The sequence below is a fragment of the Variovorax sp. GW821-FHT09B05 genome (genome assembly GCF_059418265.1).
The window spans coordinates 112,602-166,282 of sequence record NZ_JBWKPN010000012.1; the positions used below are offsets into that span (position 1 = coordinate 112,602).

Consider the following 53,681-nt stretch of genomic DNA (forward strand, 5'->3'; position numbering starts at 1 on the left):
GATCGCGGCGACGAAGGCCTAGGCCGGCGAGTCACGCAGCATGAACAACGGGCCGTCAGCGGCCCGTTTTTCTTTTGGTGCTTCAGCCCGCGGGCAAGGCCCGTTCGGCCGCGGCCTCCTCGGCCGTCTCGCGCCGCACGAAATGAATGGGCTGCGGCTCGCCCACCATCACGCAGGGCTTGCCGGTGCGGCGGCAATGGTCCTGCACGCGCCAGTAGGCGTCGTGGCTCAGGCAGCCGGTCTGGCAGATGACGAGGTCGGCCGCGCGCAGGCTGGCCTCGAACGCGGGATCGTCGGCGCCGTCCGCGCCTTCGAGGTGCAGGAAGCGGCCGCCCGCGATCTCCACCAGCTGGCGCGCGAGCGAGGGCGTGCGCTCGTCGCCGCCCACGCAGAGCACGGCCTTCTCGCGCAGGTCGGAGGGCACCGGCGCCTGCGCCGGCATGGCCAGGCGACGCGCGGTGCCCGGCGCGAGCAACGCATGCAGCCGCTTGGGCAGCGCCGCGCCGATGGCCGCGCGCGCGGCCAGCTCCTCGCGCACCATCGCCATCGCCGAATCGCGCGCCACCAGCGCGCCACGCAGGCGCACGATCTGCGCCTCCAGCCGCTCCACCAGCGCGGCCTGCTCGGCCAGCAGCTGCGAGCAGCGCTCCTGCACGCGGGCATAGGCCCGCAGCAACACGGCATGTTCTTGCATCGGGAACTCCATGGCCGCGGATTCTAGTTGAGAACAATTCTCAACAAAGCCATGGAGCAGGAAGGGCGAAGGCACCGGCCAGCAGCCCCGTGCCACGGTGGCGCACGGCACCGTGGGTATAGTGAAGCGCGTTTTTCTTCCCTTCCCCGGAGACACCATGAGCTACGAGAACATCGAAGTGCGGACCGAAGCTGGCAAGGTCGGCATCATCACCCTCAACCGACCGAAGGCGCTCAATGCGCTCAACGACGCGCTGATGACCGAGCTGGGCCAGGCCCTGAAGGCCTTCGACGCCGACGACGCCATCGGCTGCATCATCCTGACCGGCAGCGAGCGCGCCTTCGCGGCCGGCGCCGACATCGCGGCGATGGCCAAGTACAGCTTCATCGACACCTATCGGGGCGACTACATCACGCGCAACTGGGAGACCATCCGCTCGATCCGCAAGCCGGTGATCGGCGCCGTGGCCGGCTTCGCGCTCGGCGGCGGCTGCGAGCTCGCGATGATGTGCGACTTCATCATCGCGGCCGACAACGCCAAGTTCGGCCAGCCCGAGATCAAGATCGGCGTGATCCCCGGCGCCGGCGGCACGCAGCGCCTGCCGCGCGCGGTGGGCAAGAGCAAGGCCATGGACATGGTGCTGACCGCCCGCATGATGGACGCCGCCGAAGCCGAGCGCGCGGGCCTGGTGAGCCGCGTGGTGCCGTTCGAGAAGCTGGCCGACGAGGCACTGGGCGCCGCGCTGGTGATCTGCGGCTTCTCGCAGATCTCGGTGATCGCGGCCAAGGAGTCGGTCAACCGCGCCTTCGAGAGCGGCCTGAGCGACGGCGTGATGTTCGAGCGCCGGCTGTTCCATGCGCTGTTCGCGACGCAGGACCAGAAGGAAGGCATGGACGCCTTTCTGACCAAGCGCCAGCCGGACTTCAAGAACGCCTGATGGCGGGCGGGCCGAGAGGCCCGCTTTTTTTTGCCCGACGCCCGGTGGCCTTCAGCGCTGCGGCGTCGAAGGCATCTCGCGTGCGCGCTCGAGCGCGGCGCGCAGCGAGGCGAGCGCCTGCGCGGGCGGCGTGCCGATGAAGGCCGCGCCGCCGGGCTGCGGCGACCAGCGCACCTGCTCGCCCGCGATCTCCAGCAGCGCGACCAGGGTGCGGCCGCGGTAGAGCGCGATGCGCGCTTCGACCGGTGCGGCCAGCGCAGCCTCTGGCTGGGTGGCCGAGCGCGACACCGCGCCCAGCAATGCGGGGAAGGCTTCGATGTCGGCGCGGCCATGGCGCGGCGCCGTGTCGCCCGCGGCCGACCAGGCGGTCCAGCGATCGAGCGCGGCGAAGGACGGCGCGCGCTCGACGGCGGGCGCCGCGGCGCCGGCCAGCCGGGCGCGCGAGGGCGCCGGGAGCGCGGCGGACTCGGCCTGCGAGAGCTGCGCGGACGGCGCGGCGGCCGATGGCTGCGGTGCATGCGCGAGGGCCGGCGGGACGGACTGCAGGGCGGAGGCCGCACCGCGGACCGAGGCCCGTTCGCTTTCGCTCTTCTTGTACGACTGTTCGGCCGCCAGCGGCGCGGCGCCGGGTGCGGCATCGGCGACAGGCGGCGCTGCGCCGGGTGCGGGTGGTGCAGCGGCGATCACGGGCGCGGGCGCCGAAGGCGGTGGTGGTGCCGCGGCTGCGGGCGGCGCGGCGACGGCTGCTGGAGGCGGAGGCGCTGGCGCCACGGGTGCTGCGGCGACTTCGGGCGGCGGTGGCGGCGCGACGGCCGCAGCCGGTGGCGGTGTCGCGGGCGCCGGCGTGGCCCGCTCCAGCGAGGCCGACTCGCGCGACTTGGCGGCCGGCTCGGCCGGGGCCTGCCGCCGCTCGGCCTGCGGTGCCGGCGCGCGCGGCGCAGCCGCGGCGGGCGCGGACGGTCGACGCACCGTGTCGGCATTGCCGGCCGCCTCGGCCGCCGCACCAGAAGGCGCAGCGGGCGCAACGGGCGCGGCAGCTTCGGGCCGCGCCTCGGGCACCACGGCGGGCGCCTCACGCGGTGCCGGCGGCGCTTCCGCCACCACGCCCCCCACGCGCGCCTCGCCATCGAGCCGCGCATCGGGCACCGGCTCCTGCCGCCACAGCACGGTGACGAAGCCGACCACCAGCAAGGTCGCGAAAGCCGCGTTCCAGGGCATGCGTCCGCGCGCTTCGCCGCCGCCGAACAGGCGCCGCCACCACGGCAGCGCGGCCGGCACAGTGGCGGCGGCCGGCGGCGTGGCGGCCGCGAGGTTGTGCGCCATCTTGCGGATCGCCTCGCGCGTGCGTGCCTCGGGCAGCGCCTCGTTGTCGGGCGCATGCTCGAGCGCGCGACGCAGGCGCGCGTCGCGCAGGTCGTCGTCGTCGAACCCGGCGCTCATCGCGCGCCCTCCAGCACCGCGAGGTAGCGTTCCATGCAGCTGCGCAGCTTCTGCAGCCCGTAGCGCAGCCGGCTGCGCACGGTCTCGAAACCGATCTGCAGGCTGGCGGCCAGCGCCTCGACCGTCAGGCCGTCCTCGTGGTGCAGCAGGAAGGCCGCGCGCTGCTCGGTGGGCAGCTCGTCGAGGCAGGCCAGCAGGCGCCGGCCCGCGGCGCGCCAGAACGCGAGCTCCTCGGCCGAGGGATGGGTGGCGACATCGTCCGAGGCACCGTGCACGCCACGCTCGAGCGCGGGAATGGCCTCGTCGTCCTCGCCCGCGTGGCCGTCGAGCGCCACTTCGCGCCCGCTCACGCGCAGCCGGTCCATCGCGAGGTTGTGCGCGATCGTGAAGGCCCAGGTGCGCCAGGCCGCGCCCTGTGGCGAGAAGCTCTCGCGCGCCGTGATGATCCGCACCCAGGTGTCCTGGAACACCTCGTCGGCCTGCGACGCCAGCCGCGCGCCCAGCAGCCGCCGCACGAAACGGAACAGACCGCCTTCATGGCGCGCATAGAGCACGTCGAAGGCGGCGGCGTCGCCGCGCGCATAGGCCAGCATCAGCTGATCGTCGGGCATGGCGTCGCGGCCGGTCGCTTCGGGCGCGGCCGGGCTGGCAGTGGCGGAACGGGCGCGGGGCAGCGCGGACATCGGTGGATTCTCACCTCAGCTGGTACGCGGGACGGCGCCGGTCGGGGTTGGCGCGGCGCAAAAAAAGACGCACCGGCTTAACCCCGTTGGCGGCGGCGGGCCGTAACAGCCTGCACCGATTCACTTCACGGAGCCGTTCCATGATCCCGTCACCGGCCTTTCGCCCTCGCCGTCCGCTCGTCGCGCTGCTGTGCGCCTCCCTGGTCCTGAGCGCCTGCGGCGCCACCGAGCCGCAGGCAGCGGGCCGCAACGATGCCGCCGTCGCCGCCCCGGCCACGCGCTGGCCCGCGCCGGCGCTGCAGGCCACCGACGCCGCCACGCCCGCGCGCAGGATCGAGCCGGCGATGCCGAACTTCGAGGCGCCGTCGGCGAAGCATTGCGCGCGGCCGATCCGGACCAGCGAGACCCCGGGCAGCGGCGGGAGCGCGCGGCACCGGTCTGCCCTGGCCGCCGTCGGCGCGCCCCACGCGATGCCCGCGCCCGTCGCGCCGGGCATGGCACCGCCGGCCATGCCTACCCCGCCCCTCGCGTCGATGGCGGCGCCGGTGGCCCCGGCACCCAGCGCCGCCCCCATGGCCGAAGCCCGTTCCAGCGCGAAGATGGCGCGCTCGGCCATCGTGGAGTCGGCCCCGGCGGCCGTCCCGGCCCCCCTCACGGCAGCCGCGCCGCGCGACGCCCGCGCGGCCGCCATCGCGCAGCGCCCGGCCCACGAGCCCGTCACCGCCGGCATGGTCGACGACAACGCCGACTTCGGCGAATACCTGGCCTTCCGCAACCGCACCCAGGTCGCGCACCGCGAGCGCGACATCAGCGAGCGCTACCTGCTGCAGGTGCGCGATGCGCAGGGCACCGTCGTGCCCGATGCCGAGGTCGCCGTGCAGGCCGCGAACGGCGCCGCGATGTGGGCCCGCACCGACGCGGGCGGACGCGCCTGGCTGCATCCCAAGGCCTTCGATGCCGAATCGAGCCCGGTCTATGAAGTGACGGTGCGCAAGAACGGCCGCCAGGCGACCTCGTTCCTGCGCCGTGGCCAGAAGAACGCGGTCGACGTGGTGCTCGAGCGCCCCGGCGCCCGCCCCGCGCGCGCGCAGCTCGACCTGGTGTTCCTGATCGACGCCACCGGCTCGATGGGCGACGAGATCGCCCGCCTGCGCAGCACGCTGCGCGACATCGCCGACCAGGTCGCGCGCCTGCCGAGCCGTCCCGACACCTGCTTCGGCCTCGTCGCCTACCGCGACCTCAGCGACGAGTTCGTGGTGCGCCGGCACGACTTCACCAACGACCTCGATGCCTTCCAGGGCGTGCTCGACGCGCTGCAGGCCGCGGGCGGCGGCGACTATCCCGAGGCGATGAACGAGGCCCTGCACGAGACGGTGCAGCGCCTGAGCTGGCGCGGCGACGACACCACGCGGCTCGTCATGCTGCTGGCCGACGCGCCGCCGCACCTGGACTACCCCGGTCCGCAGTACGACGACAGCATGGCCGCCGCGCTCGGCAAGGGCATCAAGGTGCTGAGCGTGGGCGCCTCGGGCCTCGACAAGCAGGGCGAATACATCCAGCGCCAGATCGCGCAATACACCGGCGGTCGCTTCGTGTTCCTGACCTACCGGAACGCCGCCGATCCCGCGAGCGGCCCGGGCACGCAGACCGTGCACGACGTGGGCAACTACTCGGTGCAGACGCTCGACAAGCTGGTGGTGCGGCTGGTGTCCGAGGAGCTCGGCAAGCTGCCCGGCGCGCAAGCTTCGCGCGGTGGTTGAACTCCGCCAAAAGCCTGGGCTATAATCGCAGGCTCGGCTCTTTAGCTCAGTCGGTTAGAGCGATGGAATCATAATCCACAGGTCCGCGGTTCGAGTCCGTGAAGAGCCACCACACAAAAGAGAAGCCCGCTGTCCATCGGACAGCGGGCTTTTTCTTTGGTCCTGCCGCTGGCTTGCACCAGCGACTGGTCTGCACCTCAGTTCACGTCGGGACTGCGCTTGGGCACATCGTTGAGCACGGGAGCCTTGCGCTCGCCCGGCCGAGTCCCCGGATGGCGCGCGGCCCTCGACGCATGGGCCGCCAGCGCCTCATTGACCGCCCGCGGCGACAGCAGCTGCACCTTGCGGCAGTTGCTGCACTGGTAGGCGCGCAGCCAGGGAAAGAACCGCATCCAGGTGCTGCGCTCGATCCGGTTCAGATGGGTCACGCTGCATTGACAGCAGGTAAAAACCGACATTGTGTTGATACCTGAGTATTAATGGTGAACCCTTATTATTGCGCTCCAATGTGACAAAAGTCACGGTGTGAATGCCATCAAGACGTAAAGTCTGTTTCGTGACGCTCGAGTCTCTTTTCGAGCGTCCAGTCTGCGCGGCAGGTGCGCGCAGCAGCCTTGGAGACGTGAAATGCCCATGGACTTTCTTCGCCGCATCGAAGACGCCTCGTTCCCGCTGGTCATCGCCGACGAAAAAGACGTCCGCAGCGCGATCGTTCTGGAAGCCGCCGGGATGATCAAGGCGCAGTTGCCGAACCCGGAGCGGCCGGACGCCCGCCCGGCGGTGATCTTCGCCATCACGCCGCTGGGCCGTCGACGCCTCAACGAGGGTGCCGCCCCACCCTGAGCGCGGCGCACCGCCTCACCACGCCACCGTGCGTCCCCGGTAGTCGAGGTATTCGAGCCCGGGCCGCCCACGCTTCGCGAGCATCACCTCGACCAGGCTCGGCACGCTCTGCTCGATCGTCAGCCGGCCCTCGGGCCCGCCCAGCTCGGTGCGCACCCAGCCGGGCGCCATCGCCAGCAGGGCACGCGGCGTTCCGGCCTGCCGCGCGGCGAAACTGCGCAGCAACTGGTTCAGCGCCGCCTTGCTGCCGCGATAGACCTCGCGCTGGCCCGTCTCGTTGTCGGCGATGCTGCCCTGCCCTGACGACATGACGCCGATCAGGCCGTCCGGCGGCACGTTGCCCGCGAGGCTTTCCACCACCCGCATCGGGCTCAGCGCATTGGCGACCATGAGGTTCACGAAATCCTCGGTCGAGACCTCGCCGATGGTCTGGGTCGGATCGGGGTTGGTGGTGCCGGCATTGACGAACAGGATGTCGAACAGATGGCCCGCCAGCCGCTCGCGCAGGGCCTGGATCTGCCCGGGATGCGTGATGTCGAGCGACTCGATCTCGACGCGGCCGGGATGCGCGTCGGCCAAGTCGTGCAGCAGGGTGCGGGCCGTTCCGCGGACCGTGCCCATGACCTTCCAGCCCTTCTTCAGGAATTCGGCCGCGATGGCATGGCCGAGGCCGCGCGAGGCGCCGACGACGAGGATGCTGTGTTGCGGATGGGACATGAGGCGTGCTCCTTTTCTCGGGGACTGCGATGCCACGAATTCTGGGCACGCCCTCTTCCTTGCACCAGACGCCTGGCCTGCAACCAACGATTGCACCGAACGCCACGCCTGGCCGCTCCTGCCCTATGCTGGCGCCATGCCCCGTGTCGACCTCAACCTGCTGCCCGCCCTCGATGCCCTGCTGACCGAGGGCAGCGTGACCGGCGCCGCGCGGCGGCTCGAGCTCAGCGTGTCCGCCATGAGCCGCACGCTCACGCGCCTGCGCGAGGCCACGGGCGACCGGCTCTTGCTGCAGGCCGGCCGCGGCCTGGTGCTCACGCCCTACGCGATGCAATTGCGCGAACGCATCCCGGCGCTGGCGCGCGAGGCGCAGGCCGCGCTGGCCCCGGCCGACCATGCGCTGCAGATCGCCACGCTCGACCAGTGCTTCACGCTGCGCGCCGGCGAGGGCTTCATCGACCTGCTCGCCGCGCCCCTGCTGGCGCGGATCCGCCAGGCCGCGCCACAGGTGCGGCTTCGCTTCGCGCCCAAGCCCGACTGGGACGCCCGGCCGCTGCGCGAGGGCGGGATCGACCTGGAGATCGGCACCCTCAGGACCACGGCGCCCGAACTGCGCACGCGCCGGCTGTTCCGCGACCGCTACGTGGGCGTGTGCCGCAGCGGCCATCCGTTGCTCGACGAGGCGGAGATCGCCGCCGAACGCTATGCGGCCTGCGGCCACGTGGTGGCCTCGCGCGCCGGCGAGATGGACCACCCGGTCGACGAAGCGCTGGCCGCGCGGGGCCTGTCACGGCAGGTGGCGATGGTGGTGCCGGCCTACACCCACGCGATGCAGGTCGCGCGGCAGTCGGACCTGCTGGCCGTCATCCCGCACTCCTGCCTCGGCAATTCCTTCACGCCCGGCCATGCCGCGGCCCTGGGCCTGCGGCACTTCGAGCTGCCCGTGCCCACGCCGCCCTTCAACGTCTCGGCGATCTGGCATCCGCGGCTCGACCAGGAGGCCTCGCATCGCTGGCTGCGCGGCGAGGTGCTGGCGCTGTGCGAAGCCGCCTATCCCTGAAAGGGACGGGCCTCAGGCCGCCACGGCCTCGCGCGCCGGCGCGACCTTCGACGGCACCGGCATGTGCGCCGACCACTCGATGATCTCGAGCCGCCCGTCCGCATGCTCGGCCAGCGCCGTGAGGCTCTCGACCCAGTCGCCGTCGTTGCAGTAGAGGATGCCGTCGATGTCGCGCATCTCGGCATGGTGGATGTGGCCGCAGACCACGCCCTGCGCGCCGCGGTTGCGGGCCTCGCGCGCCACGGCGTTCTCGAAGTCGCCGACATAGCTCACGGCGCGCTTGACCTTTCCCTTGAGGTACTTCGACAGCGACCAGTACGGCAGCCCCAGCCGCGCGCGCAGCGAGTTGAGGTGGCGGTTGAGCTTGAGCGTGAATTCGTAGAGCGAATCGCCCACGTAGGCCAGCCACTTGGCGCACTGGATCACGCCGTCGAACAGATCGCCGTGGATGATCCAGAGCTTGCGGCCGTCGGCGGTCTCGTGGATCCATTCCTCGGCCACGTCGATGCCGCCGAAGTTGTGGTTCAGGTACTTGCGCGCGAACTCGTCGTGGTTGCCCGGGATGAAGATCACGCGCGTGCCCTTGCGCGCCTTGCGCAGCAGCTTCTGGATCACGTCGTTGTGCGCCTGCGGCCAGTACCAGTGCCGCTTGAGCTGCCAGCCGTCGATGATGTCGCCGACCAGGAACAGGGTCTCGCACTCGGTGTGCTTGAGGAAGTCGAGCAACGCCCGCGCCTGGCAGCCTGGCGTTCCGAGGTGCAGGTCGGAGATCCACAGCGTTCGAAACCGCTGCATCGGCCGCGAAACGTCCTCGTCCTCCGCCTCGGGGGGGCGGGCATCGGTGTCGCGCCATGCGCGCAGAAAAGCATCGTCGCGTTGCATGGACCGATAGGTTGGCTGTCTTGCGTGACCTGGCCATGGCAAGTGCGTGACATCCCGATGACGTCCCCACGCGCGCGCGGCCCACAATCGCGCGATGCGCCCTGGCCAGATCATCGTCCTCGCGACCCCCGTCTTCTTCCTGCTGATCGCGATCGAGTTCGCGGTCGGCCGCGTGCGCGCGCGCCGCGGCACGGGGCAGGACACCTACCGCCTCGCCGACGCGGTCAACAGCATCGGCCTGGGCATGCTGAGCCAGATCAGCGCGGTGCTCACCGGGCTGCTGCGCATCGGCATCTACACCGCGGTGTACTCGGCCGTGGCGCTGTTCCCCGACACCGACTTCTGGACCACCTGGTACGGCTGGCTGCTGGCGCTGGTGTTCTACGACTTCTGCTACTACTGGCTGCACCGCATGGGCCACGAGTCGGCCGTGCTGTGGGCCGCGCACGTGGTGCACCACCAGAGCCAGCACTACAACCTCTCGACCGCGCTGCGCCAGACTTCGAGCGGCGCGCTGCTGGGCTGGATCTTCTACCTGCCGATGGCGGCCGCGGGCGTGCCGCCGCTGGTGTTCGCCGTGGTGTCGCTGGTCGACCTGCTCTACCAGTTCTGGGTCCACACCGAGCAGGTCGGCAAGCTCGGCTGGTTCGACCGCTGGTTCTGCTCGCCCTCGAACCACCGCGTGCACCACGCGGTCAACGACCGCTACCTCGACCGCAATTACGGCGGCATCCTGATCGTCTGGGACCGGCTGTTCGGCAGCTTCAAGGAAGAGGACGAGCGCTGCGTCTACGGCACGCGCAGCCCGCTCGCGAGCTGGGACCCGCTGTGGGCCAACGCCGAGGTCTACTGGGGCCTGGCCAAGGATTCGTGGCACGCGCGCAGCTGGGGAGACAAGCTGCGCGTGTGGCTCAAGCCGCCGGGCTGGCGGCCGGCCGACGTGGCGGCGCGCTTTCCGAAGCCGGCCTTCGACATCGCGCAGGTGCGGCGCTACGAGCCCGAAGTGGGCCGCGGCGTGCAGTGGTTCGCGGGCGTGCAGTTCCTGCTGCTGCTCGCGGCCGTGGCGGTGTTCCTCTGGTTCTCCGACGGCATGCCGCTCTCGCGCTCGAGCGTGTGGCTGGCCGCGCTCACCGCCGCGCTGTGGGCCATCGGCGGCGTGCTGCAGGGGCGGCTCTCGATCGCCGAGGCCCTGCTGGTGGAAGCCGCCGCGCTGGCGACCGCGAGCGCCGCGCTCGGCCTGCCATTGCTGCACCACGCGACCAAGCCGCTGGCGCTCGCCATCGCGGTCTTCATCGCCACGCGGCGCGCGCTGGCGCGGCCCGGCGGCATGACGCGCTTCGACCTGCTGCTGGTCGCGGGCCTGGTCGGCTCGCTCGCGGGCGACGTGCTGCTGATGGGCCCGGCCTCGCTGTTCGTGCCCGGCCTCGTGTGCTTCCTGCTCGCGCACCTGGCCTACATCGGCGTGTTCCGCATCGGCGTGGGCTTCTTCCCGCGGCCCGCGGCGCTGGCGGTCACGCTGGCGATCGGCGCGGCGATGTACGCCTTCCTGTGGCAGGGCGGGCTGCCGGCCGCGCTGCGCATCCCGGTCGCGCTCTACGTGCTGGTGATCGCCTGCATGGCGGCCCAGGCGCTGGGCCGGGCCTTCGTGCTGCGCGACACAACGGCTGGATGGGGCGCGGGCTGGGTGGCGGCGGGCGCCTGCTGCTTCATGCTGAGCGATGCGCTGCTCGCGACCAACCGCTTCGTGGCGCCGCTGCCGCTGGCGCAGCTGTGGGTGCTCGCGACCTACTACGTGGCGCAGACGCTGATCGTGCGGCACGCGCGGCCGCCGGGCTGACGCCGTGCGCCAGCGGTCGCGTCAGTCGTGGCAGCGCTGGATCTCGACCGTCGAGTGCCGGATCTCCTCGTGCATCGAGAAGCAGGCCCGCACCTGGTCGGCCGTCAGCGTGGCCGAATGGGTGACCACCGTGAGCGCGCAGGCATAGGCCTCGCGGCCCACCCGCCACACGTGCAGGTCGGCCACGCGCGTGAGCGAATCGGCCAGGCCGGCCTCGATGCCCTCGCGGATCTCCTCGGCCACCGGGTGGTCCATCTCGCGGTCGAGCAGCACCTTGCCGGTTTCCTTCAGCAGCCCCTTCGCCCAGACCGCGACCAGCACCGCGCCGACGATGCCCATCGCCGGGTCGAGCCAGGCCCAGCCGTAGAACCAGCCGCCCAGCAGCGCCGCGATCGCGAGCACCGAGGTCGCGGCATCGGCCACGACATGGATGTAGGCCGAGCGCAGGTTCAGGTCGTGGCCATGCTCGCCGTGCGCGTGGTGATGGTCGTGATCGTGGTCGTGCGCATGCCCGTGGTCGTGGCCAGGGTGGTGATGCGCCCCGCCCAGCAGCCGCGCGCAGACCAGGTTGACCACCAGTCCCAGCACCGCCACCGAGATCGCCTCGGGATAGTGGATCGCCGAGGGCGACCACAGCCGCTCGAGCGAGCCCACCACCATCAGCGCCGCGATGCCCAGCAGCACCAGCGCGCTCGCGAAGCCGCCGAGCACCTCGATCTTCCAGGTGCCGAAGGCGAAGCGCGGGTCGCGCGCATAGCGCCGCGCGGCCGCATAGGCGAAGGCGCTGAGGCCGATGGCCAGCGCGTGCGAGCTCATGTGCCACCCGTCGGCCAGCAGCGCCATCGAGTTGAACCACCAGCCGGCGCCGATCTCGATCGCCATCATCGCGGCGGTGATCCACATCACGAGCCGCGTGCTGCGCTCGGCGCGTTCGTTGTCGCTGCCGAAGTGGTGCTCGTGCTGCCACGCGCTCAGGTCATGGGTGTGCATGGTGAAAAGTCTCTCAGCTGCCGAACAGGTCCTGGCCCTCGGCGCGGCTCGACGGCGGCGTCACGCCGAGGTGGCGGTAGGCGGCCAGCGTGGCGATGCGCCCGCGCGGCGTGCGCTGCAGGTAGCCCTGCTGGATCAGGTAGGGCTCGATCACGTCCTCGATGGTGTCGCGCTCCTCGCCGATGCTGGCCGCGACGTTGTCGAGTCCCACCGGGCCGCCGTCGAAGCGGTGCACCACGGCCTCGAGCAGCTTGCGGTCCATCAGGTCGAAGCCCTGCGGGTCGACGTCGAGCATGGCCAGCGCCTTGTGCGCGATCTCCTCGGTGATGCGGCCGTCGCCCTTGACCTCGGCGTAATCGCGCACGCGGCGCAGCAGCCGGTTGGCGATGCGCGGCGTGCCGCGCGAGCGGCGCGCGATCTCGAAGCCGCCGGTCTCGTCGGTCTCGACCTTGAGCAGGCCGGCGCTGCGGCGCACGATCAGCGCCAGTTCCTCGGGCGTGTAGAACTCCAGCCGCGCGACGATGCCGAAGCGGTCGCGCAGCGGATTGGTGAGCATGCCCGCGCGCGTGGTGGCGCCCACCAGCGTGAAGGGCTGCAGGTCGAGCTTGATGCTGCGCGCGGCCGGGCCCTCGCCGATCATGATGTCGATCTGGTAGTCCTCGAGCGCCGGGTAGAGGATTTCCTCGACCACCGGACTGAGCCGGTGGATCTCGTCGATGAACAGCACGTCGTTGGGCTCGAGGTTGGTCAAGAGCGCCGCCAGGTCCTTGGGCTTCTCGAGCACCGGGCCCGAGGTCTGGCGCAGGTTCACGCCGAGCTCGGCCGCGATGATGTGCGACAGCGTGGTCTTGCCCAGGCCCGGCGGGCCGAACAGCAGCACGTGGTCGAGCGCCTCGCGGCGCTTGCGCGCGGCGCCGATGAAGATCTCGAGCTGCTCGCGCACCTTGGCCTGGCCGACGTACTCGTCGAGCAGCTTGGGGCGCAGGGCCCGTTCGATCGCCTCCTCGTTGGGCGAGGCGGGCGCGGCGGACACCACGCGTTGCGGGGCGGGGGCGAAGTCGTCGGTCTGGATGGTCATGGGCGCGGGGGGTGCGGCGAGTTTAGTGGCTGCATCGCCGCCGCGGACGGCCCGCGGCCCCGGCGCCACGAGGGCCTTTCGCGGGTTTTCGCGGGCTTTTGCAGGCGGGACCTGCGCCTACAGGAGCGCTCGCCTGCACTGGCAGAATGCCCCGACCAGAATGAAGAGGGGATCACGACAGTGTCGATCTACGAACTGAAGCCGCGTTTCCAGGCCCTGCTTCGGCCGCTCGTGGTCGGACTGCATGCACGGGGCGTCACCGCCAACCAGGTCACGCTGAGCGCCTGCGTGGTCTCGGTGGCCATCGGGCTGTGGCTCTACCTGGCCGCGCCCTCGCTCGCGGCCTTCGGGCTGATCCCGGCCTGGATGTTCCTGCGCATGGCCTTCAATGCCATCGACGGCATGCTGGCGCGCGAGCACCACCAGCAAAGCCGGCTCGGCGCCTTCCTCAACGAACTCACCGACGTGGTCTCCGATGCCGCGCTGTACCTGCCCTTCGTGCTGGTGCAGCCCTTCAGCCCGTTCTGGGTCGGCACCGTGATCGTGCTGGCCGGGCTCAGCGAATTCGCCGGCGCGCTCGGCCCCACGGTCGGTGCCTCGCGCCGCTACGATGGGCCGCTCGGCAAGAGCGACCGTGCCTTCGTGTTCGGCGCGCTCGGCCTCTACGTGGCGCTCGGCGGCCCGCTGCCGGGCTGGACCGCGCTGCTGATGCCGCTGCTGGCGCTGCTGGTGGCCTGGACCGTGGTCAACCGCGTGCGCCGCGCGCTCGCCGAAGCCGAGGCCGCGGACGGCACCACGCCAAAACAAACAACAGGGATTCAATGAACGACAACACCACCGACACCGGCGCCTCGCCGTCTCCCCTCACGCAACGGCCGCTGGCCGAGCGCCAGTTCCGCACCCACGACGGCGAATCGCTGTTCTACCGCCACTGGCCGGCCACCGGCCCCGCGCGGCGCGGCGCCATCGTGCTGTTCCACCGCGGCCACGAGCACGGCGCGCGCATGGCGCACCTGGTCGACGAGCTCGACCTGCCCGATTTCGACGTCTTCGCCTGGGACGCGCGCGGCCACGGCCGCTCGCCGGGCCAGCGCGGCTACAGCCCCAGCTTCGGCACCTCGGTGCGCGACGTGCAGACCTTCGTGCAGCACATCGTCGGCGCGCACGGCGTGGCCGAGCACGACATCCACGTGATCGCGCAGAGCGTGGGCGCGGTGCTGGTCGCGACCTGGGCCCACGACTACGCGCCCAAGGTGCGCGGCCTCACGCTGGCCTCGCCGGCCTTCAAGGTCAAGCTCTACGTGCCGTTCGCGCGGCCGGGCCTGGCGCTGATGCACAAGCTGCGCGGCCTGTTCTTCGTCAACAGCTACGTCAAGGCCAAGTTCCTCACGCACGACCCGGCGCGCATCGCGAGCTACGAGAGCGATCCGCTGATCACGCGACCGATCGCGGTCAACATCCTGCTCGGCCTGTACGAGGCGGCCGAGCGCGTAGTGGCCGATGCGAACGCGATCACGCTGCCGGTGCAGCTGTTGATCTCGGGCGCCGACTGGGTGGTGCACCACAAGCCGCAGCACCAGTTCTTCGAACGGCTGGGCAGCGCGGTCAAGACCAAGACGGTGCTGCCGGGCTTCTTCCACGACACGCTGGGCGAGAAGGACCGCGCACCCGCGGTGCAGGCCATCCGCGAATTCGTGCTGCGCCTGTTCGACGAGGCGCCCGCGCCGGTGGACCGCCGCGGCGCGCACCTCGAGGGCGAGACCGCCGAGGAATCGCGCGCGCTGGCCGCGCCGCTGCCGGCGCTGTCGCCGCGCGGCCTCTACTGGTCGCTCACGCGCGCCGGGCTGCGCTTCGGCGGCGGCCTGTCCGAGGGCGTGAAGCTGGGCCACGACACCGGCTTCGACTCGGGCAGCACGCTCGACTACGTCTACCGCAACGTCGCGCAGGGCAAGGGCGCCATGGGCCGCGCCATCGACCGCAACTACCTCGAGGCCATCGGCTGGCGCGGCATCCGGCAGCGCAAGATCCACGTCGAGGAGCTGCTGCGCATCGCGATGGAACGGCTGGCCGAAATGCACCGCGAGGTGCGGCTGATGGACATCGCGGCCGGCCATGGCCGCTACGTGCTCGACGCGGTGCTCGCGAGCCCGGTCAAGGCCAGCTCGATCCTGCTGCGCGACTACAGCGAGATCAACGTGCGCGACGGCCGCGCGCTGATCGCCGAGAAGGGGCTGGAGGACGTCGCCCAGTTCGTGCAGGCCGACGCCTTCGACCGCATGAGCCTCGCGAGCGTCACGCCGCGGCCCACGCTGGCGGTGGTGTCGGGGCTGTACGAGCTGTTCCCCGACAACGAGATGGTGCGGCGCTCGCTCGCGGGCGTGGGCGACGCGGTGGAGGACGGCGGCTGGCTGGTCTACACCGGCCAGCCCTGGCATCCGCAGCTCGAGATGATCGCGCGCGCGCTCACCAGCCACCGCCAGGGCGAGGCCTGGGTGATGCGCCGCCGCACGCAGGTCGAGATGGACCAGCTGGTGGAGGAGGCGGGTTTCCGCAAGATCGACCAGCGCAGCGACGAGTGGGGCATCTTCACCGTCTCGCTGGCCCGGCGCACCGAGCACTGAGCGGGCCCGCAACGCCATGCGCGCCTGGTTCGCGGCAAGACCCTGGAAGCGTGCCGCCGGCTGGCTGGTGCTGCTGGGGCCGCTGTTCTACCTGACCTACGGCCTCGCCAACTGGTGGGCCACCACGCGCGCGCAGGTGCCCTCGATGGCCTTCGCGTGGGAACGCCAGGTGCCGTTCTGGCCCTGGACCATCTTTCCCTACTGGACCATCAACGTCTTCTACGCGCTGTCGCTGTTCCTCGCGCGCGACCGCCACACGCTCGACCGCCACGGCGCGCGGCTGGTCAGCGCCACGCTGATCGCCTGCAGCTGCTTCGTGATCTGGCCGCTGCACTTCAGCTTCGGCCAGCCCGCGGTCGAGGGCGCGCCGGCCTTCCTGTTCGCGGCGCTGCGCGGCTTCGACCAGCCCTACAACCAGGCGCCCTCGCTGCACATCGCGCTGGCGGTGATCCTGTGGGACTGGTATCGGCAGTTCATCCGGCCGCGCTGGGCGCGCCTCGTGCTGCACCTGTGGGCCTTCGCGATCTGCGCCTCGGTGCTGACCACCTGGCAGCACCATTTCATCGACATCCCGACCGGCGCGCTGCTGGGCCTGGTCTGCATCTGGCTGTGGCCGCTGCAGCGCACGGTCTCGCTGCCGCGCGCCTGGCGGCTCGCACGCGATCCGCAGCGCTGGAAGCTCGCGGCCTGCTATGCGCTGGGCGCGCTGGCCTGCCTCGCGCTCGCGCTGTGGGGCGGCGGCTGGGCGCTGTGGCTGGCCTGGCCCGCGGCCTCGCTGGCGCTGGTGGCGCTCAACTACGCGGGCTTCGGCGCGCGCGGCTTCCAGATGGACGGCCAGGGCCGCATGGGCTGGGCCGCGCGCTGGCTGTTCGCGCCCTACCGCCTCGGCGCGGCGCTCAATGCGCGGCTGTGGACGCGCGGACTGCCGCCCGCGGCGGAGGTGGTGCCCGGGCTCTGGCTCGGCCGCCTGCCCACACCGGCCGAATGGCAGGCCGCGGGCCGGCCGCGGCTGGTGAGCTTGTGTGCCGAGCTGCAGGTGCCAAGCGATGCCGCCGGCGCGCGCTGCGTGCCGCTGCTCGACCTCGTGGTGCCGCCCTCGCAGCGGCTGCGGCGCGCGGCCGCGGTGATCGAGGGCCAGCGGCGCGCCGCGCGCGGCGGCCCGGTCTGGGTCTGCTGCGCGCTCGGCTTCTCGCGCAGCGCGGCCGCGACCATCGCCTGGCTCGGCACGCACGGCGTGGCCAGTGCCGCCGACGGGCTGGCGACGGCCGAGGCCGCGGTGCGCCGCGCGCGGCCGCAGATCGTGCTGCGGCCGGCCTGGTTCGCCGCGCTCGCGCCGCTCGGCGCCCCCACCGTCACCACCGGAGCAGCGCCCCATGAATGACACCGACCGCGCCACCTGCGCCGCGCTCGCCGGCCTGCTGCGCGCGGCCGGCGTGCTGGCCCTCTGGGGTTTCGCGCTCAGCGCGATCGCGGCACTCGTGCTCGCGCTCACCTTGCGCTCGCTGCCCACCACGCCGAGCATGGCCTTCGGCGCCGTCGCCATCCTCGGCGTGCTCGAGCGCTATTTCGCGTTCCGGCTGCGGCTCGACCAGGCGCTGTTCGACGACCTCGCGCGCGGCACCATCGCCTCGCTCGAAGCGCTCGACCAGGCGCTGGCCCGGCTCGGGCTGCGCGCCGACGACGCATCTTCCGCCGCGCGGCCGCTGGCCGACCGCGCGCAGGGCACCCGCCAGCTGCTGCAGCGCCACGCCATCGTGGTCGCCTGCCAGAGCGCGATGTTCCTGCTCGCCCTCATGACACAGGACCTCACTTGAACGACGTCTCTCCTCCCCCAGAAGAAAAGCGCCCCGACAGCGGCATCGTGCGCCGCGCGCTCGCCGTGGTCGCGGGCAAGCTGATCATCGGCGCCGCGGGTCTCCTGACCGGCGTGCGCGCCATCTGGTCGGGCACCAGCCCCAAGGCCGAGCAGACGCTCTACTTCGCCAACCACACCAGCCATGGCGACTTCGTGCTGCTGTGGGCCACGCTGCCACCCGACCTGCGCGCGCTCACGCGGCCGGTGGCGGGGCTGGACTACTGGATGGCCTCGAAGCTGCGCCAGTTCATCGGCGCCGACGTGTTCAACGCGCTGATGATCCGGCGCGACGGCTCGGGCCAGGGCGACAACCCGGTCGAGCAGATGAAGGCCGCACTCGAGGCCGGCGACTCGCTGATCATGTTCCCCGAGGGCACGCGCAACACCGGCGACGAGATCCTGCTGCCGCTCAAGAGCGGGCTGTTCCACCTCGCGCGCGCCTGCCCCAACGTGCGGCTGGTGCCGGTGTGGATCGAGAACCTCAAGCGCGTGCTGCCCAAGGGCACGCTGGTGCCGATCCCGCTGGCCTGCACGGTGCGCTTCGGCACGCCGATCGTGCTGGCCGAGGGCGAGGACAAGGCCGGCTTCCTGGCGCGTGCGCGCACCGCCATGCTCGACCTGCGGCCCGAGTACGACCGCCTCGACGACAAGCCCAAGGCGGCCTCCGGGAGTGCCGCATGATCGAGCTCTCGCCCTTCGCGCAGACCACCCTTCAGCTGTTCGGCGGCGTGCTCGGCGTGCTGCTGCTGGCCTCGGGCATCGGCGCCGTGCTCAAGTGGCGCGTGGCGCACGGCCAGCCGCATTCGGTGATCGACAACCTCAACGCGCGCGTCAATGCCTGGTGGGTGATGGTGGCGGCGATCGGCCTCGCCTTCGCCTTCGGCAAGGGCGGCGTGATCGTGCTGTTCTACCTGATCTCGTTCTACGCGCTGCGCGAGTTCATCAGTCTGGCCTACACCCGGCGCGGCGACCACCACGCGATCGCGGCCGCCTTCTACATCGGCCTGCCGGTGCAGTACTTCCTGGTCTGGATCGACTGGTACGGCCTCTATTCGATCTTCATCCCGGTCTATGCCTTCCTGGTGCTGCCGATCCTCGCGGCCGTGGGCGGCGACACGCAGCGCTTCCTCGAGCGCACCTCGAAGATCCAGTGGGGCCTGATGATCTGCGTGTTCTGCATCAGCCACGTGCCGGCGCTGCTCACCCTGCAGATCCCGGGCTTCGAGGGCCGCAACCTGCTGCTGATCGCCTTCCTCGTGATCGTGGTGCAGGGCAGCGACGTGCTGCAGTACATCTGGGGCAAGCTGTTCGGCAAGCGCAAGGTGGCGCCCGAGCTCTCGCCCTCGAAGACCTGGGAGGGCCTGATCGGCGGCATCGCGAGCGCCACCGCGCTGGGCGCCGCGCTGTCGTGGGCCACGCCCTTCAACCCCTGGCAGGCCGCGCTGATGTCGCTGACCATCTGCCTGATGGGCTTCTTCGGCGGTCTCGTGATGTCGGCCATCAAGCGCGACCGCGGCGTGAAGGACTGGGGGTCGATGATCGAGGGCCATGGCGGCATGCTCGACCGGCTCGACTCGGTGATCTTCGCGGCGCCGATCTTCTTCCACGCGCTGCGCTACTGGTGGGTTCCGTGACGGCAGCAAAGAAAGCTCCGGCGAAGAAGGCGGCCGCCACGGCCGAACGCATCGTCGACGACACGCCGGTCGAATGCGCCGACGCCGACGCGCTCGCGCGCTGGTACGAACGCCATCATGCGAGCCACGCCGGCGTCTGGCTGCGGCTCGCGAAGAAGGCCAGCGGCATCGTCTCGGTCGATACCGCGCAGGCGCTCGATCTCGCGCTGTGCCATGGCTGGATCGACGGCCAGCGCAAGAGCGACAGCGACACGCATTTCCTGCAGCGCTACACGCCGCGCACCAAGCGCAGCACCTGGTCGCAGATCAACCGCGCCAAGGCACTGCAGCTGATCGAGGAAGGCCGCATGCAGCCGGGTGGCCTGGCCGAGGTCGAACGCGCCAAGGCCGACGGCCGCTGGGAGGCCGCCTACGAGGCCTCGCGCGTGGCGACCGTGCCGCCCGACCTGCGGGCCGCGCTCGATGCCAACAGGAAGGCCGCGAGATTCTTCGCCGCGCTCGATGCGCGCAATCGCTTCGCGGTGCTGTTCCGCACCCAGAGCGCGAAGAAGCCCGAGACCCGCGCGCGGCGCATCGCGCAGTTCGTCGAGATGCTCGCCAAGGGCGAGAAGATCCACCCCTGATTCAGGTGCCGGCCGCGATGCGCGCGAGCCGTTCGGCGTCGACGATGCGGATGCGCTTGTAGCGCATGTCGATCGCGCCCTCCTCCACCAGCCGCCCCAGCTCCTTGTTGACGGTCTGGCGCGACAGCCCGAGCATGGCCGCGAGGTCGGTCTGCGACAGCCGCACCAGCGGCGGCGCACCGTCCTCGCCCTGCCCGCTGTAGAAGTGCACCAGGTTCATCAGCGCGGCCGCCACCCGGCCATGGATCGAGTTGAGCATCTGGTTCTGCAGCAGCACGATGCTCAGCCGCTGGCGCTGCAGGCCCAGCTTGGCCACGTCGCGCCACAGCAGCGGCTCGGCATCGAGCACGGCCAGCACCGCGTCGCTCGGCAGGTGCACGATCACCGAGTCCTCGTGCGCGTGGTAGTCGTAGGCCAGCGGCACCTCCTCGAGCAGGCGCACCAGCGGCGCCACCTGTCCCGGGCCGAGCAGCGCGTTCACGTACTTGCGGCCGTTCGGGCTCATGCTGCTGATCTCGAGGCAGCCCGACACCACCACCAGCAGCTCGCGCCGATGGCGGTCGTGCGCCAGCACCTGCGTGCGGCGGCCGTAGCGCTCGAGCCGCGCCGACTTCATGAGCTCGGCGCGGCGCGCATCGGGCCAGCGCGAGAACAGCTCGTTCCAGCGCAGCGCGCGCTCGAGCAGCGCGGCGTTCTCCTCGGCCTCTCGTTCGGTGGTCTTGCGCGGTCGGGTCAGCGGGTTCTCCCTGCGGCGATGTTCGGGAATCTGTCAACGCTTTGACAGATTCGGGGGGCGGTCGTTTCTATCGTAAGCACCGGACACCGACAAGCACGCAAGCGGCAGCCGCCCTCGACGGGCGGCGAGCCCCACCGGAGACAACACGACATGAAGAAGACAGCCGCCGCGGGCCTCGCGCTCGCGGCCTCCTCCTCGCTCGCGCTCGCACAGGGCAGCGTGACGATCTTCGGCACCGCCGACCTCTACCTGGCCCATGCGAAGTCGGGACCGAGCTCCTCGACGCGGCTCGAGGATGGCGGCCAGACCGCGTCGCGCCTCGGCTTTCGCGGCGCGGAGGACCTGGGCGGCGGGTTCGATGCGCACTTCACGCTCGAGGCCGGCTTCGCGCCCGACACCGGCAAGGGCACGCTGGCTGGTCCCGAGATCGCGTTCACGCGCCAGTCCTTCGTCGGCCTGTCGACGCCCTGGGGCCAGGTCGACGCGGGCCGCATGTACACGCCGATGTTCTACACGCTGTTCAAGGCCGATCCCTATGGCGTGAACTCGGTGTTCTCGCCGATCAACCTGGTGGCCGCCAACGACGCGCAGCCCGGCCTGCTGCCCTTCGCGGCGCGCGCCAGCAACATGGTGCGCTACCGCACGCCGGCCATCGCCGACTTCTACGCCGACATCGCCTATGCGCCCGGCGAGGCCAGCGCCGCGAACCACCGCAGCGGCACCCTCTACGGCGGCAGCCTCAGCTGGGGGCGCAAGCCCTACTACGTGGGCTATGCCTTCCAGCGCGCGCGCTCGGGTTCGGCCGCCGCGCCCGTGGCCGAGCCGAGCACCAGCACCTACCAGGCGCTGAGCGCGGCCTACGACTGGGAGGCGATCGGGCTGCAGCTCTACGCCAACTACGTGCGCAACAGCTCGAGCCTGCCCGGCGTGCCGAGCGCGAAGCTCGCGAGCCTCGGCCTCACCTACAACATCACGCCGGCCTCGAACCTGATGTTCGAGGCCATGCAGCGCAAGGTGGACGCGAGCGAGCGTTCGCAGCTGGCCTGGACCCTGGGCTACGACTACTACCTGAGCAAGCGCACCGTGCTCTACGCGCGCTGGCTGCGGCTGCTCAACCGGCATGGCGCCTCGGCCACGCTCGCCACGGTCGCGGTCGCGCCCGACAGCGGCAACGGCGTGCGCGTGCTCGCGACCGGCATCCGCCACAACTTCTGAAACCCCTCGTCGCCTCTTCCATGGATTTCTTCAGCTCCCAGACCGAATCCCTGTCGGCCCTGTTCGCGCCGCGTTCCATCGCGGTGGTCGGCGCCTCCTCCAACCCGCAGAAGATCGGCGGCATCCCGGTCGACTACCAGCGCCGCTTCGGCTTCGACGGCGCGCTCTACCCGGTCAACCCGAACGCCGAGCGCATCCAGGACCTGCGGGCCTGGCCCAGCCTGCGCGCCATCGGCCAGCCGGTGGACCTCGCGATCCTCTCGGTGCCGGCCGCGCTGGTCGATGCGGCGCTCGACGACGCGATCGAAGCGAAGGTCAAGGGCGTGGTGCTGTTCTCCTCGGGCTTCGCCGAGACCGGCGCCGAAGGCACGGCCGCGCAGGCGCGGCTCGGCGCCAAGGCCCGCGCGGCCGGCCTGCGGCTCATCGGGCCCAACTGCCTCGGCTTCATGAACATCGCGCACAAGGTCTACGCCACCTTCTCGCCCGCGCCCGGCGTGGGCCGCGTGGCGCCGGGGCGCATCGGGCTGGTGAGCCAGTCGGGCGCCTTCGGTGCCTACGCCTACGCGATGGCGCGCGAGCGCGGCGTCGGCCTGTCGCTGTGGGCCACCACCGGCAACGAGGCCGACCTGCAGTTCGCCGACTGCCTGGCCTGGCTCGCGCAGGACCCGGCCACCGACGTGATCATGGGCTACATGGAAGGCTGCCGCGACGGCCCCCGGCTGCGCGCCGCGCTCGCGCTCGCGCAGGCCGCGGGCAAGCCGGTGGTGATGGTCAAGGTCGGCCGCACCGCGCTGGGCGCGCAGGCGGCGGCCTCGCACACCGCGGCGCTCGCGGGCGACGACGCGGTGTACGACGCGGTGTTCCGCCGCTACGGCGTGCTGCGCGCGCGCAGCCTCGGCGAGTTCTTCGACCTGGCACACAGCGCCGCCGTGGCCGGCCGGCCGCGCGACCGCTCGATCGGGTTGTTCACGCTGTCGGGCGGCGTGGGCGCGCTGATGGCCGACGACGCCTCGGCGCAGGGCCTCGACGTGCAGCCGCTCGGCGAGGCCGCCCAGGCCACGCTGCGCGAGTGGGTGCCGTTCGCGGCGCCGCGCAACCCGGTCGACATCACGGGCCAGGTGACCAACGACATGAGCCTGCTCGAGCGCAGCGCGCGCCTGATGCTCGACGACCGCGGCTTCGCCTCGTGGATGGGCTTCCTCGCGGCCGCGGGCGCGTCGGATGCGTTCTGGCCCACGCTGCGCGCGCTGGTGGCGTCGCTGCGCGCGGCCTATCCCGACACGCTGCTCGCGATCAGCACGCTGCTCTCGCCCGAACGCCGCGCAGAACTCGAAGGCCTGCGCTGCCTGGTGTTCGCCGATCCGTCGGACGGCATCCGCACCATCGCCGCGCTCGCGGGATTGAAGACCGGCGCCCTGCCTGGGTCCGAGGCACGACCCGTCGGCGATCCGATCGTGCTCGCACCCGGCGCGATGGCCGAGCCCGCGGCGCTCGCGCTGCTCGCCGAGGCCGGCGTGCCGGTGGTCGCGCACCGCGTGGCGCACAGCGCCGACGAGGCCGCGGCGGCGGCCGAGGCCTTCGGCGGTGCCGTGGCGCTGAAGATCGTGAGCGCCGACATCCCGCACAAGTCCGACGTCGGCGGCGTGGCGCTCGACCTGCGCGGCGCGGCACAGGCGCGCGCGGCCTTCGAGCGCACGCGCGACCATGCGCTGAGCGCGCGGCCCGAGGCGCGGCTCGACGGCGCGCTGGTGGCGCGCATGGCGAGCGGCGGCGTCGAATGCATCGCGGGCGTGCACCGCGACCCGGTGTTCGGGCCGGTGCTGATGTTCGGCCTCGGCGGCATCCACGTCGAGACCCTGCGCGACGTGGCGCTGCGCGTGCTGCCGGTCACGCGCGAGGACACGCTGGCGATGGTGCGCGAGCTGCGCGCCTTCGCGATCCTCGACGGCGCGCGCGGCAAGGCACCGGTCGACCTCGCGTCGATCGCCGATGCGCTGTGCGCGCTGGCCGACTTCGCGCTGCGTGCCGGCGACTCGCTGGCGAGCGCCGAGATCAATCCGCTGATCGCGCGGCCGAATACCGAGGGCGGCTGCGTGGCGGTCGATGCGCTGATCGTGGGCCGCGACCCATCGCCGGCGGAAGGAGCGATCGCATGACGCCATCGAAGCGACGCCTGCTGCTGTGCGCGCTCGCGGCCTTCGCGGCCACCGGCGCCCGCGCCGAATTCCCGTCGAAGCCGCTGCGCATCGTCGTGCAGTACCAGGCCGGCGGCTCCTCCGACATCCTCGCGCGCCTGGTCGCCGAGGGCCTGTCGAAGCGGCTGGGCCAGCCCGTGGTGGTCGAGAACCGCAGCGGCGCGGGCGGGATCATCGGCACCGACTACGTGGCCAAGAGCGCGCCCGACGGCCACACGCTGCTGCTGACGGTGCCGGGCCCGGTCACGGCCAACATCGTGCTCTACGGCAAGCTGCCCTACGACCCGCGCACCGACCTGCGCATGGTCTCGGACATCGCGACCACGCGCACCGTGCTCGCGGTGCATCCCTCGGTGCCGGCCAGGGATGTCGCCGGCCTGATCGCGGTGCTGAAGGCCGCGCCCGGCAAGTACGCGATGGGCTCCTGGGGCCCGGGCACGCAGCCGCACCAGATCCAGGTCTACATGGACCGCGCCTACGGCCTGCGCACGCTGCACGTGCCCTACAAGGGCGAGAGCCCGATGGCGATCGACCTGATCGGCGGCGTGATCCAGCTGACCGTGGGCTCGATCGCCACGCTGCAGCCCTACATCGCGGCCGGCAAGCTGCGCGCGCTCGCGGTCGCCGGGCCGCGCCGCGCCAAGGCGCTGCCCGAGGTGCCGACCTTCGCCGAGCAGGGCTTCGCCGACGAGGTCTACGCGCTGACCGGGCCGACCTCGCTGATGGCGCCCGCGAAGACGCCCGACGCGGTGGTCGAGCGGCTCGGGCGCGAGGTCGCCGCGGTGGTGCACCAGCCCGAGGTCGCGCGCCGCATCGAGGAACTCGGCGCCGAGCCCGTGGGCAACCTGCCGGCCGAGGCCAGCGCCGCCTACCGCGCCTTCCTGCCCGTGACGCTGCGGCTCACGCAGGCCACGGGCGTGAAGCTCGATTGATCCCTTTCCCTTTCCTTCATCGCCACCAGCCAAGAGGTCCCGTCCCCATGAATGCTCCCGCCTCCCAGGCCACCGTCGACGCCGCGCGCCAGGCGCTCGCGCGCTCGATCGGCCTCGCCGCCTTCGTCTACGGCTATCCGCTGACCGAGACCTATCGCACCTGCGCGCTGCAGACCGCGCCGCGCGCCGAACGCCGGATCGGCACCTCGGCCGGCTCGGACGTGCGCGCGCCGATCAACACGCTGCACCATGCGCCGCGCCCCTCGACCCACGAGGACCGCGACGTGGTGACGCCGGCCAACGACCTGCTCTACACCATCGCCTGGATCCACCTGGCCGACGGCCCGATGCTGCTGAGCGTGCCAGCGGCCGCGCGCCATCCGGGGCGCTATTTCGTGCTGCCGCTGTACGACGCCTACACCGAGAACTTCGAGAACCTCGGCCCGCGCAACTGCGATCCCGCGGGCGAGACCGTGGTGCTCGTGGGCCCGGGCGGCACGGTGCCCGAGGCGCTGGCCGCGCACCGCGTGGTGCGCTGCCCGACCGACCTCGTGTGGCTGATCGGCCGCATCCTGGTCGGCGACGAGGTCGACTGGCCCGCGGCGCGCGCGCTGCAGTCCGAGATCCGGCTCGCGCCCGCACCCGGCACGGTGCCGCGCGGCCGCCCGGCGGCGATCGAGCGCTGGGTCGGCGAACCGGTCGATGCCATGGCGGCCGCCTTCGAGAACGGCGAGCCGGCCGCGCAGGTCGCGCCGCGCTTCTTCGCCAACCTCTGCCAGGCACTCGCCGAGGCGCCGGGCCGCGTCGAGGACCGCGCGCTGGTGGCCTGGTTCGGCCAGGCCGGGCTGCGGCCCGACGCGGCCTTCGCGTGGGACACGCTCGATGCGCCGCTGCGCGAGGGCCTGGTCGAAGGTTTCGCCGAGGGCGTGCGGGTGGTCGGCGCGGTGGGCCGGCACCACCGGCCCAAGGCCTGGGCCATGACGCCCGCCACCGGCCGCTACGGCAGCGAGTTCCTCGGCCGCGCGCGCACCGCCTACCTGGGCCTGGGCGCGCTGGCCACCAGCGAGGCCGTGTATGCCGCCTCGCACCACGACGCGACGCTGGAGCCGCTCGATGGCCGACGCCGCTATGCGATGCGCTTCGAGGCCGACGACATGCCGCCGGCCGACGCCTTCTGGTCGGTGACGCTCTACGACAGCGACCGCTTCCTCTATCCCAACGCGATCGGCCGCCATGCGATCGGCGACCGCACGCAGGGCCTGCGACGCGGCGCCGACGGCAGCCTGGAACTGGTGCTGGGCCACGCACGGCCCGCCGATGCCGCCAACTGGCTGCCCGCGCCGGCCGGGCGCTTCTACCTGATCCTGCGCATGTACCACCCGCGCGAAGGCGTGCGCGCCTGGCGCATCCCGGCCCTGCAGCCGCAGGAGGACTGACGCCATGGCCGCGACGATCGACGCCGTGACCGACACCCTGGCCGAGGAGGCCGTGGTCTACGCCTGGCCGCTGTACGAGATGTGCCGCATGCGCGCGGCCACCTCGCCGCAACGCTGCGAGACTGCCGGCGAGGCACCGGCACCGCAACGCTGGTGCAATGTGTTCACCCATGCGCGCAAGCTGCTGGGCCCGGGCAGGAGCCGCGTCGTGACGCCGAACAACGACACGCTCTACACCAACGCCTGGCTCGACCTCGGCGCGGGCCCGCTGGTGATCGACGTGCCCGACACCGCGGGGCGCTACTACGTGCTGGGCCTGCTCGACTTCCATACCAACCCCTTCGCCCACATCGGCCAGCGGCTCACGGGCACGGCGGCGCGTTCCTTCGTGCTCGTGCCGCCGGGCTGGCACGGCGAGCTGCCGGCCGCCTTCGACGCGCCCGGCGCGCGCATCGAGGCGCCCACGCGCTGGCTCTGGGTCATCGGCCGCATCCTGGTCGACGGGCCGCACGACCTGCCCGCGGTGCATGCGCTGCAGGACGGCTTCGTGGTGCACACGCTGGCCGACTGGCAGGCCGGCAAGGCGCCCCGGCCGATGGCCTTCGATCCGGCCTGCGATCCGCAAGCACCACCGGACGCCGGGCATTTCGCGGCGCAGGTGCAGCGCGCGCTGCGCGAGAACCCGCCGCCCGCGCGCGATGCCGATCGGCTCGCACGCTTCGCCGCGCTCGGCCTGCACCCCGACGCCGGCGCGCTCGACGACACGCAGCGCGAGCGGCTGCAGGACGCGCTGGCCCGCGTGCTGCCGCGGCTGCGTGCCACGGAAGCGGGCCGCGCGGCCGCCAGCGGCTGGGTGGCCATGCCGCTGGTGGAAGCCAGCTTCGGCGACGACCACCGGATGCGCGCGCTGGTCGCGCTCAAGTACATCGGCATGCTCGAGAGCCGCGAGGCCACCTACCCGCTCGCCTGGCACGACGCCGCGGGCCGCGCGCTGCACGGCAGCCACCGCTACACCTTGCGCTTCGGGCCCGGCGAGCTTCCGCCGGTCGAGGCCTTCTGGTCGCTCACCATGTACGACAGCCGCGACTGCATGCTGGTCGACAACCCGATCGACCGCTACGCCATCGGCGACCGCACGCCGGCGCTGCGCCACGACGCCGACGGCGGCCTCACGCTGCACATCCAGCATGCGGCGCCCGCGGACGAGGCCGCGCGCGCGAACTGGCTGCCCGCGCCCGCGGACGCCTTCTACCTCTGCCTGCGCGCCTACGTGCCGCGCGCGGAGATGCTCGACGGCCGCTATGCGCTGCCGCCGCTTCAACGACTGGGAGACGACGCATGAGCAGCACACAGGAACAGGAGAAGCCCTTCCTCATCGTCGGCAGCGGCACCGAGACGGTGGCGCCGGGCCTGCACATCCTGCGCGGGCAGGGACAGTCCTTCGTGGCCGAGACCGATGTCGGCCTGGTGGTGATCGACGCCGGCCCGGGCGGCGCGGTGACGCAGGGCATGATCGACGCGGTGCGCGAACTCAGCGACGCGCCGCTGCATGCGCTGTGCTACAGCCACGGCCATGTGGGCTACAACGCCGGCGTGCCGATGTGGCTCGCCCATGCGGCGCAGCGCGGCGACGCGCCGCCGCGCGTGATCGCGCACCGCAACGTGCCGCGGCGCCTCGCGCGCTACCGCGAGACCGAGGCGCTGCAGCACCGCATGGCCGAGATCCAGTTCAACCGGCCCGCGGGCTTCTTCGCGCAGCGGCTGTCGATGCATGCGCCGACCGAGACCTTCGACGAGCGGCTGGCCATCGGCCACGGCGAGCGCGCCATCGAGCTGCGCTGGGCGCCCTCGGAGACCGACGACGCGATCGCGCTGTGGAGCCCCGCGCAGCGCGTGCTCTACGGCGGCGCGGCGCTGATCGATTCGATCCCCAACATCGGCACGCCCTTTCGCACCCTGCGCGACACGGTGCGCTGGGCCGACACGCTCGAGGCGCTGGCCGCGCTCGGCGCGCGCAAGGCGGTGCGCGAGTTCGGCGCCACGCTCGAGGGCGAGGACCAGGTGCGGCACGTGCTCACGCACACGGCGCGCGCGCTGCGCTGGCTGCGCGCCGAGGTGGTGCGGCTGATGAACGAGGGCCTCAACGAGCGCGAGCTGCTGGCGCGCATCCGCTGCCCCGACGAGCTGTTCGCGGTCGACTGGATGAAGCCCACCTACGGCGACCCGGCCTACATCGTGCGCGACATCTACCGCTCGGAGAACGGCTGGTGGGACCGCAACCCGACCAGCCTGCATCCCGAGCCGCCCGAGGCCGTCGGCCAGGCCGTGGCCGAGGCCATCACCGACAAGGCCGGCCTGATCGCGCGGGCACGCGCGCTGGCGCAGCAGGGGCAATGGCAGCTCGCGCTGCACGTGATCGACCTGCTGGCCACCGCGCGCGGCGACGCGCCCGAGCTCGCCGAGGCACGCGCGCTCAAGGCCGAGTGGCTGCGCCAGCGCGCGCGGCAGGTGCCCAGCTACGTGTCGCGCAACCTCTACCGCGTGAGCGCCGACATGATCGAGCAGGGCACGCAGGCGCGCTTCGGTATCCAATGACTTCCCGAGGACCCGCATCCATGACCGCATCCCTTCTCCGCACCGGCCTGTTCCTTGCCGGCCTCGCCGGCCTGCTGGCCACGGCCACCGCGCAGGGCGCCGAGGCCTATCCCGACAAGCCCGTCACGCTGGTCGTGCCCACGGCCGCCGCGGGCGGCACCGACACCATCGCGCGGCTGGTCGCCGACGCGCTGGGCAAGTCGCTCAAGCAGCCCTTCGTGGTCGACAACCGGCCCGGCGCCAACGGCATCCTCGGCACCGAGCAGGTGGCGCGCGCGGCGCCCGACGGCTACCGGCTGCTGTTCACCTATGCCGCCGCGATGGTGGTGAACCCCAGCCTCTACCGCAAGCTGCCCTACGACCCGGTGAAGGACTTCGCGCCGGTGGCGCAGATCGGCCGCGGCGGCAACCTGCTGCTGGTGCGCAACGACCTGCCGGTGAAGACGCTGGCCGACTTCGTCGCCTATGCCAAGGCGCGGCCCGACAAGCTCAGCTATTGCTCGTGGGGCAACGGCTCGGGCGGCCACCTGGCGATGGAAAGCCTCAAGAAGCAGGCCGGCCTGGTGATCGAGCACGTGCCCTACAAGGGCAGCGGCCCCTGCGTGCAGGACCTGATGGGCGGCCAGGTCGAGGCGGCCTTCGCCGACATGTCCTCGACGGTGGAGCTGGTGCGCGCGGGCCGGCTCCGGGCGCTGGCCAACAGCGGCCCCTCGCGCATCCCGATGCTGCCCGAGGTGCCGACGATGACCGAGTCCGGCTACCCGTTCACCACCTATGCCTGGTACGGCGTGCTGGCGCCCGCGAAGACGCCGCCGGCGATCGTGAAGAAGCTCAACGAGGCGGTGAACCGCGCGCTGCGCGACCCGGCCGTGGTGCAGCGCCTGCGCGAGCTCAACTTCACCGACCTGCCGCAGAACACGCCCGAGCAGTTCGCCGCGACCCTGCGCCAGGACCTGCGCGACTGGGGCGCGCTGGTCAAGGACATCGGGCTCCAGCCCGAATGAGGCGGCGGCCGGACCGAGGGTAAGCAAGATGGTCAAGCGTCCGCGCTTCTTGCAGACTGCGCGCTGATCGGCACGGTTCCTGCTCGTCGGCTCGACGACGGCCGCCGTGCCAGCGTCCGCGCCGACCATGACCGAGCTTCACTTCTCCCGCCACCTGAACGCCGAGGCCCAGGCACAGGCCTCGAGCCTGGACCACTGGGACCAGCACTACGAGCAGCTGTCGAACGGCCGCTTCGAGGGCCTGTCCGAGGACCTGCACCTGGGCTTCGTCCAGGTCTTCCACGAGCATGCGAACCAGACCCTGCTGCAGAACGGCCAGGGCCGCCCGGGCACGGTCTCGTTCGCCGTCACCGAGGTCGCGGGCAGCGGCAGCTGGTACTGCGGCCACGAGATCGAGGGCCGGCGCCTGATCGCGCTGTCGCCGCAGCGCGAATTCGAACTGCTGGCCGGCGCCGGCATGGACCTGATGGCGGTGTGTATCGACACCGCGCCGCTGGCCGAACTCGCGGCCACGCTGTTCGGCGCCGACTTCGAGCTGCGCCTGCCCGAGCCGGCGCCGGTGCGCCAGCCGGGCTTCGACGAGAGCGAGCTGTCGAAGCTGCTGGGCGCGGCGCTGTCGCTGGCGCGCGGCAACCTCGCGCAGCTCGAGCAGCCGGCGGCGCGCCACATGCTGTCGCTGTCGCTGGCCGACGCGGTGCTGCACTGCATCGGCTGCGACGCCTTCGAAACCCGGCTGCCGCCCGGCACGGTGGCGCGGCGCCACATCGTGGCGCTGGCGCGCGAATACATGCGCGCCCATGCCGACGAGGCCATCAGCGTGCCCGACCTCTGCGCGGCCACCGGCGTGTCGCGCCGCGCGCTGCAGTACGCCTTCGAGGACGTGGTGCACCTGAGCCCGGTGACCTACCTGCGCGTGATGCGCCTGAACCGGGTGCGGCGCGAGCTGCAGACGCACCGGCGCGACAGCATCGGCGACGTGGCGGCGCGCTGGGGCTTCTGGCACCTGTCGCGCTTCGCGGCCGACTACAGCCGGCTGTTCGGCGAGCTGCCTTCCGCCACGCGCGCGCGCTGGCTTGCCGAATCCGGCTAACCGCCGCGCGGGCCGCGCCCTTAACTTCGCTGTCGCTCGTCACAACATGCGAAGAAAAGGGAACAGCCGTCCATGCGCAGCAGCCACCATCGAACGCCGGTCCGCGGCACCACCCGCACCCTTCTTGCCACCGCGCTGGCGCTGGCCCTCGGCCCGCTCGCGGCCGGCGGCGCCCAGGCCCATGGCGGCGCGGCCCACATGGTGCCGCTCAAGAAGACGGTCGAGGATTTCGGCGCCACCGTGCGCTTCGACAGCTTCGCCAACGTCTGGACGGTGGCGCGCAACGGCACGCTGGTGCGCATCAAGCCCGGCTCGAAGACCGCGCTGATCAACGGCCAGCCGCTGCAGCTCGACGTGCCGGTGGTGCTGCGCAAGGGCGCGGCCTGGGTGCCGCACGACTTCATCAACCAGGTGTTCCAGTCCAGCCTGGACCGCACCTTCGTGGTCGAGCGCACGCCGAATCCGCTCAATCCGCTGTCGGCCGAGGAGATCCAGGCCGCGCTCGAGACGATCAAGGCCTCGGGCAACTACAGGCCCGGCCTGCGCTTCACCGAGATCAGCCTCAAGCGCCCGCCCAAGGACCAGGTCTGGGCCTTCGCGCTCTCGGGCCAGCCGGTGCGCGCCGCGCGGCAGGCGAGCTTCGTCGCGCTCGACGGCAAGAAGGTGATCGAGGGCAGCATCGACCTCGCGGCACGCAAGCTGCTCGAGTGGAAGCCGGTGGAAGGCGCGCACGGCATGGTGCTGCTCGACGACTTCGCCACCGTGCAGAGCGCGATCGAGGCCAGCGCCGACTATGCGAAGGCGCTCGCCACGCGCGGCATCGACGACGTGAAGAAGGTGGTGGCCACGCCGCTGACCGTGGGCTACTTCGACGGCAAGGATTCGCTGCGCCAGGAGGACCGCCTGCTCAAGGTGGTGAGCTACCTCGACGTGGGCGACGGCAACTACTGGGCGCACCCGATCGAGGGCCTGGTGGCGGTGGTCGACCTCGAGCAGAAGAAGGTGCTGAAGATCGAGGACGGCGGCTTGGTGCCGGTGCCGCTCAAGCCCACGCCCTACGACGGCCGCGACCGCGCCGGCACGCCCGCGCCCAAGCCGCTGGAGATCACCGAGCCCGAGGGCAAGAACTACACCATCGCCGGCAACATGCTGCACTGGCGCAACTGGGACTTCCACCTGCGGCTCGACTCGCGCGTGGGCCTGGTGCTCTCGACCGTGACCTACAACGACAAGGGCACCAAGCGCAAGGTGATGTACGAAGGCTCGCTGGGCGGGATGATCGTGCCCTACGGCGACCCCGACACCGGCTGGTACTTCAAGGCCTACCTCGACTCGGGCGAATACGGCATGGGCACGCTGACCTCGCCGATCGAGCCCGAGAAGGACGCGCCGCAGAACGCCGTGCTGCTCGACGCCACGCTGGCCGACTACACCGGCGCGCCCGTGAAGGTGCCGCGCGCGATCGCGGTCTTCGAGCGCTATGCCGATCCCGAGTTCAAGCACCAGGAGATGGGCAAGCCCAACGTGAGCACCGAGCGGCGCGAACTGGTGGTGCGCTGGATCAGCACCGTGGGCAACTACGACTACCTGTTCGACTGGGTGTTCGCCGAGAACGGCACCATCGGCATCAACGCGGGCGCCACCGGCATCGAGGCCGTGAAGGGCGTGAAGTCGCGCACCATGCAGGACGCGACCGCCGCCGAGGACACGCGCTACGGCACGCTGCTCGACCACCACATCGTCGGCACCACGCACCAGCACATCTACAACTTCCGGCTCGACCTCGACGTGGACGGCGAGAACAACTCGCTGACCGAGGTCGACCCGGTGGTGCTGCCCAACACCCGCGGCGGCCCGCGCACCAGCACCATGCAGACGGTACAGCGCACGGTGGCGACCGAGCGGCAGGCGGCGCAGAAGTTCGATCCCTCGACGATCCGGCTGCTGAGCAATCCGGCCAAGAACAACAAGGTCGGCAACCCGGTCTCGTACCAGCTCATTCCGTACGCGGGCGGCACGCACCCGATCGCCAAGGGCGCCAACTTCGCGCAGGACGAGTGGATCAACCACCGCCTGAGCTTCATGGACCGCCAGCTCTGGGTGACGCGCTACGACCCCGAGGAGCAGTTCCCCGAGGGCAAGTACCCGAACCGCTCGAACAAGGACACCGGCCTGGGCCAGTTCACCGCCGACGACCAGGCGATCGTGAACACCGACAACGTGGTCTGGCTCACCACCGGCACCACCCACGTCGCGCGCGCCGAGGAGTGGCCGATCATGCCCACCGAGTGGGTGCATGCGCTGCTCAAGCCCTGGAACTTCTTCGACGAGACGCCGACGCTGGGGCTGAACCGGCCGGCCAAGCCTGGCAAGTAAGGAGCTGCTGCATGGCGGACACCGAGGCCATCGGCCGGCTCGAGGACCTGATGACACTGGCGCCCGAGCTGCAGGCGCCCACCTACCGCCACATGGACCGGCTCTATGCGACGCGCACGATCAGGCGCGGCGCGCAGGTCCATCCGCTGCCCGCGGGGCCCGCGGTCGACGTGCGCTACCGCGCGGGCGACGCAGAGTTCGGCATCGACGCGTTCATGGCGCGCAACCGCACGGCCGGCCTGCTGGTGCTCAAGAACGGCCGCGTGGTGCTCGAGCGCCATGCGATGGGCAACGACGCGGCCACGCGCTGGATGTCGTTCTCGGTCGCGAAGTCGATCGCCTCCACGCTCGTGGGCGCGGCCCTGCACGACGGCCTGATCGCGAGCCTGGACGACGCGGTGGTCGCCTACGTGCCCGCGTTGCGCGGCTCGGCCTACGACGGCGTCACGCTGCGGCAGGTGCTGCAGATGAGCTCGGGCGTGGCCTGGAACGAGGACTACCTCGACCCGGCCTCCGACCGTCGCCGCATGCTGCGCGCGCAACTCGACCGGGACGCGGGCGCGGTGCTGGCCTTCATGGCGACGCTGCCGCGCGTGGCGCCGGCCGGCACGCGCTTCAACTACAGCACCGGCGAGACCTACCTGGTCGGCAGGATCCTGGCCGGCGCGCTGCGCGAGCCGATCGGCGACTACCTGTCGCGCAAGATCTGGGCGCCATTCGGCATGGAGGCCGATGCCTATTGGCAGCTCGATGCGCCGGGTGGCCAGGAGTTCGCGGGCAGCGGCGTCAACGCGACCCTGCGCGACTTCGGCCGCTTCGGCCTGTTCATCCTCGGCGGCGGCATGGCCGGCGGACAGCGCGTGCTGCCCGAGGGCTGGCTGCGCGACGCCACGCGCGCCGACCCCGCGCAGCGGCTCGCGCCCGGCACGCTCGAGGGCTACGAGCCGATGGGATACGGCTACCAGTGGTGGACCTTCCCGCGCGGCGCGCAGGCGTTGCCAGAACTCGACGGCGGCCTGTTCGCCGCGCTCGGCATCTTCGGGCAGCAGCTCTACATCCATCCGAAGGAACAGCTCGTGGTCGCGATCCACAGCGCCTGGCCGCAACCGGTGCACGGGCCGAGCCTGGTCGAGACGCACGCGCTGCTGGGCGCGCTGGTCGGCGCCCTGCGCGCCTAGGCCTTATTTCGCCAGCGCCTTCAGCGCCAGCTTGATGCCGTCGCTCACGCTCACGTCCTTCGGCAGCGCCTTGAGCGCGGCGGCCGCTTCCTTGTCGCTGTAGCCCAGCGCCACCAGCGCCTGCAGGATGTCGGCCTGGGCATCGGAGGCGGCGTGCGCGGGCAGGCCGATGTCGGCGCCGAGCTTGCCCTTGAGCTCGAGCAGGAGGCGCTCGGCGATCTTCTTGCCGATGCCGGGCACCTTCACCAGCCGGCCGGCCTCCTGCAGGGTGACGGCCTGCGAGAGCTCGCCCACGCTCATGCCCGAGAGCACGCCCAGCGCGGTGCGCGGGCCCACGCCCGAGATCTTGATGAGCTGGCGGAAGGCGGCGCGCTCCTCGGCGCTGCCGAAGCCGTAGAGAATCTGCGCGTCCTCGCGCACGATGAAGTGCGTGAGCAGCGAGATCTTGGCGCCGACGCCGGGCAGGTTGTAGAAGGTGCTCATCGGCACGTCGACCTCGTAGCCGACGCCGTTGCAGTCGATCACGACCTGCGGCGGATTGCGTTCGGCGAGTATCCCGGTGAGTTTGCCTATCATTGGCGCCCCCCCGACGCTTGCGGCGCTTCCCGCCTTGGGTTGCATTTTCTGGAGCAGGGCCGGTCTTGCATGGGCTACCAATAAAGATGGAAATGGAAACCGCGTGATTCTGCGACACACCTTCGCTCCGCCCAACAACACGCGCCTGGGCCACCTGTGCGGCCCGCTCGACGCCCACCTGCGACGCATCGAGGAAGCGCTCGCGGTGAAGATCGCGCACCGCCACGAGCAGTTCAAGATCGACGGCCCCAAGGTCAACGCCCAGCGCGCGATGGACGTGCTGCAGGCGCTCTACGAGATCGCCCAGCGACCGATCGACGCGGCGGTGGTGCAGCTCACGCTGGCCGGCGACGGCTCGATGGACGGGGACGTGGACGGCGCGGTCACGCTCGCCACTCGGCGCGCCGACCTGCGCGCGCGCACGCCGACCCAGAGCCTGTACCTCGACAACATCGCCAAGCACGACATCACCTTCGGCATCGGCCCGGCCGGCACCGGCAAGACCTACCTCGCGGTGGCCTGCGCGGTCGATGCGCTCGAGCGCAGCGCGGTGCAGCGCATCGTGCTCACGCGCCCGGCGGTCGAGGCCGGCGAACGCCTGGGCTTCCTGCCCGGCGACCTCACGCAGAAGGTCGATCCCTACCTGCGGCCGCTGTACGACGCGCTCTACGACCTGATGGGCTTCGAGAAAGTGCAGAAGGCCTTCGAGCGCAACGCGCTGGAGATCGCGCCGCTGGCCTTCATGCGCGGGCGCACGCTCAACAACGCCTTCGTGATCCTCGACGAGGCGCAGAACACCACGCCCGAGCAGATGAAGATGTTCCTCACGCGCATCGGCTTCGGCGCCAAGGCGGTGGTGACGGGCGACGTGAGCCAGATCGACCTGCCCAAGCAGCAGCTCAGCGGACTGATCGATGCCGAGCGCGTGCTGCGGCGCGTGAACGGCATCGCGATCACGCACTTCACGAGCGCCGACGTGGTGCGCCATCCGCTGGTGGCGCGCATCGTCGACGCCTACGACGGCCAGCGCAAGCGCGCCGGCGCGGGCGGGCACTGAGATGGCGCTGGCCGCACTCACCCTGTCGCTGCAGTTCGGACGCTTCAAGGGCGTGGAACTGCACCGCGCCGCGCTGCCGCGCCACGGCGTGACGCGCTGGATCCGCCATGCGCTCGATGCCGACGCCGAGATCACGGTGCGCATCGTCGATGCCGACGAGGGCCAGCAGCTGAACCGCGAATTCCGCGGCAAGGACTACGCGACCAACGTGCTGACCTTCGACTATGCGCAGGCACCCGTGGTCATGGCCGACCTGGTGCTGTGCGCGCCCGTGGTGGCGCGCGAGGCGAAGGAGCAGCGCAAGACGCTGGCCGCGCACTACGCGCACCTGCTGGTGCACGGCACGCTGCATGCGCAGGGCTGGGACCACGAGACCGGCGAGGAAGACGCCGAGGCGATGGAAGCGCGCGAGATCGAGATCCTCGCGGGGCTGGGCATCCGCGATCCCTACAACCGCTGAGACCCGCGCACCGATGACCATGGATGACACTGACCCGTGGCTCGTGCGCTGGTTGCCGCTGCTGGCCGAATGCGCGGGCGCCGACCCGGTGCTCGAGCTGGGCTGCGGCGACGGACGCGACAGCGCCACGCTGGCGGCCGCGGGGCTGCGCGTGGAGGCGATCGAGCTGTCGGCGCGCGCGGCGGATGCGGCGCGCGCGCGGCGTCTGGCGGGCGTGCGCGTGCACAACCAGGATTTCCGCGCGCCCTTTCCGCTGGCCGAGGGGCAGCGCATCGGCGTCGTGCTCGCGAGCCTGTCGCTGCACTACTTCGAATGGGCGCAGACGCTGGAACTGGTCGCGCGCATCCATGCGCTGCTGCGGCCCGGCGGCATGCTGCTGTGCCGGCTCAACTCGGTCAACGACCGGCACTACGGCGGCCGCGGCCCGGGGCGTGCGGACGAGGACAACCTCTACCTCGTCGACGGTTCTCCCAAGCGCTTCTTCGAGCGCGGCACGGTGCAGCGGCTGTTCGCGCGCGGCTGGCGCATCGCGCAGCTCGAGGAACTGAGCATAGCCCGCTACGAGCACCCGAAGGTGGCGTGGGAAGCGCTGCTGCGGCGCGACTGAACCAGGGCGCCGCCCTCAGCTCATCTGCAGCGGAATCGTGACCGGCCCGTCGTTGAGCAGGTGCACCTGCATGTCGGCGCCGAACTCGCCCGTGGCCACCACGGGATGCGCGGCGCGCGCCTGGGCGACGAAGTAGTCATAGAGCCGGCGGCCCTCATCGGGCGGTGCCGCGAGCGTGAAGCTCGGGCGGTTGCCGCCGCTCACGTCGGCCGCGAGCGTGAACTGGCTCACCACCAGCAGGCCGCCGCCGATGTCCTGCACGCTGCGGTTCATCTTGCCGGCCGCGTCGGAAAAGATGCGCAGCTTGAGCATCTTGGCGAGCATGCGGTCGGCCGCGGCGTCGGTGTCGCCGCGCTCGGCGCACAGCAGCACGAGGAGGCCGGCGCCGATCTCGCCGACGGTGCGGCCCGCGATGTCGACGCGCGCCTGCGCCACGCGCTGGAGCACTGCTTTCATGGATGGGATTCCTCGGGGGTGTCTGACGGAAGCTGGGTGGCGCGGGCTTCCATGCCCAGCGGCAGCAGCTGGATGGTCACGCGCAGGCCGGGCACGGCGTCCATCAGGGCCTGCTCGAGTGCATCGCGCAGGGCGGCGGCGCGCTCCAGGGTCCAATCGCCGGGCACGTGCATGTGCAGGTCGGCGAAGCGGCGCTGGCCGGCACTGCGCGTGAAGATGTCGTCGAAGCGCAGCCGGCCCCCCTCGGGCACGCCAGCGGCGAAGCGCTCGAGCGTGGCGCGCAGCAGCGCCTGGGTCTCGGGTTCGAGCGCCTGGTCCATCAGGCCCTGCGAGGAACGCCAGACCAGCTTCGCGCCCTCGCGCGCGATGTTGAGCGCCACGCCCATGGCCAGCAGCGGGTCGAGCCAGAGCCAGCCGGTGAAATGCACCGCGACGATGCCCACCAGCACCGCGGCCGAGGTCCAGACGTCGGCCATCAGGTGGCGCGCGTCGGCCTCGAGCGCGATCGAGCGGCGGGCCTGGGCGGCGCGGAACAGCAGCCACGCGAGCCCGGCGTTCAGGCCCGAGCTGACGATCGACAGCGCGAGGCCCCAGCCGAGCTGCTCGAGCGGCTGCGGCGCCAGCAGCCGCTGCACCGAGACCCAGAAGATCGCGACGGCCGCGCCCACGATCAGGATGCCCTCGAAGCCCGAGGAGAAGTACTCGGCCTTGTGGTGGCCGTAGGGATGGCCTTCGTCGGCGGGGCGTTCCGCGATCGTCACCATGGCCAGCGCGAAGGTGGCGCTCGCCAGGTTGACGAAGGACTCCATGGCGTCCGAGATCAAGCCCATCGAATGGGTGATGTAGCCCGCGAGGCCCTTGAGCACAATCGTGACCAGGGCCACCGCGATGGAGGCCCTCAGCAATGTCTTGGGTGTGAGATTCATGCGTGCCCGGACGGCGATGACGGCGACAAGCGACAGGAAAAACGGTAAAAGGCCGCAGATAGGCGCCGAATTATCATGTTCGTGTCCAGGTGTAACGCCTTCGCATTAATAATTGTGTCCGCCCCGAAACAGTTCGCGGAAAACCCGATGATGCACAAGAAATTCCTCCTGCCCCTGCTGGGCTGCGCGCTGCTTGGCGCCGCGGCGATCTCGCAGGCGCAGACCGCCCCGAGCACCCCGGCCGCCGCGCCGGCTCCCACCGCCGCCGTAGCAGCAGCTCCCGCCGCGACCGCCCCCGAACGCCAGGCCGGCTTCGTGAAGTCGGTGCGTGGCGACGTCAAGCTGCTGAGCGCCGCCGCCACCGCCCGCAACGCCGTGCCCGGCGACGCCCTGGCCTCGGTCGACCGGATCGTGACCGGCCCCGACTCCTCGGCCGCGGTCGTGCTGCGCGACGACACCACGCTGGTGGTCGGCCCCTCCTCGCGGCTCGACCTCAAGCAGTTCCACTTCGACGCCACCACCCACGAAGGCGGGCTGCTGGTTTCGCTGCTGCGCGGCTCGATGCGCATGATCACCGGCCTGATCGGCAAGACCAACCCCGACGCGGTGCGCGTCGAGACACAGACGGCGACCATCGGCATCCGCGGCACCGACTTCATCGTCCAGACCGACGGCCAGCCATGATGCGTTCCGGTTCCAGTTCCCTCATTTCCTCCCGCCTGCGCTTCCTCGGTGCCGCGTTGCTGGTCGCGCTGCTCGCAGCCTGTTCCTCGCCCGCCACCCGCGTGGTGCTGCTGCCGCAGGCCGACGGCTCCGCCTCGGCGGTGGTGGTGCGCGCCAAGAACGGCGAGGAGGTGCTCTCGCAGCCCTACCAGCGCGCCACGGCCAAGCAGGGCGCCTCGGGCGCGCCGGTGGTCGACGCCGCCGATGCGGCCAAGGTGCAGGCCGAGAACAAGCCGCTGTTCGACATGCGTCCGCCGCCGTCGCAGCGCTACACGGTGTACTTCGAGCTCGGCACCATCACGCTGACGGCCGCCTCGCAGAAGATCATGGAAGAGGCGCTGGCCGCCGCCCAGGCGCGCCCGGGCGGCGACATCGTCGTGGTCGGCCACACCGACACCAAGGGCACGCTGCAGAACAACGACGCGCTCTCGCGCCGCCGCGCGCAGGAAGTGGCCCAGCTCTTCATCGAGCGCCGCTTCCCGGCCAATCGCATCGAGGCCGCGGGCCGCGGCGAACGCGAACTGGCGGTGCCGACGGCCGACGAGGTCGACGAGCCGCGCAACCGGCGCGTGACGATCGAAGTGCGCTGAGGCGCGCCCCTCGCGCAAAAAAGGCCGGGATCGACCCGGCCTTTTTTCTTGGGAGCGCCCGCCTCAGGACAAGGTCACGCGCGCGAACTTGCGCTTGCCGACCTGCACCACGTAGCTGCCGGCCGGCAGCTTGAGCCCCTTGTCGCTGACCACCGCGCCGTCGATGCGCACGCCGCCGCCGTCGATCAGGCGGTTGCCCTCGCCGGACGAGGCCGCGAGGTTGGCCTGCTTGAGCAGCTGGCCGATGCCCAGCGGGGCGCCGGACAGCGCCACCTCGGCGATCTCGTCGGGCACGCCGCCCTTGCTGCGGTTGACGAAATCCTGCTCGGCCGCCTCGGCCGCCGCCGGGCTGTGGAAGCGCGCCGTGATCTCCTTGGCGAGCGCGACCTTGGCGTCCTTCGGGTTGCGGCCGCCCTCGATCTCGGCCTTGAGCGCCGCGATCTCCTCGAGCGAACGGAAGCTCAGCAGCGTGTACCAGCGCCACATCAGGTCGTCGGAAATCGACAGCACCTTGGCGTACATGGTGTTGGCGTCTTCGCTGATACCGATGTAGTTGTTCTTGCTCTTGGACATCTTCTCGACGCCATCGAGCCCTTCCAGCAGCGGCATAGTGAGTATGCACTGCGGTTCCTGGCCGTACTCCTGCTGCAGATGCCGGCCCACGAGCAGGTTGAACTTCTGGTCGGTGCCGCCCAGCTCGAGGTCGCTCTTGAGCGCCACCGAGTCGTAGCCCTGCATCAGCGGGTAGAGGAACTCGTGCACCGAGATCGACTGGCCGGCCTTGAAGCGCTTGTTGAAGTCGTCGCGCTCCATCATCCGCGCCACCGTGTACTTGGCGGCCAGCTGGATCATGCCGCGCGCGCCCAGCGGGTCGCTCCATTCGGAGTTGTAGCGGATCTCGGTCTTCTCGGGATCGAGCACCAGGCTGGCCTGCTTGTAGTAGGTCTGGGCGTTGGCCTCGATCTGCTCGCGCGTGAGCGGCGGACGCGTGCTGTTGCGGCCCGAGGGGTCGCCGATGGTGGTGGTGAAGTCGCCGATCAGGAAGATCACGCGGTGCCCCAGGTCCTGGAGCTGGCGCATCTTGTTGAGCACCACCGTGTGGCCGATGTGGATGTCGGGCGCGGTCGGGTCCAGCCCGAGCTTGATGCGCAGCGGGGTTCCGCTGGCTTCGGAGCGTTGCAGCTTGCGGACCCACTCGTCCTGGGGGAGCAGTTCGTCAGCCCCCCGGAGGGAGATTTCGAGCGCGCGTCCTACACTATTTGAAAGGTCCATGGATGTAACAGATTCGGCGTTCATGGGCTTTTTTTGGCTGACTTTTTGAGTGCGGAAGCTATACTCGCCCGACTTTTTCAAGCGCCGGATTCTAAGCGGCGCTTTTTCCGCACCGTCCTGCCGCCCTGACCGCTCTGGGCTCTGCAGCGCGGATCTGCAGAAACCTGAGCTGGAATTCATAGTTTGATCAACGGCATTCTTGCCGCCGAGGAGCTTCTCGCTTCTCGCGTGGCTTATACGTTCCGGACCTACCCCAAGCAGATCACCGCGATCATCGCGGCGGCTCTGCTGAGCGCCGGAACCCTCGCCGTGGCTTCGCTCGGACCCGACGCCTCGGACCTCCCGGTCCACCAGGTGCTCGAAGCCACTTCCGCCCCCCTGTCGTTCGCCGAACAGGCCACGTCGCTCGAGGACTTCAGCTTCACGCTGTTCCGCACCGACGTCACCCGCTCGAGCGACACCGCCGAGGCGCTGCTCAAGCGCCTGGGCATCTCCGACCCGGTCGCCAGCGCCTTCGTGCGCGGCAGCGGCGAGGCCCGTTCCGCGCTGTTCGCGCGCGCCGGCCGCACCGTAACCGCCGAGGCCACGCAGGACAACCAGCTCAAGAAGCTCAGCGCACGCTGGATTCCCGACGGCGACGGCGGCTTCAAGCGCTTCGTGATCGAGCGCACGCCCGTGGGCTTCGTGGCCCTGACCGAGCGCGACACCCTCACGCCGGGCGCCCGCCTGGCCAGCGGCACCATCCGCAGCTCGCTGTTCGCCGCCACCGACGAAGCGCGCATCCCCGATGGCGTCGCGAGCCAGCTGGCCGACATCTTCGCGGGCGACGTCGACGTGCGCCAACTGCGCAAGGGCGACCGCTTCGCCGTGGTCTACGAGACCTTCGAGGCCGACGGCCAGGCGCTGCGCAGCGGCCGCGTGCTCTCGGCCGAGTTCGAGAACAACGGCAAGATCCACCAGGCCGTGTGGTTCCAGCCGCCGGGCGCGGGCCAGAAGGGCAGCTACTACCGCCCGAACGGCGACAGCCTGCGCAAGGCCTACCTGGCGACGCCGGTGGAATTCACGCGCGTGTCGAGCGGCTTCGCGATGCGCATGCATCCGATCCTCAACAGCTGGCGCCAGCACAACGGCATCGACTACGCGGCGCCCACCGGCACCGCGGTGCGCACGGTCGGCGACGGCACGGTCGACTTCGCCGGCACGCAGAACGGCTACGGCAACATCGTCATCATCAACCACCGCAACAACCAGCAGACGGCCTATGCGCACCTGAGCCGCATCGACGTCAAGGCCGGCCAGAGCGTGAGCCAGGGCCAGACCGTCGGCGCCGTGGGCTCCACGGGCTGGGCCACCGGTCCGCACCTGCACTTCGAATTCCGGGTCAACGGCGTCTACCAGAACCCGACCTCGATCGCGCAGGAAGGCGGCGCCCCGATCACCGCCGCGCTGCGCCCGGCCTTCGAGCGCATCGCCGTCGGCGCGCGCAACGAACTGGCCGCCGCGTTCTCGGTGGTGCAGGCCAGCGCGGACTGAGCGATCGCGCTCCTCCTCTCTATATAGAAGCGCCGGCGCATCCGGCAGCTCCCCCAGCCCCATGGCCACCGGCGATCTCTACATCGGACTGATGTCGGGCACCTCGCTCGATGGCGTGGACGGCGTGCTCGCCGACTTCTCCGACGGCGGGATCTCGGTCACCGGCTACGCCACCGCTCCCTTCCCGGTCGGCCTGCGCGGCGAGCTGATGGCCCTCAACACCCCGGGCGACAACGAACTGCACCGCGCGGCGCTGGCCGGCAACGGGCTGGCGCGCGTCTACGCGGGCGTGGTCGAGCAACTGCTGGCCGATGCCGGCCTCGAACCCGGCGCGGTGCGTGCCGTCGGCGTGCATGGCCAGACCGTGCGCCATCGGCCCGGCGAATTCGACGAGGTCGGCTACACGCTGCAGCTCAACAACCCTTCGCTGCTGGCCGAGCTCTGCGGCATCGACGTGGTGGCCGACTTCCGCAGCCGCGACCTCGCGGCCGGCGGCCAGGGCGCGCCGCTGGTGCCGGCCTTCCATCGGGCGCTGTTCGCCGGGCCCGGCGAGCCGATCGCGGTGCTGAACCTCGGCGGCATCTCGAACCTGAGCCTGCTGCCGGCCAGCGACGCGCCCGAGGGCGCGGTGGTGCTGGGCTTCGACTGCGGCCCCGGCAATGCGCTGATGGACCACTGGTGCCAGCGCTACCACGGCCAGCCCTTCGACCTCGACGGCCAGTGGGCCGCGAGCGGCAAGGTGCTGCCCGAACTGCTCGCGCGGCTGCAGGGCGAGCCCTTCTTCGCCAAGGCCCCGCCCAAGAGCACGGGGCGCGACCTGTTCAATCCCGAATGGCTGGCCGCGCACGTGGGCACCGGCGCGGCCGACGCCCCGGTCGATGTGCAGGCGACGCTGGCCGAGCTGACGGCCAGCACCTGCGCGGCAGACCTCCTGCGCTACGGCAACGAGAGCAAGCTGCTGATCGTCTGCGGCGGCGGCGCGCTCAACGGCCACCTGCTGTCGCGGCTGCGCGCCCTGCTGCCGGGCATTGCCGTGGTGGCCTCGAACGAACGCGGCCTGCCGCCGCAGCAGGTCGAGGCGGCCGCCTTCGCCTGGCTGGCGCGCGCCACGGTGCGGCGCGAGAGCGGCAACCTCGCCAGCGTGACCGGCGCGCGCGGCGCGCGCGTGCTGGGCGCGATCTACCCGGCCTGACTCAGCCCTGGCCGGAGACCTCGGGCTGCGCGGGCCGTGGCGCCCGCACTTCCGCCGGTAGATGCCAGAAGATGAGCGCGGAAGCCACCGTGATCAGGCCCATGCTGGCGAAAGTGGCCTGGAAGGCATCGAGCGTGCGCACCGCGGTGTCGGTGCCGAAGATGCCGTTGTAGCCCGCCAGCACCGCGCCCGCAGCGGCCACGCCCATGCTCATCGCGAGCATCTGCACCATCGACAGCAGGCTGTTGCCGCTGCTGGCCATGCTGCCGTCGAGGTCCTTGAGGGTGATGGTGTTCATCGCCGTGAACTGCAGCGAATTGACCGCGCCGAAGAACAGCAGCTGCAGCACGTGCAGCGCGACGGGCTGGCCCGGCGCCGTGAGGCCGAAGCTGGCCATCGCGAGCCCCACCAGCACCGTGTTGACCACCAGCACCTGGCGGTAGCCGTGGCGCGTGATCAGCGAGGTGGCGAAGCGCTTCATCGCCATGCCGGCCAGTGCCACCGGCAGCATCATCAGCCCCGCGCGCACCGGCGAATAGCCCATCGACACCTGCAGCAGCAGCGGCACCAGGAAGGGCATGCAGCTGCTGCCCAGGCGCGAGAACAGGTTGCCGAGCAGGCCGATGCTCAGGGTCGGCACCTTGAACAGCGAGGGCGCGAACAGCGGCTCGGGCGTGCGCGCCGCGCGCAGCCAGTAGGCCGCCACGCTCGCGAAGCCGAAGACCAGCACCACCATCACGCCGCCCTGGCGCAGGCCGAGCTCGGCCACGCCGTCGAGGGAGAGCGAGATCGCCACCATGCCGAAGGCCAGCAGGCCGTAGCCCACGCCATCGAAGCGCCGCAGCGCGGCACCGCGCAGGTCGGGCATGAAGCGCAGGGTGGCGATGCAGCCGGCCAGGCCCACCGGCACGTTGATCAGGAAGATCCAGTGCCACGACGCGTACTGCACCAGCCAGCCGCCCAGCGTGGGCCCGAGCAGCGGCCCGATCAGGCCGGGAATGGCCACGAAGCTCATCGCCTGCAGGAATTCACCGCGCGGCACGGTGCGCAGCAGCGCCAGCCGCCCCACCGGCAGCAGCAGCGCGCCGCCGAGCCCCTGCACCACGCGCGCGGCCACCAGCTGGCCCAGCCCGTGCGAGAGCGCGCACAGCACCGAGCCCAGCGCGAACAGCACGATGGCCGCGAAGAACACGCGCCGCGTGCCGAAGCGGTCGGCGATCCAGCCCGAGGCCGGGATCAGCATCGCCATCGTCAGCGCATAGGCCACCACCACCGACTGCATGCGCAGCGGGCTCTCGCCGAGGCTGGCCGCCATCGCCGGCAGCGCCGTGTTGATGATGGTGGCGTCCAGCGTCTGCATGAAGAAGCCCACCGCCACGAGCCACAGCAGGCTCTTGCGGGCGGGGGCGACGGCGGTGTTGGCTACGGCGGTGTCGGGCGGCATGGGCTGAGATGAAGGCGCAAAGCAAAAAGCCGCCCGGAGGCGGCTTGGTGGGGGGACGGTGCGCTGTGGGCAGGCACCATCGGTCGGATCAGGCCGAGAAGCTGGAGCCGCAGCCGCAAGTGCTGGTGGCGTTCGGGTTCTTGATCACGAACTGGGCGCCCTGCAGGTCTTCCTTGTAGTCGATCTCGGCGCCGACCAGGTACTGGTAGCTCATGGCATCGATCAGCAGCGACACGCCGTTCTTGGTCATGGTCGTGTCGTCTTCGTTGGTGATCTCGTCGAAGGTGAAGCCGTACTGGAAGCCCGAGCAGCCGCCACCCTGGACGAACACGCGCAGCTTGAGGTCGGGATTGCCTTCTTCGGCGATCAGGTCGGCCACCTTGGCGGCCGCGCTGTCGGTGAAGACGATCGGTTCGGGCATCTGGGTCTGGATGTTTTCGGCAAGGGCGCTCATGAGGGGAAACTCCTGGAGAGGGGCCGGAACATGCGGCCAAGGGAGGGAATGCTACTGCAATGCGGGCTTTGGAGCCGGGGCTGCAGGCGGTGCACCCAATGCAAGTGGGGTCGCAACCACACGAGGGCAAGGCCGGCTCGAGCCGCGATGCCCATGAAAAAACCGCCCGAAGGCGGTTTTCTCGGCAGGCCGAAGGCTGGAGATCAGCGCTTCGAGAACTGCTTGCGGCGGCGTGCGGAGTGCAGACCGACCTTCTTACGTTCGACTTCACGCGCATCGCGGGTGACGAAGCCGGCCTGGCTCAGCACCGGCTTGAGGCTCGCGTCGTAGTCGATCAGCGCGCGGGTGATGCCGTGGCGGGTTGCGCCGGCCTGACCCGATTCGCCACCGCCGTGCACGTTCACCATGACGTCGAAGGCTTCGAGGTTGTTCGTCAGCGCCAGCGGTTGCTTGGCGATCATGATCGAGGTCTCGCGGCCGAAGAACGCTTGGATGTCCTTGCCGTTGACCGTGATCTTGCCGGTGCCCTTCTTCAGGAACACGCGAGCGACGCTGGATTTGCGACGGCCGGTGCCGTTGTTCCATTCACCAATCATTCTCAAGGCTCCTTACAGTTCCAGCACTTTGGGCTGTTGGGCGGTGTGCGGATGCTCTGCACCACCGTACACCTTGAGTTTCTTGATCATGGCGTAGCCGAGCGGGCCCTTGGGCAGCATGCCCTTGACGGCCTTCTCCAGCGCGCGGCCGGGGTGCTTCGACTGCATGTCGCGGAAGTTCGTCGCCGTGATGCCGCCCGGGTAACCCGAGTGACGGTAGTACACCTTGTCGATGGACTTGGCGCCGGTGACGCGCAGCTGTGCTGCATTGATGATGACGATGAAGTCACCGGTATCGACGTGAGGCGTATAAATGGCCTTGTGCTTGCCGCGCAGACGGAGGGCAACTTCGCTGGCTACCCGTCCGAGGACCTTGTCGGTCGCGTCAATCACAAACCACTCGTGCTTCACGTCAGCGGGTTTTGCGCTGAACGTGGTCATGAGATTTCTCTTTTCTTAAGAGGGTTTGGCGGGCCCTTTTCCACGGTCGGTTTTCCTCTGGTGGGAATCTCTTAGGTGGTGGAAGTACTTCGCCGCGGGGCCACAAAAACGCTGCGAAGCCCGCGATTATACGAAGAATCGGGGTTGGCGGGCAATTTTCCCGCCGGACGCCTCCCGACGCCCGGTTCGCCCTCAGCGCCAGACCCGCACCAGTTCCAGCGTTTCCCGGGCCATCCCCAGGTAGACGCGACGGTATTCGGCCTCGAAGCGGACCACCCGCGCCATGTCCGGCGAGTAGTAGGCCGTCGCCTTGAAAGGCAGCGCCTGCGCCGGCCCGTTGCCCACGGCGGCGAACATCCAGCCCTGGTAGGCGATCTGCTGCACGGTCAGGTCCGCGCCGTCGACGGTGAGGCGGCTGGTGCCGACCACCGAGGCGTCGAGCTCGAAGCGCGCCTTCTCGCCGTTGGAGGCGGTGTATTCGCTGCGCCAGCGCATGCCCGGCGCGAGCGCCGGCCGGCCCCACCCATCGGGCGGCGAGGCCGAGTCGAACAGCCCGCCGGCCGGCGAGGACACCGAGACGAGCTGGCCATCGGCCTTCTCGATCCTGGCCCCCTGGTTGAACAGAATGCGGTCGCCGTCGATGCGGTCGACGCGATAGTGCACCGGCGTGCGGACCTGCGTGAAGCCGTCGATCAACGCGTATTCGAGCGAATTGCCCTGGCGGAGCGCGAGAGGGCCCTGGGGCTTCGCGGCCGCGAGAGCCGGTGACGGCGCCACAACGGGAGGCGTCGGCGCTGGCGCTGGAGGAGATGCCGGCAACGGCGCGGCAACGGGCGTCGCCGCCACGACCGCCGCCTCCTCCTTGCGCTCGGCCGTGGCCGGCAGATTCGACCGCACCACGGTACCCGCCGCCACGGTGTTGTCGCGGTGATCGCCACGGTCGTAGAGGCGGTCCTCGCCGAACACCAGCCGGACCCAGGTCGGGTAGGTGTAGGCCGCGCCGGTGCCCACGTCGACGGCCGCGCCCAGCACCCCGCCGAGCAGGATGTTGCCGGCCAGCCCGGCATTGGCGCGCGACACCGCCTGGCCCGTGGCCGCGGGCTGGCCGCTCAGCTCGCAACGCATCATCAGGTTGCCACCCGAGCGGCGCACCAGGGCGCTCTGCCCCGACAGCACCGAAGCGCTGCCCTTGTCGTTCGACAGCCGGCAATCGGCCCCCACCAGGGTCTCTCCCTTCGCGGTGAAGGTCTCGACCTTCACCGGCTGCTCGGTGCCCTGGGTGACCGACGCGCACCCCGTCAAAATAGACAGCACGCCCGCACCCGCGCACAGGCCCCAGAATCTCCACCCTGCTCCACGCATTTGCGCCCCTCTTGTTAATTAATGTTTCCGGCGCGCGAGTCTAGCGATGCCGCCGGCTGCATGCCTCCACCTTTTAGGTATTTTTTCTCATGTTCAGCTACCGCCACGCCTTCCATGCCGGCAATCACGCCGACGTGCTCAAGCACATGGTGCTGATCGCCACGCTCGATCACATGCTCGAAAAGGAGACCGCCCTGACGGTGGTCGACACGCACGCGGGCGCGGGCCTGTACCGGCTCGATGGCGACTACGCGGGCACCAGCGGCGAGGCCGCCGAGGGCGTGCTGCGCCTGGTCGCCGACCCCAAGGCCGCGCCGGCCCCGGCGCCCGCTCCCGCAACGACCGCGGCCGCCAAGAAGGCGGCCAAGGAAGCCGAGGCTCCGCTGGCCGATGCGCTCGCGCGCTACCTCGAGGTGATCCACGACTTCAATGCCAAGGGCGGCGCCCGCGTCTATCCGGGCTCGCCGTTCATCGTGCAGCACCTGCTGCGCGACCACGACCGGCTCAAGCTGTTCGAGCTGCATCCCACCGACAGCCGCACGCTCACGGCCAACATCGCGCAGCTCGAGGCCGGACGCCAGATCGCGGTGCTGCACGAGGACGGCTTCGGCAGCGCGACCAAGTTCCTGCCGCCGCCCTCGCGGCGCGCGCTGGTGCTGATGGACCCGAGCTACGAGCTCAAGACCGACTACGGCCGGGTGCTCGATTTCGCGGCCGAGGCGCTCAAGCGCTTCGCCACCGGCACCTACGCGGTCTGGTACCCGATCATTCCGCGGCCCGAGGCGCACGACCTGCCGCGCCGCCTCAAGACGCTGGCCACCAAGGCCGGCAAGTCCTCGCTCAACGTCACGCTGACGGTCAAGTCGAGCAAGATCACGACCGCGCCCAGCGGCGAAACGCGCCGCCCGGGCCTGCCGGCCAGCGGCATGTTCCTGATCAACCCGCCCTACACGCTCAAGCCGCTGCTCGAGGCCGCGCTGCCGCAGCTGGTGCAGAAGCTGGGACAGGACCGCAACGCCGGCTTCACGGTCGAAGCCGCGGGCTGATCCGCGCGGCGGCCGTTCAGCGTCGCCGTACCGGCGCGCGCCGCGCCGGCGCCTTGCGGGCCGCCGCGGGCTGGGCCTGCGGCCGCACCGGCGCCACGTCGAGCGACGGCGTGTCGGTCTCGCCCGGCTGCGCCAGTTCGCCATCGCAGCGCATGCCTTCGCGGTCGATGACGGTCAGCGCCACCTGCTTGATGCCCAGGCTCGCGAGCCCGATGCGGTCGGCCGCGGCGCGGCTCAGGTCGATCACGCGGCCCTGCGTGTAGGGGCCGCGGTCGTTCACGCGCACCAGCACTTCCTTGCCGTTGACGAGGCTGCGCACGCACACGCGGGTGTTGAAGGGCAGGGTCTTGTGCGCGGCCGTCAGGGCGCCCATGTCGAAGCGCTCGCCGCTGGCGGTGCGGCGCTGGTGGAACTGGATGCCGTACCACGAGGCCCCGCCGCGCTCGAAGATCTCGCCGCGCGGTTCGTCGCCCGGCAGGCCATCGCTCGGCAGCTCATCGGGCCCGGTCACCGCGAGGTCGTAGCGCACCGAGGGCACGTTCGAACGCGGCTCGGCGCCGGGCGGCACGGTCAACTGGCGCGGGATCGGCGACAGGCTCTCCTGCGCCACGGTGCCCGACGCCGTGCCGCCCTCGGTCGCCGGCGGCATGGCGCAGCCCGCGAGCGCGCAGGTGCAGGCCACGAGCGCGGCGCGAAGCCCCGCGCGCAGCGAGCCTGGCGCCCGCGCCGCCCCTCTCAATCCAGGCGCTCCAATACAGCCAGCGTGGCCGCCGACTGGTTCATCGTGTAGAAGTGCAGCGCCGGCACGCCGCCCTCGCGCAGCCGCGCGCACAGGTCGGTCACGACATCGAGGCCGAAGGCCTTGATCGAGGCCGTGTCGTCGCCGAAGGCCTGCAGCCGCAGCCGGATCCAGCGCGGGATCTCGGCGCCGCAGGCGTCCGAGAAGCGCATCAGCTGCGTCGAGCTGGTGATCGGCATGATGCCGGGCACGATCGGCGTGTCGATGCCGAGCGCGCGCGCCTCGTCGACGAAGCGGAAGTAGGCGTCGGCGCTGAAGAAGTACTGCGTGATCGCCGAATCGGCGCCGGCCTTCACCTTGGCCGCGAAGGCCTGCAGGTCGGCCTCGGGCGAACGCGCCTGCGGATGCACCTCGGGATAGCAGGCCACCTCGATGTGGAAGTCGCGGCCGGTCTCCGCGCGGATGAAGGCCACGAGGTCGCTCGCGTACTGGAACTCGCCACCGGCGCCGTAGCCGCTGGGCAGGTCGCCGCGCAGCGCGACCAGCCGCTTCACGCCCATGGCCTTGAGCTCGGAAAGCTGCGCGCGCACCGTCTCGCGCGTGGCGCCGATGCACGAGAAATGGCTGGCCGCGTCCACGCCTTCGGACAGGATCTCCTGCACCGCGCCGAAGGTGCCCTGGTGGGTGGAGCCGCCCGCGCCGTAGGTGACCGAGCAGAACTCGGGCTTGCGCGCATAGAGCTGCTGGCGCGCCGCGCGCAGCTTGACCGCGCCTTCGGGCGTCTTGGTCGGGAAGAATTCGAAACTCAGCGGAAGGCGCACCTGCGTCTCCTAGGAACCGCCCGCGCCCGTCGCGCGCACGGCGTGAATGAAAAACTCGCGGTTGCCGTCGCCGCCGGCGATCGGGCTGTCGAACCAGCGCAGCACGCGCAGCTCGAGCGCGGCGCAGGCATCGCGCAGGCGCTTCTCGACGATCTCGTACATCGCCGCGTCGCGCACGATGCCGCCCTTGCCGACCTGGCCCGGCTGCAGTTCGAACTGCGGCTTGACCAGCATCAGCAGCTGGCCGTCGTCCGCGAGGAACTGCACCACGGCCGGCAGCACCAGCGTGAGCGAGATGAAGGACAGGTCGCCGACGATCAGGTCGAAGCGCTCGTCGAAGGGCTCCTCGCCCTCTTCCTGCAGGTCATCGGCCGAAAGCGCGCGCGCATTGACGCCTTCGATGGCGAGCACGCGCGCGTCCTCGCGCAGCTTCGCATGCAGCTGCCCGTGGCCGACGTCGATGCCCACCACCCGTGCGGCGCCGCGCTGCAGCAGGCAGTCGGTGAAGCCGCCGGTCGACTGGCCCACGTCGAGGCACAGCTTGCCGGCGGCATCGACGCCGCTGGCCTCGAGCGCGCCTTCGAGCTTGAGCCCGCCGCGCGAGACGTAGCGCGCCTCGGCCGCGTCGTCGAGCTCGAGCTCGGCCGACTCGGGCACCTCGTCGCGGTTCTTCACGACCGAACGCCACGCATCGGTCGAGCCCGCATCGCGCCAGCGCATGCCGCCGGCGATGAGCCGCACGGCCTGCGAGCGCGAGGCGGCGAGGCCGCGTTCCACCAGCAACTGGTCGGCTCGCATGCGCGGCGATCAGTAGCGGTAGCTGTCCGGCTTGTAGGGGCCGTTCTTGCTCACGCCGATGTAGGCGGCCTGGGCGTCGGTCAGCTCGGTGAGCATGGCGCCAACCTTCTTCAGGTGCAGGCGCGCGACCTTCTCGTCGAGGTGCTTGGGCAGCACGTAGACCTTGCCGGCCTGGTAGGCGTCGGGCTTGGTGAACAGCTCGATCTGCGCGATGGTCTGGTTCGCGAACGACGATGACATCACGAAGCTCGGGTGGCCCGTGCCGCAGCCCAGGTTCACCAGGCGGCCCTTGGCCAGCAGGATGATCTTCTTGCCGTCGGGGAAGGTGATGTGGTCGACCTGCGGCTTGATCTCTTCCCATTCGTACTTCTCGATCGACGCGACGTCGATCTCGTTGTCGAAGTGGCCGATGTTGCAGACGATGGCCTGGTCCTTCATCTTCGCCATCGTGTCGTGCGTGATGACGTCCTTGTTGCCGGTGGTGGTCACGAAGATGTCGGCCTTGTCGGCCGCGTATTCCATGGTCACGACCTTGTAGCCTTCCATCGCGGCCTGCAGCGCGTTGATCGGGTCGATCTCGGTGACCCACACCTGCGCCGACAGCGCGCGCAGCGCCTGGGCCGAGCCCTTGCCCACGTCGCCATAGCCGGCCACGCAGGCCACCTTGCCGGCGATCATCACGTCGGTCGCGCGCTTGATGCCGTCGACCAGCGATTCGCGGCAGCCGTAGAGGTTGTCGAACTTGCTCTTGGTGACCGAGTCGTTGACGTTGATGGCGCGGAACAGCAGCGTGCCCTTGGCGCTCATCTCGTTGAGGCGGTGCACGCCGGTGGTCGTCTCTTCGGTCACGCCGATGATCTCGGCCGACTTGCGCGTGTACCAGGTCGCATCGACGGCCAGCTTGGCCTTGATCGCGGCGAAGAGAATGCGCTCTTCCTCGCTGCCCGGGTTGGCGATCACGCCCAGGTCCTTCTCGGCGCGCTGGCCCAGGTGCATCAGCAGCGTGGCATCGCCGCCGTCGTCCAGGATCATGTTCGGGCCTTCGCCCTTCGAGTCCTTGGGACCGAAGTCGAAGATGGCGTGGGTGTAGTCCCAGTAGTCCTTGAGCGACTCGCCCTTGATCGCGAACACCGGCGTGCCCGACGCGGCGATCGCGGCGGCCGCGTGGTCCTGCGTCGAGAAGATGTTGCACGAGGCCCAGCGCACCTGCGCGCCGAGGGCCTGCAGCGTTTCGATCAGCACCGCGGTCTGGATCGTCATGTGCAGCGAGCCGGTGATGCGCGCGCCCTTGAGCGGCTGGCTCTTGGCGAATTCCTCGCGGATGGCCATCAGGCCGGGCATCTCGGTTTCCGCGATGCGGATTTCCTTGCGGCCCCAGGCGGCGAGCGAAAGGTCGGCGATCGCCTGGTCGGCGGACGAAACAGGGGTGGGCTTGAGAACAGCGCTCATGTGAAGTGAACTCCAGAACTGTGTTTGAACGAGGCCACTGCGTCGGGGGAAAAAGACTCACCGCGAGAACAGCGGATGAGCGTGGTTGCGATGGGTCCGAGCCTCACGCCTGGCGGCGCTGCAACGCTCCTCGGAAGCGGCGGATTGTAGACGTGCCGGACACGGGCGCCAACGGCCGGGGCTTCCCACATCACGGAACGCGAGGGCGCGCCAACACCCCGTGTCATGCAGGGCTCAGAGTCGAGGCGTACAACGCTGCTTGCATTCCTTTTCCGCGAAAGCCCCTCCGATGCGTTCATCCCGCCTTTCCCTTCCCTCGTCGTCCACCGCGCGCCGCGCGCTCTGCACGGCGGCCCTGCTGGGCCTCGCCACCTTGCCGGGCCTGTCCTTCGCGCAGGCGCAGACCGCGCAACCCGTGGTGCGCGTGCGCGGCACGCTGGTCTACGCCGATGCGAGCAAGCTCGTCGTCAAGGACCGCGGCGGCGAGGTCGTGAGCCTCGCGCGGCCCGCGGACATGCCGCTGTCGGAGGTCTATCGCATCAAGCTGTCCGACATCAAGAAGGGCAGCTTCATCGGCACCGCCGCGATGCCGCAGGCCGACGGCACGCAGAAGGCGCTCGAGGTGGTGGTGTTCCCCGAGGCCGCGCGCGGCACCGGCGAGGGCCACTATCCGTGGGACCTGCAACCGCAGAGCACCATGACCAACGCCACCGTGGCCGACCTCGCGG

Annotated in this window: 54 protein-coding genes, 1 tRNA gene and 1 riboswitch (2 of these 56 cut by a window edge); of the genes, 33 read left to right on the forward strand and 22 right to left on the reverse strand. The window is 70.9% G+C overall.

Features of this window, described 5'->3' with window-relative positions:
• Positions 1–22, forward strand: partial view of a M61 family metallopeptidase gene (locus AC07RM_RS27945; protein ID WP_495336625.1) — the final stretch only. It extends 1,853 nt beyond the left edge of the window; only the last 22 of its 1,875 coding nucleotides appear in the window; its start codon lies beyond the left edge, outside the window; the stop codon is at positions 20–22.
• Between the two features lie 60 nt (positions 23–82).
• Here AC07RM_RS27945 and AC07RM_RS27950 read toward each other — a convergent pair whose 3' ends face one another.
• Complete coding sequence (locus AC07RM_RS27950; RefSeq protein WP_495336626.1) at positions 83–694, reverse strand: DUF2325 domain-containing protein; 612 nt, start codon at positions 692–694, stop codon at positions 83–85.
• 157 nt (positions 695–851) lie between these two features.
• Between AC07RM_RS27950 and AC07RM_RS27955 the strand changes: the two genes are divergently transcribed.
• Positions 852–1,631, forward strand: a complete 780-nt coding sequence (locus AC07RM_RS27955) for an enoyl-CoA hydratase (RefSeq protein WP_203202937.1) — start codon at positions 852–854, stop codon at positions 1,629–1,631.
• 51 nt (positions 1,632–1,682) lie between these two features.
• On the opposite strand, the gene AC07RM_RS27960 is transcribed toward AC07RM_RS27955, so the two are convergent.
• Together AC07RM_RS27960 and AC07RM_RS27965 are read right to left on the reverse strand one after the other, a co-directional pair.
• Positions 1,683–3,071, reverse strand: a complete 1,389-nt coding sequence (locus AC07RM_RS27960; RefSeq protein WP_495336627.1) for a hypothetical protein — start codon at positions 3,069–3,071, stop codon at positions 1,683–1,685.
• On the reverse strand, positions 3,068–3,754 hold the full coding sequence (locus AC07RM_RS27965; RefSeq protein ID WP_495336628.1) for a sigma-70 family RNA polymerase sigma factor: 687 nt from the start codon (positions 3,752–3,754) through the stop codon (positions 3,068–3,070). Before AC07RM_RS27965 ends, AC07RM_RS27960 begins: the two co-directional genes overlap by 4 nt.
• A gap of 140 nt (positions 3,755–3,894) precedes the next feature.
• Here AC07RM_RS27965 and AC07RM_RS27970 point away from each other — a divergent pair, with 140 nt between their 5' ends.
• Both AC07RM_RS27970 and AC07RM_RS27975 read left to right on the forward strand, forming a co-directional pair.
• Positions 3,895–5,514, forward strand: a complete 1,620-nt coding sequence (locus AC07RM_RS27970; RefSeq protein WP_495336629.1) for a vWA domain-containing protein — start codon at positions 3,895–3,897, stop codon at positions 5,512–5,514.
• 35 nt (positions 5,515–5,549) lie between these two features.
• Positions 5,550–5,626 (forward strand) — tRNA-Met (locus tag AC07RM_RS27975).
• Positions 5,627–5,711: 85 nt separating this feature from the next.
• On the opposite strand, the gene AC07RM_RS27980 is transcribed toward AC07RM_RS27975, so the two are convergent.
• Complete coding sequence (locus tag AC07RM_RS27980) at positions 5,712–5,942, reverse strand: hypothetical protein (protein WP_490877501.1); 231 nt, start codon at positions 5,940–5,942, stop codon at positions 5,712–5,714.
• A 199-nt stretch (positions 5,943–6,141) separates the two neighbouring features.
• Between AC07RM_RS27980 and AC07RM_RS27985 the strand changes: the two genes are divergently transcribed.
• On the forward strand, positions 6,142–6,357 hold the full coding sequence (locus AC07RM_RS27985; protein ID WP_296798419.1) for a hypothetical protein: 216 nt from the start codon (positions 6,142–6,144) through the stop codon (positions 6,355–6,357).
• Between the two features lie 15 nt (positions 6,358–6,372).
• Here the strand turns inward: AC07RM_RS27985 and AC07RM_RS27990 are convergent, their stop codons facing one another.
• The gene (locus AC07RM_RS27990; protein ID WP_495336630.1) at positions 6,373–7,074 is read right to left on the reverse strand and encodes an SDR family NAD(P)-dependent oxidoreductase; all 702 of its coding nucleotides are present in this window, start codon (positions 7,072–7,074) and stop codon (positions 6,373–6,375) included.
• A gap of 136 nt (positions 7,075–7,210) precedes the next feature.
• On the opposite strand from AC07RM_RS27990, the gene AC07RM_RS27995 reads away from it, so the two are divergent.
• On the forward strand, positions 7,211–8,134 hold the full coding sequence (locus AC07RM_RS27995) for a LysR family transcriptional regulator (protein ID WP_495336631.1): 924 nt from the start codon (positions 7,211–7,213) through the stop codon (positions 8,132–8,134).
• Between the two features lie 12 nt (positions 8,135–8,146).
• On the opposite strand, the gene AC07RM_RS28000 is transcribed toward AC07RM_RS27995, so the two are convergent.
• Entirely contained in the window at positions 8,147–9,016 is an 870-nt protein-coding gene (locus AC07RM_RS28000; protein WP_093347983.1) for a UDP-2,3-diacylglucosamine diphosphatase, read from the reverse strand.
• A 94-nt stretch (positions 9,017–9,110) separates the two neighbouring features.
• Here AC07RM_RS28000 and AC07RM_RS28005 point away from each other — a divergent pair, with 94 nt between their 5' ends.
• Complete coding sequence (locus tag AC07RM_RS28005; protein ID WP_495336632.1) at positions 9,111–10,853, forward strand: lysoplasmalogenase family protein; 1,743 nt, start codon at positions 9,111–9,113, stop codon at positions 10,851–10,853.
• A 21-nt stretch (positions 10,854–10,874) separates the two neighbouring features.
• On the opposite strand, the gene dmeF is transcribed toward AC07RM_RS28005, so the two are convergent.
• Both dmeF and ruvB read right to left on the reverse strand, forming a co-directional pair.
• Entirely contained in the window at positions 10,875–11,843 is a 969-nt protein-coding gene (gene dmeF / locus AC07RM_RS28010; protein WP_495323041.1) for a CDF family Co(II)/Ni(II) efflux transporter DmeF, read from the reverse strand.
• A 13-nt stretch (positions 11,844–11,856) separates the two neighbouring features.
• The gene (gene ruvB / locus AC07RM_RS28015) at positions 11,857–12,921 is read right to left on the reverse strand and encodes a Holliday junction branch migration DNA helicase RuvB (RefSeq protein WP_208513869.1); all 1,065 of its coding nucleotides are present in this window, start codon (positions 12,919–12,921) and stop codon (positions 11,857–11,859) included.
• Between the two features lie 180 nt (positions 12,922–13,101).
• On the opposite strand from ruvB, the gene AC07RM_RS28020 reads away from it, so the two are divergent.
• The 7 genes from AC07RM_RS28020 to AC07RM_RS28050 are packed head-to-tail and all read left to right on the forward strand — an operon-like array spanning position 13,102 to position 19,654.
• Entirely contained in the window at positions 13,102–13,746 is a 645-nt protein-coding gene (locus tag AC07RM_RS28020) for a CDP-alcohol phosphatidyltransferase family protein (protein ID WP_490877496.1), read from the forward strand.
• Complete coding sequence (locus AC07RM_RS28025; protein WP_495336633.1) at positions 13,743–15,542, forward strand: bifunctional alpha/beta hydrolase/class I SAM-dependent methyltransferase; 1,800 nt, start codon at positions 13,743–13,745, stop codon at positions 15,540–15,542. The genes AC07RM_RS28020 and AC07RM_RS28025 overlap by 4 nt, the downstream gene beginning before the upstream one ends.
• A gap of 16 nt (positions 15,543–15,558) precedes the next feature.
• Positions 15,559–16,923, forward strand: coding sequence for a phosphatase PAP2/dual specificity phosphatase family protein (locus tag AC07RM_RS28030; RefSeq protein WP_495336634.1), 1,365 nt, complete (start codon positions 15,559–15,561; stop codon positions 16,921–16,923).
• Positions 16,916–17,356 (forward strand): hypothetical protein, encoded by a 441-nt coding sequence (locus AC07RM_RS28035; protein ID WP_093347998.1) that lies wholly within the window; start codon positions 16,916–16,918, stop codon positions 17,354–17,356. Before AC07RM_RS28030 ends, AC07RM_RS28035 begins: the two co-directional genes overlap by 8 nt.
• 44 nt (positions 17,357–17,400) lie before the next feature.
• Positions 17,401–18,078 carry a lysophospholipid acyltransferase family protein gene (locus AC07RM_RS28040; protein WP_495336710.1) on the forward strand — a complete coding sequence of 226 codons (678 nt, stop codon included), beginning with the start codon at positions 17,401–17,403 and terminating at the stop codon, positions 18,076–18,078.
• Positions 18,075–19,031, forward strand: a complete 957-nt coding sequence (locus AC07RM_RS28045; RefSeq protein WP_093348006.1) for a phosphatidate cytidylyltransferase — start codon at positions 18,075–18,077, stop codon at positions 19,029–19,031. The genes AC07RM_RS28040 and AC07RM_RS28045 overlap by 4 nt, the downstream gene beginning before the upstream one ends.
• Positions 19,028–19,654: a YdeI/OmpD-associated family protein gene (locus AC07RM_RS28050; protein ID WP_495336636.1), complete on the forward strand. Its 627-nt coding sequence runs from the start codon at positions 19,028–19,030 to the stop codon at positions 19,652–19,654. The genes AC07RM_RS28045 and AC07RM_RS28050 overlap by 4 nt, the downstream gene beginning before the upstream one ends.
• Before the next feature lies 1 nt (position 19,655).
• On the opposite strand, the gene AC07RM_RS28055 is transcribed toward AC07RM_RS28050, so the two are convergent.
• On the reverse strand, positions 19,656–20,270 hold the full coding sequence (locus AC07RM_RS28055) for a Crp/Fnr family transcriptional regulator (RefSeq protein ID WP_256222739.1): 615 nt from the start codon (positions 20,268–20,270) through the stop codon (positions 19,656–19,658).
• A 270-nt stretch (positions 20,271–20,540) separates the two neighbouring features.
• On the opposite strand from AC07RM_RS28055, the gene AC07RM_RS28060 reads away from it, so the two are divergent.
• The 10 genes from AC07RM_RS28060 to AC07RM_RS28105 all read left to right on the forward strand — a co-directional run bounded on the left by AC07RM_RS28060 (position 20,541) and on the right by AC07RM_RS28105 (position 34,411).
• The gene (locus AC07RM_RS28060) at positions 20,541–21,605 is read left to right on the forward strand and encodes a porin (RefSeq protein WP_495336637.1); all 1,065 of its coding nucleotides are present in this window, start codon (positions 20,541–20,543) and stop codon (positions 21,603–21,605) included.
• A gap of 20 nt (positions 21,606–21,625) precedes the next feature.
• Positions 21,626–23,761 (forward strand): acetate--CoA ligase family protein, encoded by a 2,136-nt coding sequence (locus AC07RM_RS28065; protein WP_495336638.1) that lies wholly within the window; start codon positions 21,626–21,628, stop codon positions 23,759–23,761.
• Positions 23,758–24,732: a Bug family tripartite tricarboxylate transporter substrate binding protein gene (locus tag AC07RM_RS28070; protein WP_495336639.1), complete on the forward strand. Its 975-nt coding sequence runs from the start codon at positions 23,758–23,760 to the stop codon at positions 24,730–24,732. Before AC07RM_RS28065 ends, AC07RM_RS28070 begins: the two co-directional genes overlap by 4 nt.
• Before the next feature lie 47 nt (positions 24,733–24,779).
• Positions 24,780–26,168, forward strand: a complete 1,389-nt coding sequence (locus tag AC07RM_RS28075) for a DUF1254 domain-containing protein (protein WP_495336640.1) — start codon at positions 24,780–24,782, stop codon at positions 26,166–26,168.
• Between the two features lie 4 nt (positions 26,169–26,172).
• On the forward strand, positions 26,173–27,510 hold the full coding sequence (locus AC07RM_RS28080; protein WP_495336641.1) for a DUF1254 domain-containing protein: 1,338 nt from the start codon (positions 26,173–26,175) through the stop codon (positions 27,508–27,510).
• Positions 27,507–28,763, forward strand: a complete 1,257-nt coding sequence (locus AC07RM_RS28085) for an alkyl sulfatase dimerization domain-containing protein (RefSeq protein WP_296782975.1) — start codon at positions 27,507–27,509, stop codon at positions 28,761–28,763. The genes AC07RM_RS28080 and AC07RM_RS28085 overlap by 4 nt, the downstream gene beginning before the upstream one ends.
• A gap of 20 nt (positions 28,764–28,783) precedes the next feature.
• Positions 28,784–29,767, forward strand: a complete 984-nt coding sequence (locus tag AC07RM_RS28090) for a Bug family tripartite tricarboxylate transporter substrate binding protein (protein WP_495336642.1) — start codon at positions 28,784–28,786, stop codon at positions 29,765–29,767.
• A gap of 127 nt (positions 29,768–29,894) precedes the next feature.
• On the forward strand, positions 29,895–30,857 hold the full coding sequence (locus AC07RM_RS28095; RefSeq protein ID WP_057590771.1) for a helix-turn-helix domain-containing protein: 963 nt from the start codon (positions 29,895–29,897) through the stop codon (positions 30,855–30,857).
• A 72-nt stretch (positions 30,858–30,929) separates the two neighbouring features.
• A complete protein-coding gene (gene tynA, locus AC07RM_RS28100) occupies positions 30,930–33,233 on the forward strand; it encodes a primary-amine oxidase (protein ID WP_495336643.1) in 2,304 nt (767 codons plus the stop codon).
• Positions 33,234–33,244: 11 nt separating this feature from the next.
• Entirely contained in the window at positions 33,245–34,411 is a 1,167-nt protein-coding gene (locus AC07RM_RS28105; RefSeq protein ID WP_495336644.1) for a serine hydrolase domain-containing protein, read from the forward strand.
• Positions 34,412–34,414: 3 nt separating this feature from the next.
• On the opposite strand, the gene ruvA is transcribed toward AC07RM_RS28105, so the two are convergent.
• The gene (gene ruvA / locus AC07RM_RS28110) at positions 34,415–34,987 is read right to left on the reverse strand and encodes a Holliday junction branch migration protein RuvA (protein ID WP_093348037.1); all 573 of its coding nucleotides are present in this window, start codon (positions 34,985–34,987) and stop codon (positions 34,415–34,417) included.
• A gap of 103 nt (positions 34,988–35,090) precedes the next feature.
• On the opposite strand from ruvA, the gene AC07RM_RS28115 reads away from it, so the two are divergent.
• Genes AC07RM_RS28115 through AC07RM_RS28125 form a run of 3 tightly spaced genes read left to right on the forward strand, consistent with a single transcriptional unit; the run spans position 35,091 to position 37,111 of the window.
• Entirely contained in the window at positions 35,091–36,044 is a 954-nt protein-coding gene (locus tag AC07RM_RS28115) for a PhoH family protein (protein WP_495336645.1), read from the forward strand.
• Position 36,045: 1 nt separating this feature from the next.
• Positions 36,046–36,504, forward strand: coding sequence for an rRNA maturation RNase YbeY (gene ybeY / locus AC07RM_RS28120; RefSeq protein WP_495336646.1), 459 nt, complete (start codon positions 36,046–36,048; stop codon positions 36,502–36,504).
• A gap of 19 nt (positions 36,505–36,523) precedes the next feature.
• Positions 36,524–37,111, forward strand: a complete 588-nt coding sequence (locus AC07RM_RS28125) for a class I SAM-dependent methyltransferase (protein WP_495336647.1) — start codon at positions 36,524–36,526, stop codon at positions 37,109–37,111.
• Positions 37,112–37,126: 15 nt separating this feature from the next.
• Here AC07RM_RS28125 and dtd read toward each other — a convergent pair whose 3' ends face one another.
• Positions 37,127–37,567: a D-aminoacyl-tRNA deacylase gene (gene dtd / locus AC07RM_RS28130; RefSeq protein WP_057590765.1), complete on the reverse strand. Its 441-nt coding sequence runs from the start codon at positions 37,565–37,567 to the stop codon at positions 37,127–37,129.
• Positions 37,564–38,493, reverse strand: coding sequence for a cation diffusion facilitator family transporter (locus AC07RM_RS28135; RefSeq protein WP_495336648.1), 930 nt, complete (start codon positions 38,491–38,493; stop codon positions 37,564–37,566). Before AC07RM_RS28135 ends, dtd begins: the two co-directional genes overlap by 4 nt.
• Positions 38,494–38,640: 147 nt before the next feature.
• On the opposite strand from AC07RM_RS28135, the gene AC07RM_RS28140 reads away from it, so the two are divergent.
• Together AC07RM_RS28140 and AC07RM_RS28145 are read left to right on the forward strand one after the other, a co-directional pair.
• A complete protein-coding gene (locus AC07RM_RS28140) occupies positions 38,641–39,177 on the forward strand; it encodes a FecR family protein (protein ID WP_495336649.1) in 537 nt (178 codons plus the stop codon).
• Positions 39,174–39,806, forward strand: a complete 633-nt coding sequence (locus AC07RM_RS28145; protein WP_398501380.1) for an OmpA family protein — start codon at positions 39,174–39,176, stop codon at positions 39,804–39,806. Before AC07RM_RS28140 ends, AC07RM_RS28145 begins: the two co-directional genes overlap by 4 nt.
• 63 nt (positions 39,807–39,869) lie before the next feature.
• On the opposite strand, the gene tyrS is transcribed toward AC07RM_RS28145, so the two are convergent.
• On the reverse strand, positions 39,870–41,102 hold the full coding sequence (tyrS, locus tag AC07RM_RS28150; RefSeq protein ID WP_495323327.1) for a tyrosine--tRNA ligase: 1,233 nt from the start codon (positions 41,100–41,102) through the stop codon (positions 39,870–39,872).
• 159 nt (positions 41,103–41,261) lie between these two features.
• Here tyrS and AC07RM_RS28155 point away from each other — a divergent pair, with 159 nt between their 5' ends.
• Positions 41,262–42,611 carry a M23 family metallopeptidase gene (locus tag AC07RM_RS28155; protein ID WP_398501344.1) on the forward strand — a complete coding sequence of 450 codons (1,350 nt, stop codon included), beginning with the start codon at positions 41,262–41,264 and terminating at the stop codon, positions 42,609–42,611.
• Positions 42,612–42,672: 61 nt separating this feature from the next.
• Positions 42,673–43,803, forward strand: a complete 1,131-nt coding sequence (locus AC07RM_RS28160; protein ID WP_296781113.1) for an anhydro-N-acetylmuramic acid kinase — start codon at positions 42,673–42,675, stop codon at positions 43,801–43,803.
• Between the two features lies 1 nt (position 43,804).
• Here AC07RM_RS28160 and mdtD read toward each other — a convergent pair whose 3' ends face one another.
• The 5 genes from mdtD to AC07RM_RS28185 all read right to left on the reverse strand — a co-directional run bounded on the left by mdtD (position 43,805) and on the right by AC07RM_RS28185 (position 47,998).
• Positions 43,805–45,247: a multidrug transporter subunit MdtD gene (gene mdtD / locus AC07RM_RS28165; RefSeq protein WP_093348058.1), complete on the reverse strand. Its 1,443-nt coding sequence runs from the start codon at positions 45,245–45,247 to the stop codon at positions 43,805–43,807.
• A gap of 88 nt (positions 45,248–45,335) precedes the next feature.
• Positions 45,336–45,701, reverse strand: coding sequence for an iron-sulfur cluster insertion protein ErpA (gene erpA, locus AC07RM_RS28170; RefSeq protein ID WP_093348061.1), 366 nt, complete (start codon positions 45,699–45,701; stop codon positions 45,336–45,338).
• Positions 45,702–45,904: 203 nt separating this feature from the next.
• Complete coding sequence (gene rpsI / locus AC07RM_RS28175) at positions 45,905–46,297, reverse strand: 30S ribosomal protein S9 (RefSeq protein ID WP_093348063.1); 393 nt, start codon at positions 46,295–46,297, stop codon at positions 45,905–45,907.
• A gap of 12 nt (positions 46,298–46,309) precedes the next feature.
• Positions 46,310–46,738, reverse strand: a complete 429-nt coding sequence (gene rplM / locus AC07RM_RS28180) for a 50S ribosomal protein L13 (protein WP_057590758.1) — start codon at positions 46,736–46,738, stop codon at positions 46,310–46,312.
• Positions 46,739–46,930: 192 nt separating this feature from the next.
• Positions 46,931–47,998 carry a hypothetical protein gene (locus AC07RM_RS28185; RefSeq protein ID WP_495336650.1) on the reverse strand — a complete coding sequence of 356 codons (1,068 nt, stop codon included), beginning with the start codon at positions 47,996–47,998 and terminating at the stop codon, positions 46,931–46,933.
• A 191-nt stretch (positions 47,999–48,189) separates the two neighbouring features.
• On the opposite strand from AC07RM_RS28185, the gene AC07RM_RS28190 reads away from it, so the two are divergent.
• Entirely contained in the window at positions 48,190–49,146 is a 957-nt protein-coding gene (locus AC07RM_RS28190) for a 23S rRNA (adenine(2030)-N(6))-methyltransferase RlmJ (RefSeq protein ID WP_093348071.1), read from the forward strand.
• A gap of 16 nt (positions 49,147–49,162) precedes the next feature.
• Here AC07RM_RS28190 and AC07RM_RS28195 read toward each other — a convergent pair whose 3' ends face one another.
• From AC07RM_RS28195 to ahcY, 4 genes are all read right to left on the reverse strand, one after another.
• Complete coding sequence (locus tag AC07RM_RS28195) at positions 49,163–49,795, reverse strand: septal ring lytic transglycosylase RlpA family protein (RefSeq protein WP_495336711.1); 633 nt, start codon at positions 49,793–49,795, stop codon at positions 49,163–49,165.
• 86 nt (positions 49,796–49,881) lie between these two features.
• Entirely contained in the window at positions 49,882–50,706 is an 825-nt protein-coding gene (metF, locus tag AC07RM_RS28200; protein ID WP_398499162.1) for a methylenetetrahydrofolate reductase [NAD(P)H], read from the reverse strand.
• A 9-nt stretch (positions 50,707–50,715) separates the two neighbouring features.
• A complete protein-coding gene (locus tag AC07RM_RS28205; protein WP_495336651.1) occupies positions 50,716–51,504 on the reverse strand; it encodes a TlyA family RNA methyltransferase in 789 nt (262 codons plus the stop codon).
• A gap of 9 nt (positions 51,505–51,513) precedes the next feature.
• Positions 51,514–52,953, reverse strand: a complete 1,440-nt coding sequence (gene ahcY / locus AC07RM_RS28210; RefSeq protein ID WP_093348078.1) for an adenosylhomocysteinase — start codon at positions 52,951–52,953, stop codon at positions 51,514–51,516.
• Between the two features lie 70 nt (positions 52,954–53,023).
• A riboswitch (S-adenosyl-L-homocysteine riboswitch) is annotated at positions 53,024–53,091 on the reverse strand.
• 151 nt (positions 53,092–53,242) lie between these two features.
• Here ahcY and AC07RM_RS28215 point away from each other — a divergent pair.
• Positions 53,243–53,681: the 5' portion of a hypothetical protein gene (locus tag AC07RM_RS28215; protein ID WP_495336652.1), read on the forward strand. The gene runs 227 nt beyond the window's last position; 439 of the gene's 666 nt are visible here — the first part of the coding sequence; the start codon lies at positions 53,243–53,245; the stop codon falls past the right edge of the window.

What these genes read in the sequence shown, in the direction of transcription:
- AC07RM_RS28060 (WP_495336637.1), top strand. Translation starts at nt 20,541, where the DNA reads ATGAAGAAGACAGCCGCCGCGGGCCTCGCGCTCGCGGCCTCCTCCTCG.
- AC07RM_RS28135 (WP_495336648.1), bottom strand. Translation starts at nt 38,493, where the DNA reads ATGAATCTCACACCCAAGACATTGCTGAGGGCCTCCATCGCGGTGGCC.
- AC07RM_RS28095 (WP_057590771.1), top strand. Translation starts at nt 29,895, where the DNA reads ATGACCGAGCTTCACTTCTCCCGCCACCTGAACGCCGAGGCCCAGGCA.
- rpsI (WP_093348063.1), bottom strand. Translation starts at nt 46,297, where the DNA reads ATGATTGGTGAATGGAACAACGGCACCGGCCGTCGCAAATCCAGCGTC.
- AC07RM_RS28035 (WP_093347998.1), top strand. Translation starts at nt 16,916, where the DNA reads ATGAATGACACCGACCGCGCCACCTGCGCCGCGCTCGCCGGCCTGCTG.
- ruvB (WP_208513869.1), bottom strand. Translation starts at nt 12,921, where the DNA reads ATGACCATCCAGACCGACGACTTCGCCCCCGCCCCGCAACGCGTGGTG.
- AC07RM_RS28000 (WP_093347983.1), bottom strand. Translation starts at nt 9,016, where the DNA reads ATGCAACGCGACGATGCTTTTCTGCGCGCATGGCGCGACACCGATGCC.
- AC07RM_RS28125 (WP_495336647.1), top strand. Translation starts at nt 36,524, where the DNA reads ATGGATGACACTGACCCGTGGCTCGTGCGCTGGTTGCCGCTGCTGGCC.
- AC07RM_RS28025 (WP_495336633.1), top strand. Translation starts at nt 13,743, where the DNA reads ATGAACGACAACACCACCGACACCGGCGCCTCGCCGTCTCCCCTCACG.
- AC07RM_RS28160 (WP_296781113.1), top strand. Translation starts at nt 42,673, where the DNA reads ATGGCCACCGGCGATCTCTACATCGGACTGATGTCGGGCACCTCGCTC.
- AC07RM_RS28065 (WP_495336638.1), top strand. Translation starts at nt 21,626, where the DNA reads ATGGATTTCTTCAGCTCCCAGACCGAATCCCTGTCGGCCCTGTTCGCG.
- tynA (WP_495336643.1), top strand. Translation starts at nt 30,930, where the DNA reads ATGCGCAGCAGCCACCATCGAACGCCGGTCCGCGGCACCACCCGCACC.
- AC07RM_RS27965 (WP_495336628.1), bottom strand. Translation starts at nt 3,754, where the DNA reads ATGTCCGCGCTGCCCCGCGCCCGTTCCGCCACTGCCAGCCCGGCCGCG.
- ahcY (WP_093348078.1), bottom strand. Translation starts at nt 52,953, where the DNA reads ATGAGCGCTGTTCTCAAGCCCACCCCTGTTTCGTCCGCCGACCAGGCG.
- AC07RM_RS28005 (WP_495336632.1), top strand. Translation starts at nt 9,111, where the DNA reads ATGCGCCCTGGCCAGATCATCGTCCTCGCGACCCCCGTCTTCTTCCTG.
- ruvA (WP_093348037.1), bottom strand. Translation starts at nt 34,987, where the DNA reads ATGATAGGCAAACTCACCGGGATACTCGCCGAACGCAATCCGCCGCAG.
- AC07RM_RS28030 (WP_495336634.1), top strand. Translation starts at nt 15,559, where the DNA reads ATGCGCGCCTGGTTCGCGGCAAGACCCTGGAAGCGTGCCGCCGGCTGG.
- AC07RM_RS28080 (WP_495336641.1), top strand. Translation starts at nt 26,173, where the DNA reads ATGGCCGCGACGATCGACGCCGTGACCGACACCCTGGCCGAGGAGGCC.
- AC07RM_RS27985 (WP_296798419.1), top strand. Translation starts at nt 6,142, where the DNA reads ATGCCCATGGACTTTCTTCGCCGCATCGAAGACGCCTCGTTCCCGCTG.
- ybeY (WP_495336646.1), top strand. Translation starts at nt 36,046, where the DNA reads ATGGCGCTGGCCGCACTCACCCTGTCGCTGCAGTTCGGACGCTTCAAG.
- AC07RM_RS27995 (WP_495336631.1), top strand. Translation starts at nt 7,211, where the DNA reads ATGCCCCGTGTCGACCTCAACCTGCTGCCCGCCCTCGATGCCCTGCTG.
- AC07RM_RS27950 (WP_495336626.1), bottom strand. Translation starts at nt 694, where the DNA reads ATGCAAGAACATGCCGTGTTGCTGCGGGCCTATGCCCGCGTGCAGGAG.
- AC07RM_RS28070 (WP_495336639.1), top strand. Translation starts at nt 23,758, where the DNA reads ATGACGCCATCGAAGCGACGCCTGCTGCTGTGCGCGCTCGCGGCCTTC.
- AC07RM_RS27960 (WP_495336627.1), bottom strand. Translation starts at nt 3,071, where the DNA reads ATGAGCGCCGGGTTCGACGACGACGACCTGCGCGACGCGCGCCTGCGT.
- AC07RM_RS28205 (WP_495336651.1), bottom strand. Translation starts at nt 51,504, where the DNA reads ATGCGAGCCGACCAGTTGCTGGTGGAACGCGGCCTCGCCGCCTCGCGC.
- AC07RM_RS28085 (WP_296782975.1), top strand. Translation starts at nt 27,507, where the DNA reads ATGAGCAGCACACAGGAACAGGAGAAGCCCTTCCTCATCGTCGGCAGC.
- AC07RM_RS27990 (WP_495336630.1), bottom strand. Translation starts at nt 7,074, where the DNA reads ATGTCCCATCCGCAACACAGCATCCTCGTCGTCGGCGCCTCGCGCGGC.
- AC07RM_RS28140 (WP_495336649.1), top strand. Translation starts at nt 38,641, where the DNA reads ATGATGCACAAGAAATTCCTCCTGCCCCTGCTGGGCTGCGCGCTGCTT.
- AC07RM_RS27970 (WP_495336629.1), top strand. Translation starts at nt 3,895, where the DNA reads ATGATCCCGTCACCGGCCTTTCGCCCTCGCCGTCCGCTCGTCGCGCTG.
- dtd (WP_057590765.1), bottom strand. Translation starts at nt 37,567, where the DNA reads ATGAAAGCAGTGCTCCAGCGCGTGGCGCAGGCGCGCGTCGACATCGCG.
- AC07RM_RS28190 (WP_093348071.1), top strand. Translation starts at nt 48,190, where the DNA reads ATGTTCAGCTACCGCCACGCCTTCCATGCCGGCAATCACGCCGACGTG.
- erpA (WP_093348061.1), bottom strand. Translation starts at nt 45,701, where the DNA reads ATGAGCGCCCTTGCCGAAAACATCCAGACCCAGATGCCCGAACCGATC.
- AC07RM_RS28075 (WP_495336640.1), top strand. Translation starts at nt 24,780, where the DNA reads ATGAATGCTCCCGCCTCCCAGGCCACCGTCGACGCCGCGCGCCAGGCG.
- AC07RM_RS27955 (WP_203202937.1), top strand. Translation starts at nt 852, where the DNA reads ATGAGCTACGAGAACATCGAAGTGCGGACCGAAGCTGGCAAGGTCGGC.
- dmeF (WP_495323041.1), bottom strand. Translation starts at nt 11,843, where the DNA reads ATGCACACCCATGACCTGAGCGCGTGGCAGCACGAGCACCACTTCGGC.
- rplM (WP_057590758.1), bottom strand. Translation starts at nt 46,738, where the DNA reads ATGACCACGTTCAGCGCAAAACCCGCTGACGTGAAGCACGAGTGGTTT.
- mdtD (WP_093348058.1), bottom strand. Translation starts at nt 45,247, where the DNA reads ATGCCGCCCGACACCGCCGTAGCCAACACCGCCGTCGCCCCCGCCCGC.
- AC07RM_RS28090 (WP_495336642.1), top strand. Translation starts at nt 28,784, where the DNA reads ATGACCGCATCCCTTCTCCGCACCGGCCTGTTCCTTGCCGGCCTCGCC.
- AC07RM_RS28195 (WP_495336711.1), bottom strand. Translation starts at nt 49,795, where the DNA reads ATGCCGCCGGCGACCGAGGGCGGCACGGCGTCGGGCACCGTGGCGCAG.
- AC07RM_RS28105 (WP_495336644.1), top strand. Translation starts at nt 33,245, where the DNA reads ATGGCGGACACCGAGGCCATCGGCCGGCTCGAGGACCTGATGACACTG.
- AC07RM_RS28145 (WP_398501380.1), top strand. Translation starts at nt 39,174, where the DNA reads ATGATGCGTTCCGGTTCCAGTTCCCTCATTTCCTCCCGCCTGCGCTTC.
- AC07RM_RS28055 (WP_256222739.1), bottom strand. Translation starts at nt 20,270, where the DNA reads ATGAAGTCGGCGCGGCTCGAGCGCTACGGCCGCCGCACGCAGGTGCTG.
- tyrS (WP_495323327.1), bottom strand. Translation starts at nt 41,102, where the DNA reads ATGAACGCCGAATCTGTTACATCCATGGACCTTTCAAATAGTGTAGGA.
- AC07RM_RS28045 (WP_093348006.1), top strand. Translation starts at nt 18,075, where the DNA reads ATGATCGAGCTCTCGCCCTTCGCGCAGACCACCCTTCAGCTGTTCGGC.